This window comes from Kriegella aquimaris (genome assembly GCF_900103215.1).
GTDB lineage: Bacteria > Bacteroidota > Bacteroidia > Flavobacteriales > Flavobacteriaceae > Kriegella > Kriegella aquimaris.
In genome coordinates this window covers 57,672-115,342 of sequence record NZ_FNGV01000011.1, presented here as the reverse complement: position 1 = coordinate 115,342, position 57,671 = coordinate 57,672, and the positions used below count along the sequence as shown (strand labels likewise).

Here is a 57,671-nt window from a genome sequence, read left to right as displayed (position 1 = left end):
GGGATTGGAAACATCGCAGGCAACAACCACTTCACAACGTGATAATCTATCATCAAAATTGCTCAAGTCAATGTTATTCAATTCGTTTAAGCTTCCACCACCTTCGTTTAATTCTTCTCCTTTTTTATTCAGGAACTTGGCGCCCAATGCCCGTGCCATTCCGGCTCCCCCGTCATTTGTTGCGCTACCACCTATACCAATTATTATTTTAGTACACCCATTGTCCAACGCATCTTTGATCAATTGTCCCGTACCATAAGTCGAAGTCAACATGGGGTTTTTCTCATTTTCTTTCAGCAGTTCCAAACCCGATGCTAAAGCCATCTCGATTACCGCCGTTTTTTTATCCTCCAATATTCCATATGATGCTTTTATACTTCGCATCAAAGGATCTTTTACAACTACCTCAACAAACTTGCCTCCTGAACCTTGCATTAGCGTTTCTAAAAGTCCCTCGCCACCATCCGATATTGGAATTTTAAAGACTTCCACATCAGAGATTGCCTCGAATACGCCCATAGCAATGGCAGTCGCCACTTCTTTTGCTGAAAGGCATTCCTTGAAAGAATCGGGTGCAATAACAATATTCATTAATAATTTATTTTAAAAATGGTTTTGAATTTACAACAAACTGAAAAACTTTCACTTTAAAATTTACTTAGGATGATCGACCCACTAAAAACCATGGTTTCTTCCCTCTCTTTTTGTTTAAAATTTATACTTTGAAACGGTATGATAATTATCTCCTGGCTTTAAAAGAATAAGACCGTTAATTCGACCTTAAAATTATAATAATCACTTTTCAATTGCCACCATGTCGTTTTTAAACGACAACGGGTTACAAAGTGTGTTTTCATGATACAATTGAATACAGCTAATGGCAATACCCCCTTGTCTCATCTCGTCAAATGTTAAAAACCTGAACGAGAAAATTATTAAAAATCGATTCCTTGACAACTCTAGTATTTCATAAAGTTGGGAAAGATGCAGCACATCAAAATTAAATTTCTAATTTTAGAACATATGTAGTTTCAGCCAAAACATTCCAACACCATAAATAAAATGAAATTTAATTTTCCTAAAAAATTAAAAGTGAAATTCCATGAATGGATTGTTAACAAAAGTGCATTGCGATACTATCGTTCTACGCTCTTTATACTACTCTTAATCGTCGCGTGCTGCAAGTCTCCGGCTACCGAAACCCATTCGCTTTTTGATGGTAAAACTTTTACCGGCTGGGAGGGCGATACCCTGAATATTTGGAAAATCGAGAATGGGATGTTGATTGGCGGTTCCCTTGAGCAAACCGTACCCCACAATGATTTCTTATGCACCGATCGTAACTTCGCCAATTTTATTTTAAAATTAAAAATCAAATTGACCGGAGAAGAGGGCTTTATCAATTCGGGAATTCAATTTCGAAGTGTTAGGATGAAGGACCCCGATTACGAAATGATAGGCTATCAAGCAGATTGGGGCGAAAATTATTGGGCAAGTCTTTATGATGAATCCCGTAGGAGAAAAACACTGGTCGCCCCTGATTCACTTCAGGTACTTCAGTGGATAAAGAAAGACGATTGGAACGATTACGAAGTACATGCCGAAAATCGAAGGATTCGATTGTATATCAATGGGCATGAAACGGTAGACTATACCGAGGAAGACCTTAATATACCCCAATCTGGACTCATAGGCCTTCAGATTCACGGGGGAGGTAAGGCAGAAGTAGCTTTTAAAGACATTGTTATCAAAGAATTGAAATAAAAAAATACAAGGTCGCTGTACAACCGAACTACAAAATTTGAATTCCATACTTATGCAAAAAAGTTATTTACTTAGAGTCATTATTCCCATGCTCCTTTTTGCATCCTTATTTACAGCCTGTCGACAGGATAAAAAAGAAGAGACCGGCGAAAATCAAGTACGTGATTCTACGATTATTGACCGTGAATATTCACTTGAAGCAAGTATGCTGGGTTACTTCGCTAAAGATGGAACAAGAAACCCCACCTTACGCGCCAATAAAGGTGATCGTGTTCGTATTACCATTACCAATGGTGAGACTATGACCCACGACATTGCTATGGAAAAGACAGGTATAAAAAGTGGTACATTGCTTGAGAAAGGCTCCACTACGAACATCACCTTTTGGGCCGAGAACGATGATACTTATTATTGTACGGTTCCCGGGCACCGAGCCGCGGGAATGGTAGGAAATTTTCGAATTGTAGAAGGTGACCTGTCTGCTCCCGTAGTTACGGGAATCGTACCCATGGAAGATGGAAAACCTTTAAATGTAGGTTTCGAAAGAGGAAACCTCAGCGATTGGAAAGCCGAAGGAGAAGCCTTTAAAAACCCACTTTTCAACAGGTCTTCTCCCGTACATGAGGAAAATACACCTCTTGCATTTGATGGCGATTTCTTTCTGAGCAGTGGGGGAACGACAAACTACAAACTAAAAGGAACCCTTACTTCGGTACCCTTCGAGGTCACCTACCCATTTGCCTCTTTTAGGGTTTCCGGTGGTGCTTTGGCCGATACACGGGTAGAAATCGTCGAGGCCGAAACAGACGAAGTCATTTTTAAATCATCAGGTCAAGGTCGCGTGACGATGCAACCTGTAGTGGTCGATTTGAATGATTACCTTAAAAAAAATATCTTTATCCGAATTATCGATAATGAGAGCGGTACTTCTCCTATCCCCTATATCCGCGACGATATTTGGGCACACATCAGTTTCGACGATTTTCTGTTTTACCCGACCCGTCCCAGTTTCCCCAATGAGCTCTTTCAAAAAGATATCATCGTAATGCCTCCCTTGGACCCCATAGTAAACTCGGGACTATCGGGTAAAGAAGCGGCAAAAGCCATGACACTTCCAGACGGATTCAAAGTTACTTTGGCAGCGGCCGAGCCTGATGTCGTTCGCCCTATCAGTTTTACTATTGATGCCCGCGGAAGACTCTGGGTCGTAGAAGCTCATACCTATCCTGTTCCCGCAGCCAAAGGTAAGGGCAGGGATCGCATTTTGATATTTGAGGATACCAATGGCGACGGAACTTTAGATAAAAGAAAAATCTTTATAGAAGGTTTGAACATGGCCAGTGGTATTGAAGTCGGAATGGGCGGTGTTTGGGTCGGTGCCGCTCCCTATCTTTTGTTCATTCCGATTGACAAGGCCAATGACAAACCGGCCGGACCTCCTGAAATACTACTCGATGGCTGGGGGCTCGACGACACACATGAAGTGCTTAACAACCTACGCTGGGGACCCGATGGCTGGTTGTATGGTGTACATGGGATTTTCACCCATTCCAATGTCGGTAAACCCGGCGCCACCGAAGACGAACGTACAAAGTTGAATGGTGCGGTATGGCGATACCATCCTACGCAACATGAATTTGAAGTCTTCTCAGAAGGTACGAGCAACCCATGGGGAATTGATTTCAACGACCACGGGCACCCCTTTATTACCGTCTGCGTCATTCCGCACATGTATCATGTTATTCAAGGTGCCAGATACCAACGCCAGGCAGGTAAACACTTTAATCCATACACCTATGACGACATTAAGACAATTGGTGACCACGTGCATTACTTGGGTGATCGTGGGCCGCATGCAGGGAATTTTAGATCGGCAGCCGCTGGTGGAGGTCATGCTCATGCAGGTGCCATGATTTATTTAGGCGGAACCACATGGCCCAAAGAATACCATAATACCATTTTCATGAACAATATCAATGGGTCGATATTAAATAATGATCTATTGACACGATCCGGCTCGGGATATTTAGCTTCCCATAAAAAGGATTTTTTAGAAATGAACGATTCGTGGTCGCAGTGGTTGAATTTTAAATATGACGCCAGCGGTTCGGTATTTGCCATAGATTGGTATGATCAAAACCAATGCCACAGTCCGAACCCAGATGTACACGATAAAACGTTGGGCCGTATTTTTAAGATTACGCATAAAAACGACAAGTGGGTAAAAGTTGACTTGAACAAAGCCTCCGATATCGAACTCGTGAATTATCAGTTGCATGAAAATGAGTGGTATGTTCGTCAGGCACGTACCTTGCTTCAAGAGCGTGGCGGAAATCCGGAAACACATAAGGCCCTCAAAAAAATATTGGCCGAAAACTTTGATGTGACACGAAAATTAAGGGCGCTGTGGACGCTGCATGTAACCAATGGCCTTTCCGAAGCCGAGTTACGCGACATGCTCAATCATTCCGATGAAAACATACGAAGCTGGGCCATTCAACTGCTTACAGAAAATAAAAAGGTTACCCCTGAAACCCTCGAGCACTTCGTTAATATATCAAAAAACGATAATTCGGCCTTGGTACGGCTCTATTTAACTTCGGGCACGCTAAGGTTGACGCCTGAACAACGGTGGGAAGTTTTAGAGGGACTTCTTCAAAGGTCGGAGGACATCAATGACCATAATCTGCCCTTGATGCTATGGTATGCCGCAGAACCTTTGGCGGCCATTGATGCACAACGTCTATTAGAAATGGCGGAGAACACCCAAATACCCAATTTTCTTGACTATTCCATTCGAAGAATAGGAGCAATCAACACTACCGCTTCAAAAAAAGCCCTTCAAGATGCAAAGAAACGATTCGCAAATCAAGGTTCTGAAAATGTTAGTATATATGGGAGGATGATCGATTCCATTTTAAATAAATAGCAACACTAAAAAACAAATGCAATGAAAACTGGTTTTGGTATACGGAGTATTATAATGCTCTTTTTTGTAGGGGCACAACTAGTTTGCGGACAATCGAAAACCTCGACGGATTTTAATAAAACTGTTATTACCCGCGATTTTATTTCGGAGGGTGTAGCGGTTGCCGACTTGAATAAAGATGGAAAATTAGATATTGTAGCGGGATATTATTGGTTCGAGGCTCCTTCTTGGGAGCGACATGAAATGGCACCTTCACGATTATTTAATCCCCATAAGGAATACAGTGAATCATTTTTGAATTTAGGAATGGATGTAAATTTAGATGGATGGGACGATGTTGTCATTATCGACTACCCGGGCAAACCAGGATTTTGGTTTGAAAACCCTAAAAATAAGGAAGGTGTATGGCAAAAACATATTATTGCAGATTCTATAGGAATCTCCAACGAATCACCAGGTTTTATAGACATAGATGGAGATGGAAGACTCGATATTCTCTGTGGTGATGTTGCAAAAAAACAAATCGTCTGGTTACAGGCGCCATTACGCACAGGTGAAACTGAATGGAAGCGTTTTGCACTCAGTATGGAAAATGTTCCCGGAACGGAACAATATTCCCATGGCATCGGGTATGGTGATGTAAACAACGATGGTATTGAAGATGTAGTCGTTACCGAAGGATGGTTTGAAGGAAAAAAAGATAAGAACTCTGCAGATTGGGTATTTCATGCCGCCAATCTAGGGGAACCTTGTTCGCATATGCAAGTACTTGATGTCAATGGTGATGGCACCAAAGATGTTGTAAGCGCTTCCGCCCACAAACTAGGGGTCTGGTGGCACGAACAAGACGAAAACCACAATTTCAACACTCATTTAATAAGCACAACAACTGCACAAACCCATGCTTCTATAATGGCCGATTTAAATAATGACGGACGAGCAGATTATATAACAGGCAAACGATTTCTTGCCCATAACGGCAATGATGCAGGTGATGCCGAAACCCCGTACTTATTCTGGATAGAATTTACACCGGAAACTCCTCCATATTTCAAAGAACACTTAATCGATTCTGATTCTGGTGCAGGTCTAAATATTGCAGTTCGTGACATGAACAAAGACAATAAACCCGACATTGTAATTGCCAACAAAAACGGCGTTTTTCTTTTTGAGAATACAATGAAAAATTGAAATGCTTTTAAGAGTTCAATACTATATTTCTCAAAGCACGAGACACTAAGGTGTAACACCAAATTTGTAAACTACCAATTCATCATATTTTTCTCCGGGCTTAAACAAGGTAGACGGAAAGTTTGTATGGTTTGGACTATCGGGAAAATGCTGGGTTTCAAGACAAAATGCCATATTATCCGCATATTGAATATTATTCTTTCCAATGAATTTATTACCGATAGTATTGCCAGAATAAAACTGTACTCCCGGTTGTGTCGTTGAAACAGTTAGCGTTCTACCTGATTTGGGCTCTACGACCTCAATCACCTCTTCAAACTTGTTCAAAGGTTTATTGAAAGCATAGCAATAATGGTAACCATTAAAATCCAATTTCTTAATATTCTCACCGATACGGGTCATTGTGGTCAAGTCCCAATCAGTGTTGTTAACGGTAGCAATAGTACCTACGGGAATAATTTCATCATCTATTTCGGTATAGTTGTCGGCCGCTATTTTAATCGAATGATCATATATTGGTTCTCGACACCCATTAAGATTAAAATAACTGTGTTGCGTCATATTTACATTCGTGGTCTTATCGGTAGTGGCCTCAAAATGTACTTCAACCGAATTGTCATCGGTCAAGGTGTAGGTAACATAGGTCTCTAAATTCCCCGGAAATCCTTTTGACCCGTCTTTAGATAAATAATGCAATTTTACAGCCTTTGTATCCCCGTTCTCCACCACTTGGGCATCCCAAACTACCCTATCAAATTCGTTTCCACCGTGGAGCGTATATGCCCCCGCATTCTGTTCAAGTTGGTAGATGACGCCTCCAATTTCAAAACGCCCATTTCTGATTCGGTTGGCAAATCGGCCAATAGTCGCACCAAAACACGGATTACCCTCTTGATACTGTTTTAGATTATCAAAACCTAACACTACATCACCCAATACTCCTTTGTTGTCAGGCACTAATATTGAGGTTATGATGCCGCCGAAATTGGTTATTTTGACCTGTACCCCATTGCTGTTGGTCAATGTATAGTGAAATACTTCCTTACCATCGATCTCTCCCCACTGCTCTTCCTGCACCCCGGCAACCTCAATCGTCTTACATCCGAATAAAATCAGTGACCCTAAAAAAACAATAGCTGATTTATGAAATTTGTTTCTCTGGCTTTTCATTTTGAAATTCGCAGTCCTATTTTTTTTTATCTTTTATCATACTATGAATCAAAAACACTTCGTATTAGTCCACTTCATCGTTTGGTCGAAACCGTTTCGGCATAACGCAGTTCTCCGGTATAACCGTCATAAAATTTAAATATAACCTGCGGATGCTGGTAGGCGACCCAGCGCTTGTCACCTCTTTTTATCGGATTATTAAATACGTTATTGACCTGAACGACACAATAATGTGGAAACATTCGCTCTGTTCTGGGGATGTCATCCATCACGAAAGATGACCAACGGATATCCATTTGTCGTTTGTCAAATTGAAACAATCCGGAATTGGGCCGTCCACCTTCATCAGACAATCTATGATTCACCGAGTTATGCGGGCCCGAACAGAATTCCCATATTTGATCCGTAATCTTGACAGCAAAACTATTGTGCAGATCACCGGTCAACACAAAAACCGGTTTGTTCAAATCTTCCCATATTTGGATTAATTTTTCGCGTTCGTCAATAAAAACAGTCCAAGATTCATCTTTATTATCTGCCATGGCATAACCACTCGCCCCGACATGGGGTATCATAAAAGGCACGGAAGAAAACACAAATAGAAAGTCCGCCTCACTTTTTTTCATTGCATCGACCAACCAATCATACTGCTGCTTTCCTAAAAGACTCAGACCTGGTTTATCGCGATTACTTGTGTCGTGATATTCCCTATTAGTTTTGGTATCCAATAGAAAGTAATCGCAATTGCCCACCGTAAATTTACTGTAGGATTGCCGACCGATCGAATACGATTGCATACCATTGGCTACTGCTTTAGGGCTTATCTCTAAACTATTTTTACTTTGTACTTTTTCTATGGCGTATACCTTGGAATTAGGATCACCTTCTTCGTCGACATCGTATTTTGTATCATCTACTCCTGCCGTAGGTGTTCCCCAATGCACATGTAGATTAGCCATTTCTTCTAAATTCAATGCGGAAAAATCTGCTTTGGAGTCTCTTAATACTGATGAACCTTTTTTGAATTTGGCCTTTCCAAAATGAATATCCTGTTTAAAGGTGACCGGATCTGCCCATCCTAAGTAATCGTACCATGCAGCAACTCCAATGTCACGAAAAACCGTTCTTCGATTGCGGTGGCCCGTACTTCCAGCACCCCAAATATCATTAATCAACTCATGATCGTCAAAAGTAAAATACGAAGGCATATTTCGATGCCATTCAGCCAAATTATCGGCTGCAGAAAGATATGATTTGTAGTTTTCCCATACCCCGGTTATCGTTGGTGCATAGTTTACGATATCAGGTTTTTGTTGGTTCGATACGCCATTTACCCTTTGCCATTCCGTTACCGGATAATCCCTTTTATCTTCATACAACCAATCACCATTCATTATAGCAAATTGCACCTCATCCTTTACTTCTTTAAGCATGGTGGTATAAGTTGGAAGAGAAGGACCTAATCCATTCTTTGGGTTTTGGCTCGCACAAGACCCGAACTCAAAGCTGAAATTAAACAGTCCCTTAGGATTATATTCATTTTCATAAGCACTTGCGTTTGGCAAGGTCTTGAAGGATCCGTGAGGTTTGTTTTTCCCGTCTTCGGTAAACACACGAAAAATGTATTTGTTTTCAGGAGTTAGGCTTGACAAGGTTGTCCACCCGGTGTTATCGTTTTCCAGTAGGGTAGGAATGGCCCTGCTCTTCATGGCTTTTGACCAATCAACCGCCGTAGGTTGAGCATCCGTGGTAATCGGCATATACTCAATATAAAATTGCGCTGACTTTGAGGTACGGGCCCAAATTCGTACCGACTCGTCCGTAATATGGCCCAAAATAGGACCATGGGTTATTTCGTTCTGTGCATGGCCGGAAAGAAAAAAGCAGCATACGAGTACTACTATAAAAGGTCTCTTCATTTGTTTACTCATTACTTGGACTAACACAATTAAATCTATGGTTTTTATTCGGTAATCTTTAATTCGACCGTTTTTTGAAGTCCCAAATACCCATAAGTGACTAACAAATTCGAGGTATTCATTCTTTTTGGAATTTTAAATTTAGCCGTAAAAATTCCGCTATTGACATCGGTTTCTATTACGGCAATTCTCTGTATATCTTCAGCGCCATGGACCAATACCCAACCTTTATCCTGCTTATTCCAATCTTGATTAAGGGCGGCTTTTAACTCAATTACGATAGACTGACCCCGCTTAACAATTTCAATTTCATCGTTATAATTTTCGTCGAAAACTTTAAGATGATGACTACCCAAGGTAGCGAAGGTCAATGTTGCCTGCCAACCCCGATTGGAAACACCCCAACCTTCCGTGGCATAAGCATTTTTACCAAAAACTTTTCCTTCGTTTTTTCCTTCAATTTCTTCTATGGTCTGGGCAATGGGAAATTGGCTATCCAAAGGAGAACCATCTAAAGTACCTCTAACAAGGCCAAGTTCACCATAGCCATGCGGGTGTGATTGTGGCCAACCGTTTTCAACACCTTCCCAATAACCATTTATATTTATGCGGTCTTCACTTTTGTTGCTCAAGTGTACCCCAACAGGATTCACCCCAAAGACAAAATCGGTTTGTGCCCAACCCAGTGCTCTTAATCGATCATCTTTTAAGACGTGGGCAACTGCAAACATTGAACCGCCCAAAGCTGGGGCTCCGCCCAATTCTTTGGTTTTCGAATGTGCCCATTCTGTTTCGCTATGCTTGCGATATTTCCAAAAGTTGTTGGTCTTCTGCTTCATATGAAGCGCCCATGCCCCTAATTTTTCCTTGGAACCTTCCGGCGCTTCATCAGGGACAAGTAACAGGAAATAGGCCAAGGCCTGTGGGGTTATATGTTCGGCATTTCGAATCCACCACATGTGACGTGGGTTATCAAAATCCCAATTATCAATAATATCTTCGGCTCCCTCTTGGGCCCATTTTAAAAATCTATCGGGATTACCATCCTCTTCATTCTTTTCGCACCAATACATAAATAGGTTACGAAAAACGGATTGCCCATACGCGTTACCCATTTCATTGAATTCTTGAAAGCCTTGATCGACCCACTTTGTACTGTATGTCCAAAACCGAACAACCTTATGACGGTCATATTTCTCCCAATTGTCTAAACATACTTTTCTATATTTTCGATAAGTTTCTTCAGCGAGGTAAGGCTTCAAAAAAGAATGGTAAGCGGCACATACCGCTGCCAGCTGATCTAAAGTGTTCCAATAGTCATACGCCATTCTTGGTTGCCCCTCATAACCAAGGGTACCATGCCTAGTTTTTATCGGTCCGTCGTATGAAACATACCGATATGCAAATTCGGCATGCCATAAGATTAAATCGATCAGGTCGGCTACCTTTTCATCACCGACTTCGGTTTTCCAATTGTCGTATAAAGCGGGGTTGCTGGCATACTGCAATATTTCAAAAATAGTTTCAAGTCCGTAGGCACCGACATCTCTCGTGGGACCTCCACCATAAACGATAGTGGGATCATAGGTATCTAAATCTCCACTTCCCCTGGCATCCACAAAAAAATCGTAGGCCAATTTAGAGGATGCTTTCTCAAGTAGATGGTCCGCAACCCAAAAAGGAACCGAATTCCCGTGCCCGTCTACTTTAATAATGAATTCATCTTTGGCCTCTTGGGGGTTGTAAGTAGAAAACCATCCCTCGTTATTTAGCATTTTTCCCTCAAACACAACCTTTGAAGTGGTCGTATTAATGATATGAAAGGGGGTGCCATCTGCTGCCCCATAGCAAACAAAACGTTTTGATTCCCCTAAATTATAGCCCAATTGATTTACAAAAGGAGTATTGATAACCTTTTCAGTTGTGCTCTCTTGACCTACCAAGGTATAGAGGAATAAACTGAATAGAAAAGTAAAGAGCTTTTGTTTATTCATTTGATCAATCTTAAGTGATTATTGTTCGGTAACGGTATATTCCGCTCGCAACTGCACCAACTCTTTTTTCATTTCGAGAATTTTGCTGGCTACGGCCGCTGTACCATAAATATTTTTCATTTCAGAAGGATCAATTGCTAAATCATAAAACTCCCATTCTTCACCGTTGGCTACATCTTGACCATAAAAACGTATGAGTTTGAATCGCATATCGGCAACACCTTCGTGACGACGTACCATATGTGCCCCAGGATATTCGTAATAATGGTAATACAATGAGGTACGCCAGTCTTTTGGGGTTTTATTCTTTAACAACGGAACAATACTTTTACCCTGCATATCACTAGGTATAGCTGCATCTGCTATGTCAAGAAAGGTTGCGGCAAAATCGATATTCTGTACCAAATCGGTATTCACGCTTCCTGGTTTTACGGTTCCCGGCCATTTTACGATAAGTGGCGTGCGAAATGACTCTTCGTACATAAAACGCTTGTCGAACCAGCCATGTTCTCCCATATAAAAACCTTGATCGGATGAGTAAATTACAATGGTGTTTTCATCTAGCCCCTGCTCTTTAAGCGACTTCATTATTTCTCCGACACTCTCATCTACCGACCAAATACAACGTAAATAGTCTTTCAGGTAAGTCTGATATTTCCATTTGGTGAGCTCTTTTCCCTTCAGGTTTTCTAAAGCGATTTTTTCATATCGCGCTTTAAACCTAGGGTCTTTGGCATACAAATCGCCAGAAGCTTTTAAGTCTCTTTCTAAATTCATACTCGTGGTAATGTCCATTTCTTGGTTATGTGCCGCTGTAGTGCGTGTAGCGTAATCATCGAACAAGTTAGCCGGTTCCGGAATTTCAACGTCTTCGTATTTACTCATATAACGTTTTGCTGGATCCCAGTTGCGGTGTGGGGCTTTATGGTGCACCATCATCATAAAAGGCTTGTCTTGGTCACGTTCGTTTTCTAGCCAGTTTAAAGCACGGTCGGTGATGACGTCTGTAACGTATTCGCCCTTGTAATTTGTGTCGCCTTCTTCTGTAATAAAATTAGGATTGTAATACTTGCCTTGGCCTGGTAATACCTCCCAATAATCGAACCCTTGCATTTTTCCCGGTAAATGAATTTTACCGATCATGGCCGTTTGATAACCATTTTTCTGAAGTATTTTCTGAAACTGCTGTTGGTCGTGGTCGAATACCGATTTTTTAGTATTGTCCAACTTCTTGTGCATATGACTCATTTTTCCTGTCAACAAAGTTGCCCGACTGGGTGCACAAATGGAGTTCTCTACATAGGCCTTGTCAAACCGCATTCCCTCTGACGCAAGTTTATCAATATTCGGGGTAGGGTCGAGACTTTCTAATCTGCCCCCGTAAGCCCCAATAGTTTGGTACGAGTGGTCGTCGGAGAAAATCCAAACAATGTTGGGTTTCTTTTGTTGGGCCAAGACCAAAAACGGTAGCAAGTAGGCCAATAGAGCTATGATTTTTCTAAATGTTATCATTGTTGTTTTTTTTGTAGTCCATAATTTCCATTACCTTTCTCCCAAGAAAGTTACGTAAGAATAGTATACCCCATATTTTTCATTCCCTTCGACAAAATCGTTCACGAGAAAAGTTTTCCCCTTTTCCAGATATACTTCAAAATTCACTTCTTCATCCGCAGCGTTGATTTCTTTTTCAAGGATTTGATTGGCTACTTGAAGCCGGACTTTCTCCGGGGAAATCGAATTATAGGTAAACCAGTTTTTGGGATTTTTTTCAGGAATACCTAGTATCGGTCCGGGATTTTCTTCAGGCCACCTTCTACAAGATATCTTATATCGACCTTCCCTTTCAATTTGAATGGGATGTATGTTGTTCTGATTTTTGTTTCCTTCTGCTACTTGTTCACTTTTCCAAATTGGCAAATCATTACCGATGGCATGTTGAATGGTAAGTTTAATTTTCTCTTGATCGGGGTTGCCTACTATTGCCGTTGGGAATTCAGTATACGCATAGTTCTTTTTTGTTTCCTTCAAGAATTCAGCATTTTTTGCCAATAGAGCCTTTACGATTTCCGGATGTTGGTCGGCTAGGTTGGTTAGCTGCATTCGGTCTTTTTCGATGTCGTACAATTCATTACCATTAACCAAGCGCCATTTGTCTTTTATTAAACAGGTTTGCGCGACGTCATGGGGTGGTCGCCAGTCTTGACGGATGTGTACGAACAGTGTTCTGTCTGCCAGTTCCTTGCTTTTTTTTAAAAGCAAAGGCGAAATATCAAGCCCGTCGAGTTTGGTGTTCTTGGGAATGGAAATATCACATAATCCTGCAAGGGTAGGAATCAAATCAACATGCGCCGTAGTTTCTTCAATATCCCAACCACCGCTTACTTTTCCGTCTTTCCAACGGATAAAGAATGGCACCCGATGTCCCCCTTCTGTTTCATCGCCTTTTCGACCTCGTAAGCCCATGTTGTATCCTAGATTTCTATGGCTATCAAACCCGGCAGTGGCCCCGTTATCGGTCATGAAAATTAAAATGGTATTATCTGCCAACCCTGTCTTCTTTAAGAATTTTTCAAGCTTTCCGAAATTTTCGTCGATATTGGCAATCATTCCAAAGAACTCGGCATTTGGTATTTCGGTTCCTACGAAAGGTTTATAAGGGTTGGCGAATTTTTCATCCACGTAATGTGGACTATGCGGTGCGTTGGTCGCTAAGTAGACAAAGAAAGGTTCTTGGGTATTTTCAATAAATTTCATGGCTTCATTAAACCAAACGTCCGTACAGTAGCCTTTAAACTGTTCGGGTTCATTGTTTACGAAATAAGTGTCGTCAAAATAGTTATTCCCCCAGTAATCGGAAAGCTCACCTACCCCGCCTGCTTTATGGTGAACAGCAACATCGAAACCTAGATCCGTAGGTCGGGCGGGATAATTATCCCCCAAGTGCCATTTACCGAACATGCCCGTTTTGTAACCATAATCGCGAAATATTTCAGCCATTGTCGTTGCATTCGCAGAAAGGGCATCGCGACCTTTATAGGTAGCCCATGCCCCATTATTAATAGGATATTGACCGGTCATTATCGCGCCACGTGTAGGCGTGCAGACAGGGCTCACATGAAAATCTGTCATACGAACGGCTTCTGTATAGAATTTATCGATGTTGGGCGTTTTTAACCATGGGTTTCCATGGCAGCCTAAATCGCCAATACCTTGATCATCGGTTAAAACAAGTATTACATTGGGTTTTGAATTTTGTGAAGCTCCAAGATAAAAAAACAGTAAAAAAATAAAACTGAAGAAATTATTACTTTTTTTCATGGCCATATCAGGAATCTTTTGTGCTTCTTTCTAAATTTTAAAATAAATCTTCAATCATCGTCCCTCAGGGTTTTTGTTTTCGTTGGGCGCCTGGGCAAAGTATACTTCCGGACTATGCCATACCCCGGTTTTTTTATAGGATGGTTCATCAAGATCGAGGCTTAGGTCACAATCAAATCGCGCCATGCTGGAATAGCCCTTTTTCGGTGATCCGGCGTTGGTAAAGTGGCAAAGGCCCCAGGTAACACCCCTTCCGTCACTAGTATCGGTAAAGGCATCGGCTGCAAAAGGTGCCGCAGCTGTCGGGGTTAGCGATACTACTGAAGCAATTTCAAAATTGACACCATCTTTTGCGTATTGCATCGTTTCTCTTTCGTTACCATCTTTTATCGCCAATGCCGCCACCCCTTCCTTGAACGGAAAGTAGGTCGTTTCGTGACCGGAAGCCATAACGGGGTTGAGCGGGTGTTTTTCGAATGGCCCCAATGGGTCTTCGGCGATGGCCAATCCATGACCGACCGCATATTTATCACGAATGTCGGGCCACTTGTTATAGGCGGCTTTATAATACAGGTAAATTTTACCGTTGTAAACAATGGGGTGGGGATCATGGGTCGCATCTTGGTCCCACTCCCCTTTTTTACCAAAAGGGATGACGGAATCTCCACCATGCACCCAAGGTCCATCTGGCGAATCTGCGTACGAAACCGATACCGGACACCAATCGCCGCGTAATCCACTTGGTTCGTCAAATGCTTGATAGTAGAGATAGTATTTACCCTTCCATACCAATATATCGGGTGTGGCGACCGAGCGCCATCCGGCATTGGGTTTTTCTGGCCTTGCTACGGCTACACCTTCTTCTTTCCATGTAGTTCCATCTTCGCTGGTGGCATACCAAATATCACACAGGTCCCAGTCGGTTGAGGGAACTTCATCCGTAGCTTCCTTAGCCCTGTTCCAACCAATTGGGGGGACTTTGGTATCCCTTTTGGTGTAATAAATATAATATTTACCAGCTACCAAAATCGGCCTTGAGGGATCTCGGCGAGAAATCGTGCCATCGCCATCATTGTAATCGAAACCTTTCAGGCGTGTATATTTAAATTGCGAAAAAAGCTCGTTATCCTGTACCCGGGGTGCAGGATAACTGAACATGCGCTCCGTTGCGGCACTCATGGGAAAATCCGGTTTTTCGGTCGGCATTTTGTGCGGAAAGATTTCGGCTTCGACGGTTTCTGCATCTGACTTAGGATTTGATTCTGATTTCGACTCGATACACGAGAAGACCGTACTTATTATAAAAAAGCTTAAAAGAAGTTGTGGTAAATTTTGCTTCGATTTCATATCACAGAATGTTTGGTATTTTGCTTCGTATTCATTTTAGAATCGTCATAATTAATCTGACAAGGCGGCAATCGATGTTTATTGCTTTGTGATCTTCAATGGAATTTGAACATTAAAGGAATCACGAGCCCCCTCTGCATTCAAGGTATCAGCAGCACATAACAAAGCGACTGGTTCTCCATTTTCAATAAACACCTGTGGCCTTTCTAAATGCAAAAACTGCTGTTTGCGTCCGTTTTCCCATTCAACGATACGCTTTGAGATTTCAAAGTTCTTGGCTTTGTTCCATCGAATACCATCTTCAGAATCGTAATGAACCAAAGAAAATTCCCTTATGTTACCCTCGTGCTTGATACGCTTTACAATAGCCCTGAATTTACCATCTTGGTACCAGATATAAGGGTCTTCCGCAGGAAAGCGTTCGCCTTCAAAGGTAAAGACCGGGTCAGGATATTTCTCAAAAGGACCGGTAGGAGAATCTGCAATGGCTACCATATGAACCACCGGGCCACCTCCAGGCAACGGGTCTTTTTTGCCGACAGCTTTGTAAACCATCAGTATTTTCCCATCGGGCATTTGGCAGACCGATGGGTTTGAGGTCATTAAGGCATCATAGGCATCGTCATTCGGGGAAATATCCAGAACGGGCTTGTCAAAACGTTTCCATGGTCCGTTAGGAGAATCGGCAACGGCTACCCCGATACGTTGGTTGTTTCTGTGTACCCAATTGATTTTTGGTTTACCAGGAACACTTACAATTTTTTTATCTCCCGTATTTCCCATATAATACAGATAATACTTTCCGTTAAACCTATGCACAGTTGGATTATGGGTTGTAGAGCCATCCCAAAATTCTTGTCCTCGGTCTGGTAGTGCAACATCTTTAGGCTTGAAAGGGCCAAATGGAGATTCTGAAACTGCATGTGCAATTACAGAATAATTTACCCACTCCCATCCAATATTTTTTGGCCAACGCGAATAAAACATATGGTAAAGGCCATCTTCGCCTTTGACCAATGATCCTCCCCAAATACTTAGGCTATCATTTCGGAATACGGATTTAGGTGAGACCTGCCCAAATTCTATTTTATAGTCCGAAGATTTTACCATTTCCTGAGAAACCATCTTTTTTTCTTGTTTACAGGAAACCAGTAAAAGAAAAAGAATAATTATAAGATTGATGTTTTTCATATTAGCACTGAATTTTTACGCATGGTAATCCCTAGTAACAGCATAAAAAGGTGGAATACCAAATAGTTTAAGGGCATTGGTCTTTAATTTCTAATACCCTTTTTTAACAAATGGATGTTGCACTTTAGAATTTGGTTCGCGAAAGACCCAAGGCTTCCAAGCTTCGTACCGTTGCTTCCATCCTTCCAGCGTTCTCGTAGGGTATTTGGAGGAAAGTCCTCCTTCTCGAAATTCTTGGGAAACCCCTTTATCATTAATTGATTTTCTCCAAACATACAGTTCTTCCAACATTTTATCCTTTATGTCACCATATTTTGGATCGGAAGCAAGGTTTTTCAGTTCATAGGGATCTTTAACAATATCGTACAACTCAAATTCTGGTTTCTTAGGAGCAAAAAACTTTGCTTGATCTTCATTGAGTTTACCTTCAAGGTTCATCACATTCATTTCTGCCAACATAGGGTACATATCTTCTTTATACCCACTGTACTGCAACCATGCGCGTTCCGGCATCAAATTATGAATCAATTTATACTGTTTTGAGCGGATGGCCCGCATGGCATCATGGGTCTGCCCCATACGATCTCTTGCCGCAAAAATGTAATCCCGAATTTTGGATTCCTCCTTAAATAAATTTTTTCCCTGTAACGGATGCTTTGGTTCTGCACAGGCCACATCTAGAATCGTTGCTGTAATGTCAATGGTCTGTACCATATCATTATTTACCTGTTTGGAAGCTACGTGTCCGGGCCATTTTATAATCAAAGGCACCCACAGGCCTGGATCGTACAAAAACTGTTTTCCGCGAAAATGACATCGTCCGTTATCGCCAATCAAGAAAATCAAGGTATTATCGGTCAAACCCTCTTTGTTCAATCGCTCTAAGATATCTCCGATTTCTCGGTCACAGACCTGCATTTGTTCTAATCCATTCGCCCAATCGCGTCTCGCAAATGGAGTGTCAACATAGTATGCTGGTAATTCAATATCATCGGGGTTTATAGGATTTATAGGATCCCTATTCCATTTTCTATGGGTTCCACCCAAGGTAATCTGGGCAAAAAAAGGCTGTTCTTTTTCCCGTTCCTTCCAATCCTTGCCCATAAAACCCAAATCCCCACTAAAATTAGCGTCGGTCTTATTATAAATCATCAGGGCCGTAAAGTAGCCAGCCTTTTTCAAAAGCAACGGCATTGGTTCAATATCATGGGGCAAAGGCTTTTTTTCATCTTTTTCGGTTCTATGTTGCTCTGCCCCAATATAATTTTGATGGTACCCGGTGAGCATGGCCGACCGTGATGTAGAGCACACTGGCGACGTACAAAAGGCATTGGTATAGCGAACACCTTCAGAAGCTAATTGATCCGTTACGGGGGTTTCAATACCTTTCGTGCCATAACAACTCAAATCAGGACTCCAGTCTTCAAGCATGATCCAGATGATGTTCGGGCGCTCGGTCTTTGTTTGGCCCATAACCGGTTTCCAGAAAAAAACCAGAAGCATAACTGTAATAAGTGTTTTAAAATAATTCATGTTCATATTGCTTTAGTTGTCAATCTAATTTCACATTAACCGGTCGTTCGTGGACATTGAACTTCGAAGTATTTTTTTTGATTTACTTCTTTTAGATACTGATGTCCACATCTATACAATGAAATAGCTCTTTTCCTTTACAAGACATTTCATCTTTTTATAAATTGAATAGCAGCTCCCCCGTTCGCAGCCAAATCAATTGTGATTTTGGAGTCAGATGAAATCGTCTTAGTCTCCCTTTTAAAAGGAATAGCAGTAGCCCACTGTCTTAGATTGGCTTCTTTGTTCAAACCATCAAGATTAATAGGCTTTGCCTTGATATCATCTGAAAAAATCTCCGCAGTATATTCACCATCCTTTAGAAAACTACAATCGATGGTCAATTCTTTCTCGACCCCACTACTTAACACACCGATATACCAATCGTTTCCCTTCCGTCTTGAAATTCCTGCCAATTCACCGATCTTACTTTCTGGGAGTACGACAGTTTCATCCCAAACCGAAGGCACCGCTTTAATGAAATCAAGTGCCGGGCGAACGTTTTTATCATTCAAAAGAAACTGGGTGTTCTCTGCCAAACAGTTAAATGGCGAATAAAATGCCACCAGCGTACCCAATTGATGTGCCCAACTGGTTTCACCTGGTTCAGTAAAGCCAAGTGGGGTGTAATCGCCATGGCCGGTTACATATCTCGTAAATGGCAATGCCGCATTGTGGGAAGCAGGTAAAGGCCCTTCTTTCATGTGGTTCACTTCTAATCCTCTGATGCCTTCCCTAGTAACCTCATTCGGATAGGTTCGGTATTCTCCTGAACTTTGTTGACAGCCATGAAAATTCACCATTAATTGGCGTTCCGCAGCTTTTTTGAGTAACATTTCATCAAAAGCAATCAAAGATTTACTCTGGCCGTTCATGAAATCTACTTTTACCCCAACGGCGCCCGCCTGCTTCACACTATCTAAAAAATGGCCCATAACTGCATAGTCGTTTTCAGGGAAATTTATTTCCTTGGAGTGTTTCCAGACAAATATGCCCACACCTTTTTCTTTGGCATAGGAACATAATTTGGTTACTTTTTCCCATTTGTTTTCCCAAGCTTCCCATCCATCATCGACCATATTATATTCAAAGTCCAAGGCTACGGCATCATCAACCATGTCGTGTTCTTCCTTAAAATCAACATACTTCCCCGACCACCAGTGCCAAACGGATTTCCCAGGTTTGATCCAGCTGGTATCGGGAAAAAGTTTAGGGTCTGGGGCAGGGTTCAATGATGCTACCATTGTGTTATTGACCAAATCGTTTAAGTTGTCGGCCAAAAGAATACATCGCCATGGAGTCATCACATTTCCATCCACGGCAAAGCCGCCTTCACCTTCTTCAAAGTTAGCCTTGAACGTGTTGTTGCCAACGGCTTCCAATCGCATGCCACTATAGTTATAAAGGGCTGCCTCGGCCACTAAGGCGTAACCACCTTGCGGAAGTTCGCAAGTAAGGGTCAAACCTTGTATTGGCCCCATTTTAGATATCGTAGGCATTTCAGAAATATCGGCAGAAAGCCATTCACCCGCATGTGATTTCAATTTCCAGTCGCTATCGCGTTCAAAATACCAAACTTTGGTCTGGCTCGGCAATTTAAAAGTACTTTCTTCGCCCTTCACATTCTGGGTTCCTTGGCCTGGCACCACGTAGCGATATGCTACACCTTCGTCAGATAGTTGAAACTCCAAATTCCACTGCGTTCCATCCGTTTCTGAAACATTATAGGTATACAAATTCCCACTATACGAAGCTTCACTTTTAGTACCGTTTAGCGGATATTTTATTTTTATTTCTTTTTGCTCTAAAAGGGCTACTTCGGCATTTTTCCCCAATTGTTTATCCCCGACCAATATGCCCAAATGGGAAGTGTCGAGAACAATCTTATTAGCTTTTCGAATTTGAAAAGCCAACTGACCGTTTGTTGATGCAAACAATGATAGCTCAATATTGCCATGGCTTAATGCTTGGCTCTTATTTTTTTCTTCGCCAACAGTATTGCAAGCCCATGTCATAATCAAGATACCAAGAATGACTGTTGATCCATATATTGTTTTTTTCATTTTACCCTGTTCTTTTGGATTACTTCGAGTAACCATGTTTTGATAATTTTTCGCTCTTCTAAATCGTATAACACCCAAGTGTTGGTGTGGTTTCTAATAGGGATATCCATAAAAGTAAAGTCTCCCTGAATACCTGATTGCCTGATGTAATTTTTACTTTTTACCGTTCCTTCTTTTTCGGAACAGATAAATTGAGGTCTCCCGTTCAAACGCTTTAATCGCTCAAGTGCCGACGTTTTATCCGAGTCGGGATAGTTCCAACTTTTTAACCCATCGTAATGGGAGTTGGCAATGAAGGCCCGCCATAGCCCCGAAATTTCATCATCATGCAAACCAATATAATTTACGGCAATGGCTCCTCTTGAAAAACCGGCCAAGAAAACGTTGGCTCTATCACCCCCGTATTTGGCACAAACTTCATTGACCGTATCGATACAGTATCTCTTGGTTGCCTCTATGTCTCCCCACCACCACTTCTGATTCTGTTGGCCGTCGACACTGATAAATGGCATGCTTATCCAAATAAAATCTTTGCCCTCGCTAACGCCATATCCTAAGTTACAACCCTCTACCCGACCTGTTGAAATATCTCCATAAGTACTGGTATATGGGCCATTACCTGGGAATTCAACAATGACAGGGTATTTTCTGCCTTCCTTATAATTTATAGGAAGGTAGACCAAGTGATACACCTCGGTGTTCTTGTAAGGCTTCAATGTCTGTCGTACCCTTTTGCCCGCTTCGGGTTCTGCTTCTGTTATTTCAGGAACAAAAAGGTCTTGCTGAAATGATTCAATATCAGGAAATTCGACAATGATATCTTCTTGGGCCACTAATTGCACAGTGCCCAAAATCAGTATCATAGAAAGAACTAATACGTTCTTAATCATTGCATAGAATTTAGTTGTAAGCTGATACTTTAAAAACGGCAACAGGTATATGCGCTTCCTTTTTGACAAACTCAAATATGAGTTTATCGGTTGAGATAGCCTTTTCAAGTTCAATTGTATTTATGGCTTGGTAATTACCTTTTACTTGCTTTAGAATATTGCCCGACCCATCTTTTACTTGGTAGTCTGCCACCACAAAGGGTATGCTATCTTCCGGATGACCCATAAGCGTGGTCTCCAAAGCATGGTCATAGTCACAGTCAAAAAAGAGTGTTATAGTTTTAATGTTAACCTTCTCCTTCCAATTAAAGACAAGCCTCGGTTTTTTGTCTTCAATTTTGGCCGCCCAAGCATTGGTATTTCCATTTGAATTAGGCCGTACATTACCGTTTTTTAGATTATCCACTCCAAAAACAGGCAGGGCCTTTGTCATCTGTAGGGCAATATTTTTACCTTTGGGGCGACGTTCAGGGGTCCAGAATTCAAAACTGTCAACATTGATATCCGAAGGTGGGTCCTGTCTTCCGAAATTGGAAACTGCTTTATTTATTTTATTTTCAACAGTCATTAAACCCGTTATGCGCTCATCTGAAAGACGCACTTTTACCTTTTCGTTTTTCATAAGACAGAAGAACGAATAGTGGTCTTGCATTTGCGTTTTGGTTGTTGTAAAAGTGATTTTTTGCTTTCCTTGTATGAGTTTGATTTCCTTTTGGTCAACAATAATATCCGGAGTAAAATGGGTACAGGCCGAACTACTTTTCAATTGTAGCCCTAAAATAGTAGCCTCCGAAGCATCTACTTCACATTCAAAACTATACGTTTCATTCGCTTTGAGCGGTAACATTTGTGCAAGGCCGAATTTTAGGGTTTGCCAATCATCCACAGGCGAAAAACCTTTGAATTCTAGTGTAGTGCTAGCTTCAATATGCGCTTTTGCAACTAAGTCATCAGTATCTTCCAGTGACAATCGTGGAATACTTTGACCATCCCTATTCAAGGCTAATTGTAATTTTTCTATTTTTTCTTTGGATGCAATATCACTGGGCATCAAACCTTCTTCAATACAAATAGCTGCTGCCTTTCCCACGGCCTGTGCCCCATGCGCGCAGGTTAACATCACACGTGAAGAACCAAAGGCTACGTGTGTCGCGCTAATGATTCGCCCCGCTAGAAAAAGGTTGTCGATGTTTTTTGAATAGTAGCATCGGTACGGAATTGAATATACTCCTTTGCCATGCCATTGTGTGCACGAATTCAGTTCACTATAAATACCGTCGGCCGGATGAAGATCCATAGCCCAACCCCCAAAAGCAACGGCATCATAATAATCACGCTGCTCCACAATATCTTTTTGAGACAGCATGAAGTCACCTTCAAAACGACGACTTTCACGTTTACCGGGAATGGTGCCTACCCACTCTAAAGTAAGGTTTTCCGCTTCCGGAAATTTACCGCTGTTCTTTACATAATCCCAAATTCCATACACTACCCTCCATAGCTCGAATTTTATATCTTCGGATTGATGTACGGTATCTAATCGACCTCCATGCTCTACCCACCATAACTTACAGCCATGGTCGCCCAATTGGTAATTTTTGATACGCGGAAGCTCTTCGGCATTCTTTATTGCAAACGAAGGTGCCGTATACGACACCGGTTTGCCCAAGTCTTTCGTATAAAAATAAAGTGAGTGACCCAACAAATTACCGTAATCCTCTATATTCGGAGCAAACCCTTCATCAAACTCTTCTCTAGTCTCAGCTCCCATACGAAAAGAAGCTCCAACCAAAAAGGCTACAATTCCATCTCCCGAGGCATCACAAAACAAGGGCGCCGTTGCAATATATTTGGTAGAATTTTGACTACAAAAACCCGTAACACTTTTTATTTTTTCATCTGCGCCCTTCTCCGCTTCATAGACCGCCGTATTTAACAATAGCGTAATGTTTTTTTCCTCGTACACTTTTTCGAGCAAAACCGTATCAAAAATCAAAGGATTGCCCTCTTTGTTACGTTTTAAATTTTCCAATAAGATTTCATTGATCAATCCACCTTCACGGCTCCAACGGTTGTTGTTGCCCATGTGAGACGTAGCCCCCAGACTCCAAAGGCGTACTTCCGAGGATGCGTTACCCCCGAGAACTGGACGATCTTGCAGCAATGCTACCTTAAGACCAGATCGCGCTGCAGTTATCGCGGCACAAACACCTGAAAGACCACCGCCAATAACGACAAGGTCAGTTATTAAAGTAATGGTTTTTATTGCTCTTTTCTTAGAACTGTATTTTTCTAATATCATATGTTATTACATTCTATTTTAATCGATGAGCTTTCGCCTATCAGGCTTTTAATGTTTTTATTTAAATTACTTTCCTTTCAATATTCCTGAGAATAATCACAACACCCAAAACAAGTACGATGAAGCCCATTGAGGCAACAAGTAGTACTCCTGTTTCCGCAATAGCAGATAGCCCAAGAATCAATAGTCCGGTTGATGAGACCCCGATGCCAATGACACGACCTCCCCTTTTATTGCCCTCGGTAGTTTCATCAACTTGCTCGGATGCCTTTTTATCAACCAATTTCATATAGGTAGTGTATTGTGAAATATCAGCTTTTTTAGTACGCGCATAAAATTCAAAAACTGTCAACATTATTATGGGAATTGCCACCCCAAGCCCCATTTCATCTTCACGGTTTAGAGAAAAGTTTAATAAACCCGGTGCTATAAATTTGAAAAAAGCATTGATCAATAAAGTAATAATGGTAACGACCAGAACACTTTTACCTGTTTGATATTTTGAAAACAAGGCCCACATCGGGGGTAGGAACATGGCTCCCCCTGTAATTGCGGCCAAACTCATAACGACTTCTACGATGCCACCCATAAAAGGCACCAAGAGCGCAACCATAATAGTTATAACACCCAGAATAATCGTCGCCAAACGTCCGACTTTCACCAAATGATCACCTGTAGATTCAGGTCGAAAATGCTTGTATATATCATTGGCAAGAACCCCCGCGGAAATATTCAAGGTGGTATTCACCGAACTTGAAGTGGCAAAGACCATCCCACCGAGCATGAGCCCTAACATTCCGATGGGCAACACTTCTTTACACATAAGCAAGTACGCCCCTTCATCGGCCAAACCGCCCAAATCCGGATTAAGAACGCGGTAAATCATGGGAGGCAGCATCCAAATTATCGGACTTATTAAATAGAGACCACCGAAAAGGAACCCGACTTTTTTGGCCTCTTTTGGAGTGGCAACACTAGTGTAACGCTGAACATAAGCCCAGTTACCGGCAATAAAGAAAAGATTGTATAGTCCGAAGGCTACCATAAAGCCCCAAGAATATTCTTCGTTGACCAAGGAAAAGAAGCTTTCCGGAGCTTTTGCAATAAAATTATCCAGTCCCCCTATTTTTTCAAGCGAAAGCGGAACGACAATTAACACCGCGGCAGTCAAGACAACAAATTGGAGTACATCGGTGACGATTACGGCCCAAAGACCGCCAACGGCCGTATAGATTAATATTAAAATACCCAGCACAATAATACTTGTAGAAATTGGTATTCCTGCCGAAACCTCAACGATTTTAGCGACCGGGTATAAAAATGATCCTGTAGTAAAAATCGAAATGATTAAAAAAAGATAGGTATACGTTTTTTGGGTCTTATAGCCAAGGCGATCTGTAATGAATTCCGCCGCAGTTAGCGCTTTTGTCTTTTGCCATTTTGGGGCGATAATAAAGCCGATGATGAACCCGGCAATGCACATTGTTGTTTGTATGGTTATCGCTACCCAACCGCTGGTATAGGCGATAGATCCCCAAACTACAAAGGTTCCGGCCGAGAAAAAACTCATAAACAAAGAAAGCCCGCTCATCCACCAGGGCAATGCACCACCTGCAGCAAAAAACGACTTCATGTTTTTACCCGACTTCGCAAAGCTCAGTCCGCATACAAAAACGAGCAATGTAAAAGCCAGTATAACTCCAATATCAATAGTACTCATTTGGTATTTTTTACGTATCGCATTTGCGGTAACCTATAATTCGTATTCCTCTAAAAATTGATTTACTATATAGCCGTAGGTCTGTTTTTCATCATTGGCAAAAACAACCAGGTTCTTTCTAATAGGTTCTACCAATCCATTCTCCCCTATTTGTTCCAGAAAAATTTTCAGCTGGTTTTTTGTCATTACTCCGAGATGGGTAGAGATACGCTCCAAAGTCTCCGTCGAAGCGGAATTCAAATGTTCCAATAAAAGACTGCGTGTATTGATATCAACATCAGCAAACGCATTCCAAAACAGGTTTTGCAATTTCGGGGTTTTCCAAAATTTTTCGGGCAAGTTCTTACAAATAAAACCACGGACCATGGGAATACCCGTCTCAAATATATTGGCGATTCTAGCATAATGCTCTTTATAGTTTGCTTCATCGAATCTTCCAAGCGCGAACATTTGATAATTGCTATTAGCGCTATGCAACATCTGAAAGACCGTTTCATCGGTAACTTGACTCGAAGTATATTCCCTGAGTTTGGCATTTAATTGGCCGTGTACCAAATGCCAGGCAACATAACAGGAATATAACGCTCCGGAAACAACCGTTTCCTTAACCTCTTTGATCGTAGCCCCAGAAAGCGCATCAGGTCCATTACCTTCCGAAGGTTTTGGTTTTTCTATCAACTCATCTATTTTCCTCTGTTTCAGAATGGAGTTGGCATCGGTAAGTAATAGATGCAACTTTAGATAATCGGCCATTGAAAATTCATCATGGTCATTTTTGGTCAAGGGCAGCTTTGAATCACGGTCAAAACCAGCATAGTCACCCAAAAGAGTCCAATATAAACGGATGTTCATCAACTTGCAATCGCCGTCGGCGCATACGGGTGTTTCAATATCAGAGACATATAATATGGGTCGTTCGCGCTGGTCGACTAAAAGCCCGATGTTCTGTTTGCCTATGGAATCTACTTCTATAAACATTGAAGTTTCCTTTTTTACAAGCTTAGTTCCGTATTCCCATGGCATATTAAAAAATTCCGGCTGTCGGTCTAGACCATTTTCTTGCAGCACTGCTCCGCCAATATCGGTCAATGCAAACTGCGCATTTCCGTACCATAGCACGAACAGAAATAAGTTCAACAACCTATACCTCATTTTTTCGATTCTGGTATTTTCCTATATTTCTGAGATTCTATAAGTTCTAAATATTCTGGCAAATACCCTGTATAAATGTCTCTGGGATCAACATCGTACTTTTCACATAGTGAAGCCGCAAAACCTACTGCAGCCCCCATTTGACCCGTAGTGCGCATTACACGGGGCCCTCCAAGACCGATATGTGAGCAACTAAAATTACGTCCGGCCATAAAAAGATTACTGATATTTTTCGAATATAGGCTTCGATACGGAATGTAATACTGAATACCTTTATAGAATAAGGCCTCGGATATAAAATCAGGATTGTTCTCATCTTCCAAAACTGTTTGATAATGCACATCAATGGCTCTCTTCTCAACTACTACGGCATCTGGAAACTTAATTTCATTAACCGCATCCTTAAAGGTAAATATATGATCACCGACCAACCTTCTTGATTCCCGTTTGCCCACCAAATACGAAACCCATTCCAATTTACGCTTTGCATTTTCAGGTTCTTTTTTTGCATTACTAAACGACCCGTAGATTGCCCGCAACATGTGATCCCGTATTTCTTCGGCATCTTCTATTTGGTTCAAATCGTTACGACTAAACTCCCACTGCCATTCTCCTTTCACTTCTTTATAGCTCTTTGCCACGGGCATCGCCCAAGGCACTTCAGAAAAATCTTGATCAGTCTCCATTTCTTTTGATCCCCACAATACCGAAGACCCCATTACGGCATTATCTGCTTCCTTCGGGCTCCATAGTTCCCCGTGTTTCTCCCAGGCTTCGTCATAGGTGTCCACACTCTCACGCCCGTATGAGAATTCTGCACCGGCCCAGAAACCGATCCACCCATCACCTGTCGAATCTACAAAGCGAGGTGCGGTAAAACGAATACGCTTCCCATCTGAAGTATGTCTAGCATCTACATATTGTATCGTATTATTTTCCGCTTTGGCATCATAGGCCCTCCAATTCAAGAATAAATCAATATTCTCGTAGCTCTTAACGTTCTTGTCTCTTTTTTCTTGATCGATTTCCGCTTCAACATGCCCATTCGGGTAATGCTCCGTATCGAGCATCCTTAGTATCCGCTCAAAGTTTCCATAGATACCCTCCGTATGCACCCTGATTTCACTACTGGCATTACCGCCCAGCAACGGGCGGTCATGTACAAGGGCGATTTTCAGACCCTGTTCGGCACTGGCAATGGCCGCGGCACAACCGGCTATACCTCCCCCGACAATCACTAAGTCGTAGTTTTTGATTTCTTCCGGGGCATTGGACTCTGCCGTAACCGTTTTTCGCCATTCTGCCAACTTCTTCGCTGATGACGGAGGTTCTTTATCAGAAGTGGAAAAATAAATGGCATCGCACCGACCATTAAAACCTGTCAGATCGACAAGTTCAATATGTGCACTTTTATTTTTTCCGATTTTGGTTTCTCCCACATATTCCCAGCCCCAGCCCGAACGCAGACCCAAGGCTTTCTCTAACATCGTATCGTCTACCTTTAGGTTGAACCGACCAGGTGCATCCCATTCACCTGGAGCCCAATTCATGGTACGAACCCAAATATGGTACTGTCCAGATTTTTCAAAACTTACTTGGGTGGTCGCGTTTTGCACGGTTTCTCCCATACCATGGGCCATGAGGTAGGGGGATCCCATCTGTTCAACGAACTGCGGATCCACGACCCAACCTCCTGGATTATCGAAACTTTCAGCTTCCAATAAAATATCTTGGGCCCCTACAATATTTACAAGGAAAAATGTAAAAATGGATATTACGATTCTATTCATCACGGTCATGACTTTATCTCTTTTCATTCTCAAAAAATACGAATTAGGTTACAATCTTTAGTGCTCAAAATTTGAATGTTATTTTTTATAGAATAGGAGGCGGTTGCCCACCCCCTATATCAACAACTAACTCAAACAACACTCTTTAATAACCTGAATTTTGTGTTACGACACCATCGGTCGCATCAATTTCGGCTTGTGGTATAGGCCATAAGTAATCTCGATTGGCATTAAAAACCCGAACTTCAAGTTCCCTAAAATCTAAATTGCCCAATTCTACCCTTGGTTGGGACGGCGCACCAGAATAATCAATGAAACCATCTTGGTCAATGGCGGGTACAAAACCCATCTCACCACCAATCTTACTGAATCCATTTGCGGGCCCGCCCAATAAAGTGGTATTCATCACTTTTTCGGCGATACCCCATCTTCTGATATCAAACAATCTCAAACCTTCATCAGCCAGTTCAACTTTTCGTTCCCTTCTTATAATTGTTCTTAATTCGGCCTGATCGGTCGTCGTTACTTCGGGATATGAAATTCCACTTCCATTATAGGCTCGCTCACGCACTTGATTGATGGCATCCAACACGCTGGCATCGATTGTTCCTGCCTCTATTTTAGCTTCTGCATAATTCAAGAGTACCTCTGCAAAACGTATTAAGTATATGGGTTGTTCAGATTCTAAAGGACTACCTTCTCCCATTAAAAACGGTTCATCGGAGAATTTTTTCCAAAAATAACCCGTGAAGGAAGTAAATCGGTTCGACCCTCCGGTCACATATTGGGCGCCATCAACAGGGTCTACGATTTCCCTACCGGCCGGATTGGCCGCATTCACGTTGAAAACCCGCTCAACATTAACTCCGTTCTCGACCCTCCATGTGGCAATACTATCACTATGTTGCTGAATAACATGACCTGTCCACACCTCTCCAGGAATTACAATAGATGCTTTTAACCTTGGATCTCTATTTTCAAAAGGGTTCGCAGGATCATAAGCAGGGTCCTCGTCGATAGGAAGGCCATTGATAGTTTCATAACTATCTACCGTTTGTTGGGCCGGTACATACTGACACCACCCACCAAAACGGGTTCCTTGTCTTTGCGATAACCCGTGGGTTTGGGTACCATTCGTATAAGACATATCTAAAAGTACTTCTGACGAACCCACACCAGCATCGGTGAACAAGGCTTCATAATCAGGAAATAAGCTCGGTGCTTGGTCAGCGTTCATTACCTTTAATGCTGCACTTTCCGCTATAGCATAGTCACTATTATATAAAGCAATTCGAGCAATCAGGGCGTTTGCGGCATTCGCCGATGCCCTACCTCTTCCGCTACTGGGTTGAACCGCAGGCAACAAATCGGCCGCTTCTTCTAAGTCGCTTACAAGGCTTGCTACGATTTCAGCCTTGGGCGTTTTGGCTATCCCCAAGTCTTCTAAAGTGGTCGTTACCTCGGTGTGAAAAGGTACATCTCCGAAAAGTTCTATCAAATAGCTGTAGAAAAAAGCCCTTAGGAATAAAGCTTCGCCACGAATCTGATTGAAACGTTGGGAATCTGCGACAGCTTCGGCCTTTCCCATATTCGTCAAAAGGTTATTTGTACGTTGCACACCTGTATAAAATCTAGACCAAAAGCCATTGTTAAGATTTCCAGTAGAGGTCAACCCCCCGGTGGTAGCATCGACCGTACCAGCAACGTTGCCCCTATTGAAGGCATAGTCGGTGGCATGGTCTAAAATTTGCGGAAAAGGCACCGAACTTACATAGTTTAAACTCTGATAGGCTCCGGCCAATGCGACCTCTAATTGAGCCTCGGTTTGAAAAAAGGTAGCATCTGTAGGGCTTCCGGGGTCCTCCAAATTCAAGACGGTATCTTCGCAGGCCGTCATCAGCATAAGACCCATACCCAATGCAATTATATATTTTATAGTTTTCATGTTGAACAAGTTTTACGAATTAAAAGGTTATGCTTAGGCCCAAGGAATATACTTTGGTAACTGGATAAAATGCTCCTGCGGAAAAATTAGGAATCAACGGATCGATACCGTCGGGCATATCGTCCCAAGTCACTAAATTCTGCCCAGATAAATAGACACGGGAATTGGCGATTCCTATTTTCTCAACAAAATCTTTTGGTAGATTATACCCCAAGGTCACATTTCTCAATCTCACATACGAAGTATCGAACATCCATGTTTCGCTAGTACGCCAGTTCGGGTGTGAACTACCCGGTGTTAGACGAGGGTATTGGGCACCGGTATTCTGTGGAGTCCAATAATCGGCCTGCCATTCTTGAATTTTACCTGCATTGAAAAAAGCGTAACCTGCATCTCCTTGCAATACAACATCCCTGCCTTCCGATCCCAGTACCGAGACGGAAAGATCTAAACCCTTGTATTCAGCAAAAACATCAAAGCCCCAGTTCTTGGTGGCCAAATTACTACCGATTATAGTACGGTCATCGTTGTTGATTTCACCGTTGTCATTAAAGTCTTCATATTTAATATCTCCGGCCTGAACCGCCCCGAATTGGGGAACGGGTAAACCGGCAATTAAAGATCCGTCATCGTTAAAGTCACTTTCTTGATATAACCCTTCTACCTTCAGTCCGTAGATAGCACCTATTTCTTCGCCTACACGGTTTATGGTATTTCCGGGAGGAAGTTCATCCAATCCTCCCAAATCTGTAATTTCGTTAACAAAATCGGAATAGTTTGCATTAAAACCATACCTAAAGTTCTCACCGATCATATCTTGCCAGCCCAATGAGATATCGTAACCGGTGTTCTCTACCTGACCTGCATTTTGTACGGGAGCATCGAAACCGATAGAAGTTGGAATGGTGACCCCCAAAAGAATATCTTTTGTTTTTCTGACATAATATTCAGCCGTCAATGACATTTTACCATGAAAAAAACCTGCATCCATGGCTATATTCGAGGTTTCACCGGTTTCCCATCTTAAATTCGGATTGGACAAAACAGATTGAGCCCCACCAACGATGGGTACGCCCCCAATAGTCGGGTTGGCATTACCTAGACCAAAAAGGGAAGTATAGGCAAAATTGACTGGATTTCCACTATTGTCGAAAATGAACTGATTGCCCAATTGCCCCCAGGAAGCCCTAAATTTAAGATTGGAAACAAAAGCATCTTCGGGAAACCAACCCTCTTCGGAAACACGCCACCCCAAAGAAAAGGAAGGAAAGGTTGCCGATCGGAAACCCGGGGCAAAACGTGAAGATGCATCGCGACGAACGTTGGCTTCCAATAAGTATTTATTTTTATAGGAATAATTGACTCTTCCAAAAACAGATTCCAAGCCGTTTAAAGTAGAACTTCCTGAATTGAGTTGCGTATCGGCATCGCCATTATCGAGTCCCCTAAATTCCTCTAACACAAAACCTCTTCGTTCTGCTGACCAGATTTCGGAATTGAATTTTAAGAATTCGTAACCGACCAAAGCTGAAACGGAATGGTCATCAAACGATTTGTTATAATTTATTATAGCGTTAAAGTTGTCTTGAAAAGAGGTATACGTTTGCTTAAACAATTTATTGAACCTTCCCGCAGGAACTTGGGGTGAAGCAGATGAATTCTCTTTATACTGCCAAGTGGCATCAAAATTGTCCCTATCACGATCGACATATTGCGGCGCATAAGTTACAGCTATAGACAAATCTTTAAAAGGTCTATAGGTTGCTTTGAGCAATCCTCTAAAATAATTTGTGGTTTCATCATATAAACTACCTGAATTCACGAGAGCCACAGGGTTACCCCCACTAAAACCGGCGCCCCATGAACCGTCATCGTTATATGCATTGAATAACGGTTGAAGTCTATAGGCCGCTCTTGTGATATCATTTAAACCTCCTGGAGCCAATTGTTTTTCCCGTCTAAAATTCAGGTCAAAGGCCAAGTCTATTTTTTCTCCCAATTTCAAATCTGCATTGAAACGCCCACTATACCTCTTGAAGCTAAAGTTCGGAATATTTCCATCTTGATCCATATACGAAATGGAAGTAGAAATTTTTGCTTTTTCAGAACCTCCTCGTACAGCCAAGTTGTGATACTGCTGAATACCTGCTTGAGAGAACAACAAGTCTACCCAATCCGTATCAGGTCTTACTTCTGTGCCAACGTTAACTCCTGATTTATAAGCATCGATAGTGGCTTGATCGAAAGCGCCCGGTTCTGCTGAGTTAAAAGCTTCCATAAAGCCTACGGCGTCAAGAAACTTTAAATTCTGGGAGATACTCTGAATTCCTGTATAGGTGCTATATGTCGTTGAGAGTTTACCCTCTTTTCCTCTTTTGGTCGTAATCAATATTACACCGTTCGATGCTCGAGATCCATAAATTGCCGCCGCAGAGGCATCTTTTAGTACCGATATGGATTCAATATCGCTCGGATCGACACCATTAATATCATCTGGTATTCCATCAACCAATATTAGCGGATTATTTTTGTTGCCATTTCCCAAGGTCCCTATACCACGAATGCGTATGGTCGCCCCGTCACTACCAGGCTGTCCACTACTCTGTGTTGCCGTGAGCCCGGGAACAAGGCCTGCAAGGGCTTGGGATGTCTGTGCGACTGGTTGCCTTGTGATTTCCTCTGCCTTAACCGTTTCAACCGATCCAGTAAGGTTTACGGCTTTTTGAACGCCGTAGCCCACGACAACAACCTCATCAAGTTGGGCCGCATCTTCCAATAGCGTTAAATCAATCGTGGTTTGGGTACCGACCGCAACGGTCTGGGAAACCATACCTACATACGAAAATTGCAGGGCAGCTCCCTGCGTTACGGTAATCGAAAAATTTCCGTCAAAATCGGTCTGTGTACCGTTCGTTGTTCCTACTTCGATAACGTTTACCCCTGGCAGCGGCACGTTTTCCGAATCAGTTACCGTTCCGGTAACCGTCTTTTCCTGTGACCATAGCATCGCGCTAAAGCCTAGAAAAATCATCAATAGTAAATGCTTATTTTTCATAGATTATCAATTGGTTATGAGTTGGTTATTTTTTAGTTAATCGCTGAAAAATACGTTCATTATGCAATGAGCAATTAAAATGAAATGTAAAATTTTACGGAAACGCTTTCGGAAACGTTTTAAATTTTCGGAAACGTTTCCGAAAAAGAAATTATTAATAATTACCAACTAGAATTATCAATTTCACAAAACGTATCTATTTAATAGGTTCCAACAATATCATAGCCTCCAACACATTTTCTACATTGTTATAAAATAGTTTTAATAAAAATCCGCCTGACTGATAAACTAGATCCTATCTGATATTGAACGAGATTTCATTATCTTCAAAAAATAACTTTCAATGTTTTCGGAAATTGAATACACTATCATCAAAAATCATTACGGCATCAAAACTTACTAAATGAAACATGTAACCATAAAAGATGTAGCCAAGCGATTGAATGTTTCGATATCATCGATTTCTCGAGCCTTCAATGATAAGTACGACATTAAGAAAGAAACGAAGGAACTTATATTGAAGACTGCCGAGGAAATGGGCTATCACCCTAACCCTATTGCTCAAAAATTAAGTCAAAACAAAACTTTCAATATTGGTGTGGTCGTACCGGAGTTTATCAATGAATATTATTCTGAAATAATTATCGGTATACAAGAAGTTTTTATGGCCCATAAATTTCAGGTACTCATCATGCAATCCGATGAGAATACGGATCAAGAGCTAAGAAATGTCAAAACATTGATAAACAGCATGGTCGATGGATTAATTATAGCACCTACATTGAAAAGTAATAATATGGATTTCTATTTGAAACAGTATCAAAATGGATATCCTATCGTGTTCATGAGTCGTGTAGAAAAGAACTTGCCTGCATCAAAGGTGCTTTTGGATAACGAGAAATGGGGATTCTTCGCAACCGAACACCTTATCAGACAGGGCTATAAAAAAATATATCATCTCTCAGGACCCAAATTTTTGTGTGTTTCAACGGAAAGAACCAAAGGATTTAAAAAGGCCATGGCGAAGCATAAAATTTCGAAGGACAACTTTAAAATAATTGAGGCCGGTTTGTTCGCAAAAAACGGTATGGAAGTCATAGAAGACCTTATTTACAATCGGGATATGCCCGACGCTATTTTCTGTTTTAATGACCAAGTAGCCATGGGTGTTATTAAAAAACTGAAAAGCAATGGTCTAAGAGTCCCCGAAGATGTTGCTATAATGGGGCACACCGAGACACGCATGGCCGAATTGATTACACCACAGTTGAGCAGTATATTTCAGCCCACCTATGAAATGGGAAAAAAGACAGCGGAGCTACTCTTAAAGCTTATCAATGAGGGAAGCGACCAACCGGAAACCGTATTATTGAACGGAGTGCTTAATGTCAGGGAGTCTTCGATTAGGGATAAATCGGTGGAATTCTAGAAAACACCCCAGCTTTCAAAAAAGTAATAGGGCCTCATATTAAATAAAAGACCCTACTACACTCAATTAACAAAAATTCGATTTTTTTCATTCATTTCCCAGACAAGCTTTTACCGTAAAGGGACATCAGAAACTATTTCTCGTACGGACTGCGAACTAATTTGTCGATTTCAAAAGTTTCGTCGTACTGCGGCATGCGGCCGTCGTTCCATAATTCTTGATCCTTAACGGAGTAGTACCATAAGGGGCGAACAAAGCTCTTTGTCCATTCCTCGGTTTCTGCAACCATTTGTTTAAGACGTTCAGGATACCTGCCGCCTAAATTTTTCTTTTCGCCCAAATCGTTCGTAATATTAAAGAGTCCCCAAGGTTCATTCCCCATTCGGGTTATTTTCCAATCGCCTTTGCGCCCACCAACATCGCAATATCCTTCGCGATAGCGCAACGCATAGATCATTTCGTTCTTGTAAGGTTCCGAACCGGTCAATACATCATCCAAGATATTTTTTCCATCCAATTTTTTACTTTTTGGCACAGTACCTCTAGCAATTTGAACGAAAGTGGGATATAGATCCAAAGATGATACAGGAAAATCGAATCGTTCTCCTTGTATAATTTTCTTAGGCCAATGGAAGAACATCGGTGAGCGATAGCCCCCTTCCCAAGTATCTCCTTTGGTTCCTTTCAGCGGATAATTATTGGCGCCATGATCGGTATTGCCCCCATTATCACTTAAGAAAACGATTAGCGTATTATCAAACTGTTTGGTTTCCTTTAGTGTTTCTACAATCTTTCCGATACCCCGATCAACGGCATAGACCATAGCCGCATAGGTTCTTCTATCATTATCTTTGATCTCGGCAAACTTTTGAAGGTCTTCGTCTTTTGCCTGTAAGGGAACATGAGGCGCATTATAAGCTAAATAAATAAAGAAGGGGCTGTTTTTTTTCGAAGCGGTTTTGATGTTCCGAATCGCCTCTCTAGAAAAAGCGTCCGTTAAATATTCGGTTTCTTGTACCGGTTTTCCATTATGCTCCAAAGGATGCAAATAATCACGAATATTTTCATTCCCTGCCTTTAGCTGTTGCTCATATTCCTCCTGATATTTTTCCGGAAAATAGTCATGTCCTCCTCCGAGAAATCCGTAAAAATCATCGAATCCTCTTTTGTTTGGATGATATTTAGGTGCTGCTCCAAGATGCCACTTACCAATGGCACTTGTATAATACCCCGCTTCTTGCAACAACTTCGACATAAAGATTTCCTCAACGGGAACTCCCATATTATCATTATCATCTTCACTACTATTATGGAATAGATTATAAGCCGTGCCCGTAAGATGTGGATACCTCCCTGTCAGCAAAGCGGAACGGCTTGGCCCGCAGAAGGGATGGGCTACGTAGGCGGATGTGAAAATTGTTCCGTTTTGTGCCAATTTATCCATCGCGGGAGTAACAATATCGGTAGATCCGTTAAAGCCAACATCGGAATAACCTAAGTCGTCGCATAAAACAAATAAAATGTTGGGCCGCTCTTGCTGGGCATTGCCCGATTGGAAAATGAACAGTACACCCGCAAAAAAAAGCAATTTGATTTTATTGAATGGATTTTTCATAATTCATGTTTTAAAATGGAATTAAAATGGATACTATCTATTCTGATACTGTTGCCAGATTGCCCTTCCATCCTTTATTAAATTGTTCTAAGAGTTGTTTGACAATCTCTGGATTCGCCTTTGCAATATTCACCGTCTCCGTCGGGTCGTTTTGATGGTCATACAATTCGAAAAAGACAGGTTCTACTTGGGGTTTTGTATAATCTTTCCATACGATAAATCGATAGGTGTCGGTTCGCATGGCATAACCCATTAGACGGTTTTCGAACAGATCTCGATTCCATTTGTCTCCTTGTTGCGTCTTGATACGCCCTTCCACTTCTTCAATTAAAGGGCCGAACGACGTTTCTCGCATACCTTTAGACAGTGGGTTGGCCGCCCATTCGCGCAACGCCGGCGTTGGAAATTGGCTAAAAACAGCCTTTTTCCAACCTTGGTCTGGGTCAGAAAGTAAAGGGGCGAAACTTTGTCCTTCAAGATGTACCGGCAATGGAATATTCGCCAAATCACATAGCGTCGGATACATATCAACCAACTCTACCAGGGCATCGGTAGTTTTTCCGCGATTTTCCTTAGCCATATCGGGTGTCCAAATAATCAGCGGAACCCGAGTCGCAATTTCGTAATTGGTGGCCTTCCCCCAAATTCCCATATCGCCGAGATGCCAACCGTGATCGCTCCAAAGTATAATAATGGTATTATCGCGAACTCCGGCTTCGTCTAGAGCTGAAAGCATACGCCCAATTTGGGCATCTACATAACTTACACATGCGAGATAAGCATGTTTCAAATTGCGTGCGAGTTCTTTATCGATTGCTCCTTTTTTTGGAATGTTTGCCCTTGCCCGTAATTCAAAGGAAGCATGCAGGCCCATCGTAGCACCATCTTTCGGTGCTTCTTCCTGTGTCGCCAGCTGTATTTTCTCTTCATCGTACAAGTCCCAATACTTTTTGGGAGCTATCCAATCTAAGTGCGGTTTTTTCATTCCTAGCCCTAGAAAGAATGGTTTCTCCGGATTTTTTTCCAGCATATCTTTCATGGTAGCAATCGCCAAATCGGTATTATGTCCGTCTTCGTATTCATTATCCGGAAAATCGGCAAACTCATAGGCGGGTCCTTTTCCCAACCCATTTCTCAATGCATTTTCTCCATACTTTGCCACCATGGCGGCAGCATTCTCCTCTTGCATTCTCTGGTTTTCTGGAAGCTTAAATCCAAATTGAACTTTTGGATTATCGGTCTCGACCGGATTTCTGCTCCAGGAAAGTTCACCATCACCAAACTTACGGTTATGGTATATTTTACCAGTGTACACCGTTTCGTAGCCATTTGCCCAAAAATGTTGAGGCAATGTTACAATGTCTGGATTTTGTTCTCGAAAATAAGTGTAATTCTCAATTACCTGAATAGACTCTGGTCTTGCCCCCGTCATTAAACTAGCTCGTGATGGACTGCAAATGGCTTGTTGGCAATAGGCATTATTAAACAGCAGACCATCACTCGCAAGCGCATCCATATTTGGCGTAATGGCAATATCAGAACCGTAGACACCCAATTCAGCACGAAGATCGTCAATGGCAAGAAAAAGGATGTTCGGCCTTTTCGCAACCATCATTTCTTCCTTTTTCTCTTGACAGGATAAGAGAAAAAACAAAGTAGAGAAAACGAGAACAAGATTTTTCATAGTTATTTCAAGTATTTAAAGAGTAGGGCTACCTCATTTTTATTTCGACGCCAACGCCAATTGCACCTCTTCAATGGTCATGTTTTTAGTTTCTTTCAAATAGATGAAGAGTATCACCAAACCGATAGCCACTGCGACTGCATAAAACATCAAGGTGGCACTGATACCCATGGTTGCCAATTGCCAAGGAAAGAATGTCTGTACCAACGAACTGGTTACACTTGTTACCAGCGTAAAAAAGGGAATAGCAATACCCCGAATCGAAATAGTAAATATCTCAGAAAAGAGCACCCACATTACCGGGCCTACCGAAAATTGAAATGCTGCTATAAAACTCAATATTCCAATAAGAATCAACATTGCGTTAATATCTACTGCCTTTTGTAGTAATAGGCTAGAATAGGTTCTGGCATCATCTTCACCCAAAGTTTCGATAAGAGCTTTTTTAAATTCAATATCCGACCCATATTCTATTCCGACTAGCCCACTTAGCCGCCCGGAATCATCTATCTCGGTCATCTCGTGAATAGCATCTTTTGTAATCGTATAACTGGCGGTCTTAAATCCGTAAAAACAGATACCCAAACTTATAATTATCCACAGCATTCCACCAATAATCATAGGTCTACGACCAATCTTATCTACCAAGAGCAGGCCCAGAATGGTAAAAACAACACTTACGACCCCTATCCATATGGCTTGTGCAAAAGCGGCATCGGTTCCCATACCTAATTGTTCAAAAACTGTTGGCGCATAAAACAATATGGCGTTAATTCCTGTAGCCTGTTGGGCAATAGCTATGGTCATAGCTATTATCATAGTTACTCGCATGGGTTTACTGAAAATTTTCTTCAATTGTGCAATTGTAGAACGGTCTGAATCTGATTTTTCCAAACTTCGCTGCATTTCTACAATTTGCTCAGGTACCTCGGCTTCTGGAATCACTTTTCGTAGGGCATTTTTTGCCTCCTCTATTCTTCCTTTAAAGACCAACCATGCCGGACTTCTCGGAATAAAAAATAGGAATATGAACCATATTATCGCAAATAGCACTTCAGAACCAAGCATCCACCTCCAAGTATTTTCATCGATTCCCAAGGCCACTACCCATGCAGCTTGTGAACCGGCCAGGTTCAAAATAAGATAGTTGAGAAAATAGGCCGCCGATAAACCGACAACAATATTGATTTGAATCATTGAGACTAATTTCCCTCGCCACTTAGGAGGCGCAATTTCGCCAATATACATTGAAGCCATCGAGATGGAACTAAATGCCAATCCTCCTAAAAAACGGGCCGCAACCAATGTCCAATAGGAAGTTGCGAAGGCAGAGCCCAAAGCAGATATAACATAAAGTGCCGCTGATATTTGTAAAGCCTTTTTACGACCGTAGGCATTACAGGCGTAACCGACAAAAAGTAGAGCCAACAACACTCCATAGGCCGGAGCTCCCACGACTGTTCCCAATTCTAAGTCGGTCAGTGAAAACTCTTCGGAAATAAAATTTACCGTACCAGAAATCAAAGCGGCATCAATTCCAAAGACGAAACCGCCCATAGCAACGATAGTTGCATATGAAAATGCATTTTTTTTATATGAACTCATGGTACATTGCTTTTAGGTAGGTTTTGGTTAAATATCGTTTAGTTCCAAATTACGGGCAAGAAAACTGACATTTCCCCCTGTCCACGGTTACTCCATGTAAAATAAGGTACAAGCGATGTGGTGTAAGAAACCATTTTGGGTTTGCTCACTTCGTTGTACATACCATCTAACATATCTTTTCGAATCATTATATCGGTCTTGATAGTGGTAACACCACCCAAAACATCTTGGTGATATTCTGGTTTTAGATCATTGCTTCCGGATACATAAACATCGGTGATTTTAGTTCCTTTGGGAAGATCTGCAGATTCCATACAGTATACTACCGGTCCTCTCTTTATCGCTACCTGGTTTCTGATCTCCTCGATTCTCGGATGCCCTTCTATGAATTTTACTTCCATAGGCATATCCAAAGAAATTACATCTCCTGCAACCCAGTTACGTTCTATTTTCGCAAAGCTTCCGGGAGTTACAGCCTCAATGGCCTTACCATTCACGCTCAGCTTACTTCCTTTCGCCCAAGCCGGAATTCTTAAAAGCATCTCAAAAGGGTCCGATTTGCTTTCATCAATGGTTATTTTGACCGCGCCGTCCCAAGGATAATTACTTTGCTGAGTAAGCTTAATTCTAGTGCCATCTAGCAAAGTGGTCTCCAATTTATTACCTCCATATAAATTTACAGCGATACCATTTTGCGATTTGCTATACGCCCAACCCGGCGATTTTGCAATGGTGCGCACCAAGTTGGGGGGGCAACAAAAACATTCTAAATAAGGCTGACGTTCCGCAAATTCCACATTCATATTGTCGTAGTCCAGGGCCCCGTCTATCTTACGTAAGGGATTTGAGTAGTAATAATCTTTACCTTCAATACTAATACCCGAAAGCCCACTATTATGAAGCACCAATTCCATTATATCACCATGATTCGAATCACCGCTAAGGGTCAACATTCGGTAATTGAACATGGAATTACAGATGTTTGCGCAGGTCTCATTATAGGCCGTCATATTAGGCATCATATATTCATCGATAAACCCTTCCTCTATTTTATCTAAACGAGACGATCTGCCATAATGGGTTTGGCCAACGGCACCAGTGACATACATTTTTTTATCCGTTACATTTTCCCAGAGTCGATCAAGCGATTCGATCAATGCTTTTTCACCGGTTTCGGCATAGACATCGGCAGCCCCAGCATAGTAATATAAGGCCAGCACGGCATGACCCACAGCCTCGGTTTCTTCACGAAAAGGAACCCGCTCTTGCACCATATCACCAATAGGGTATCCAACAGTAGTATCATCGTCTTCAATTTTATAGGTGCCGCGCATGTTAATAAACTGCTCTGCTAATTCTAAATATTTCTTGTCTTGAGTGGTGCGATACAATTCTACCAAGCCCATAATCTGCGTCTGGTTAAACCCGAATCGTTTCAAATGATCTGGTTTGGGCGAAAACAACTTGTACAGATAATCGGCATGCTTGATGGCGATTTCAAGGAAATTGTTTTTACCGGTCACACGGTGATGAATACATGCACTGGTCATCAAGTGACCACTATTGTACAATTCATGATATTTTCTATTGGAAAACGGTTCGATATCATCGCGGATGATAATCGGCGTAGAGAGATAACCATCTGCTTGTTGAGCTTTGCCGATGACCTCAATAATTTCATCCATTTCCTCAACTATTTTCTCGTCTTTATTAACGGCATAGATGTACATACTAGCCTCCATCCATTTATAGAAATCACCATCGTGCCACCAAAAGCCTTTATGTTCGCCTTCTTTCAATCCGGCGGCAATTTTGAAGTTGTTGTACCCATGGCCCGTATCACCTTTCAACAATGTACCCATATAAGGAAGCATTACTTTCTCGGCAGTTCTCCATTTGTCGGCCCAAAAGCCTTCCGTCCATTGGCAATCTCCTATATCGATACTTTTCAGTTTCACATGTGGGCTGTTGGTATTGTTGATAATGCCCCGAGCGTTGTCTTTGATCATAACTATTTCGGTATTCTTGTTCTCTATTTTGACTTCTTCAACTGTACTTTTCGATTTATCGGTGCAACCCACAACTACTATGAAGCTGCTAAAAACAACTGCTAACTTTTTCATTTCCCTCTGCTTTCTAAGATGTATTATCGTAAACCTCTTTTTTAATTCAATGAGGACCATCACTTTGAAAATCATGATACTGTGCATTAAATTAAAATTTGGTCGAACAAATAAAATCAAAACTGCGTTTATCAAGTTAGTTGATTTTACCTACTGATTACACTATTTTATCCTTTATGCATTTTAGAAAAACTATTTTCAACAAGATGTTTATTTGTAAGATCAACTTAGGCACTATCATTCTACACAAAGATTTGGTTTTCTCAATCAACAGATAGTCCCACTTCAAAGTGACCGCTCTTGACTTTACCATCTTTCATGGTGATTCGATAGCCGTAACCGGGGATAGACACACCTCCTTCAATCTTCTGTGCTACGGGACCTAAGTTTGCTATTACTTCGGTACCGCTTGAAAATTTGCTTCGCTGTACTTTAAAGTCAGCACTGAGGTATTCATGGCTTTTCAGTTCTGAAAAGAACGTTTCCCTATGAACAGGACTCACCAATTCATTGGCCATTTTAATCATCGGTCGCATGCCATTAAACTCGTAAGGTGCAAAGAATATGGTTGTTCCCCTTCCGAAAAGCATACTACGCAAGGCTTTCTTTCTGAAATCGCCATTAATTGTGATCTCATTGTCTGGGTCTTGAATTTTACCAAACGTTGCAATTGCATCGTGGAATACCAAACTGAACAAAGGCGCCCTGTGTGAAATTTGTGATAGTGGGTGGTCTTCAAGATAGGTCATACCCTCGAACATATCAAAATAAGGAATCCACTGTTGTTGACCGTGCTCGGTGCCATTCACGAGATTCAATGAATCAATATATTTGGCCAAGGCCAACCGCCCTTCTTTCCCATCTTCACGGTAAGCAGCAAAGGTGATGTCGGTAATGTCGGCCTCTAGACCGAGAGCGGCAATTTCTTTCTCAAGGTTCTCTTGAGCGAGACCCAGTTGAAATTTGGGGTCTACACGGGCCCATCGACTTCCTGTATTCATTAATTTTCCTTCTTCATCCCTTTGCATTAGATCTGTAGTAAAATCGGGATCGTTTTCCAGCATAGGAGAATAGGCATGGTACGAAGAATACAGATAGCCAAATTTCTTGGCCAAATCAACGGCCGCTTTCAGTTTTTCCGTACCACCGAGTTCTGTGCTGATTGGCCAGTCATGCGGTACGAAATTTGAAAAAGTACCCCACGCATGGAAAAAAGCATTCTCTACCTTTAACTCATCATGGGTTACACGGATCATCTCTTTCAACTCATCAAAAGTGAAAGCCATGCCCGGCATATTTACATAATGGGGATACCCTCCATAAACACCCATATAAATGGCTCCCGGTAATTTGTTTACATTGGGGTTCCGTTTCGCCTTATCATTCAAGGTTACAAAATAACCTCGCTTGACAGCTTCCTTTTTATAAATTTTCGCCATGTCGACATAATCACCACCGGGAATAAAATGGTAGCTGATTTCCATTTTGCCCTTTTCACTGTCCAATTTCCAGACAGGGTCTAAAAAAACGATACGTTGAAAAGTTGACATCTCGCCTTTTGAATTGAAAAGGTATTGACCATTATTATTAATATTATACATCATTTCTGGTCTTGCCGATTCATCTACGACGCCAACTACAGCCGATTTCTCATTATAAGTTCCCCACCAGGGCATTGACATTCCCGTTCCATTATTGAACAACGGCAAGGCCCCCACCGATTTGTTGTTATATGTGGCATCGTCCCATTTACAAAATCGTCCTCCGTTCATGGGAAAAATATAAGATGGACAAATAACTCCCTGTTTCTGGGGGATAACAGCAGCCCCTTTATCTTCATCAGTCTTTAGGCTGAATTGTCTAGACGGATAACGCAGATCGAAAAGACTATAATTTCCCGCGCTATGTTCGACGACCTGAACATCGAGTTTCGGGGCATTTTTATCTAACCTTATTTCGGAAACAATTATTATTCCTTTCGCCTCAGATCCGTCGCCCATAATCGGATTTATAAATTTTATCGACACTGTGTATTCATTCAGGCGCGTGACCTCTATCTTCTTACTTTTTGAAAGATTAACGGTTTGCTTTTTACCCTTCGTATCGGATATTGTGAGAAGCCCTGCAGCGTTCTCCCATGGGTCGCTTCCCCAAACCTGTCCTGATTTTTTTTCAATAACGGTAAAACAACCGCTTTTAACATCAACCGATACCTTAAGCACCTCATTTTCTAAAACAGCCGATTCCAGAGTTTTATTCTTTTCAATATCATTGTGAGTCAGGGCAAAACCATTTGATCCCGAAAACAAAACGACTACTAAAAGTAGACTGATAGTTTTTATTCTTTGTATTTTAATTTTCATTTTGCCGATATATTATTATGGTTTGTTCTACATCAATTTGCCCACGCAATTACTTAAGGTGTTTTTAAAACATCCCTATTTCGTCACGAATTTTTTCAAAATGTTTCCCGAGGTTTTCAAAATTTTTTGCACCGATCAATTTCTTGTCGAAAAGGGAACTGCCCATACCCACACCAACGACTCCTGCTTCAAAAAACGATTTGATGTTTTTTTGGGATACACCACCCGTTGGCAATAATTTGATTTTATTTAAAGGGGCGGAAACGTCTTTTATAAATTGTACCCCCAGTTGTGTAGCCGGAAATATTTTTACCGCCGAAGCCCCCAAAGACCATGCTTTATAGATTTCTGTTGGGGTATATCCGCCTGGAAAAACCGGAATATTGTTTGTGACACAGTATTTGATCACCTCCTCATCGATAATCGGAGTGACGATAAACTGAGATCCTGCCTTTAAAGCGACCTCTAAGTCTTGCATGTTACAAATCGTACCTGCACCGACATTTAATGTTGGAAAATCTTTTACCAATTTGGCAATAGTATGGGAGACTTCCGGCGAATTCATCGTTATCTCAACCGTAAAAAAACCACTCTTAAGGTAGATGGGAATAATTTCAAATACCTGTTCAGTCGTCAACCCCCTTAGAATGCCAACAATCGGATTTTTATAAAATTTTTCCCATGAAAACAATCGATCAGCCATAGCTCTCCAGTATTTTTCTTTGTCCTATCAATAATGCTTTCTCTATTATTTGCGTTTCGAAACATACCACTCGTTTCTTAGGCAAAAAAGAAAGTAAAGCCAACTCGTACAGTACATTATATATACCAGATGCTGCCAGATATACAGTTTCATTTTTATCCTTCAGGTTGGCCAACTCCCCTCCGATCAAGAGTCCTGACAAGAAAAAATAGTTTTGCTCCGGCGCTGTATCGCTAATCAGACTACTTGCCCTAATAGCGAACAATGAAGCCATTTGTTGGTTGGAAATTCCTTTCTTCACTCCCTCCAAGAACGCAGGTTGAAAAGATGATTTCCAGTCTACTTGATTCAACGAAGCCGCCAAAATGCTGGTCTTGCTTATAATTTCAAAAAGTTCGCCTGTCATATAAGTGGTAAAATCTTCAAAACGGCCTTTCTCAAAAGTTATATGCTTGCTGTGGGTACCTGGCAGTAATAAAATACCACGGTCTTCTTTAGGAAGGTGATTGGCCAATCCCATGGCTTGGATTTCTTCACCGCGCATGACATCCGTTTCTGTTCTCACACCCGAAACAAGTATTATTTTTGGTCCATTATCCCTGTGAATCGATGTACTAATCAAATCCTTACCGCTAAAGGCAATGGGCATTTTCGCATAAGGCAACTCTCGCATTCCTATGGAAGAAGACAACATTCCCGAGGCAACCACGACTAGGTTATTGCCTTTAGCATAATTGAGTGCACTAATCTGTTCTTTTAGATATTCTGCGAAAAATACCTCTTGAGATACTTCATTTTGCATCTTGAAGTCTTGAAATCGTTTTTTGATTCCCATATCGGTCTTGTGTTCCGCCAAGACATTCAAGGAATTTGTATCGACCAAATGGAGCCTAAAATTGGAAGTGCCCCAATCACAACTTATAAATATTTCTGGTACATTCATAAACTCTATAATGCTTTAGTTATCCTTTTCTTCACAAGATAATCATCAAGCGCATAAGTTGAGCAGTCTACCCCTATTCCACTATTCTTGACACCGCCATGAGGAAGGTAAATATCATACTTTACACCGTTCAGTTGCACCTCGCCAAACTCCAACTTTTCAGCAAAAAAGTTTAAGATGTCCTTATCTTTCGAAAAGACATAAGAGGCCAAACCGGCATCTGTATTATTGGCCAGTTCAATAACCTCTTCCTTTGTTTTAAAGGATGTGATTAGCGCCACGGGACCGAATATTTCATGCTGCAAGATTTCTGAATTATTATTGGCCAATAGAATGATTGTTGGCTCAAAATAATACCCTGTTGTATCGAAAGGTTTTCCTCCGTAAATCAGTGCACCCCCTTGTTTTATTGCCTCTTGAACGATACTTTGCACTTTGGCTACCGAGTTAGCATTAGCTAGAGGTCCCATATCAGGTTTGTTTTCCCTACCAAAGCCTATTTTGGCATTTTCGAACTTTTTCTTTAAGCCCTCGGTAAATTCGTTGATTACCGATTCGTGTATAAAAAAACGATTCGGGGCCACACAAATTTGACCTGAATTACCAATTTTCAAAGCGGCACCGATGTTTATCGCAAGTTCCATATCGGCATCTTGGCATACTATGAACGGAGCATTACCCCCACACTCCATACTATATCTTTTTATGGAAGTACGTGCACTCTGCGCAATGAGTTTTTGAGCCGTTTCGGTTGACCCGATCATGGTAATCAACCTCGGAATTTTACTTTCGCAGAGCGGAATACCCACTTCCGTGACATCACCACAAATAACGGTGACCACACCTTTAGGGAAGTTAATTTCCGCACAGAGTTCGCCAACAATATAAGCCGACAATGGCGAAAATTCGGATGGTTTTAAAATAATACTACAACCAGCAGCCAGGGCCGGCCCCAGTTTGAAACCCAAATTCAAAAGTGGAAAGTTATAGGCCAAAAAGGCTACCGCAACTCCCAAAGGCTGGGAGACCATGCGATGTTCATGACTACCTTCCTTATCTTTAATAGGAATATCTTTCCGTTTCTGAATCTCCTCGGAATAGTATTTCAGGGAATTGGTTATACTGGTGAGGTCTTCCTCGGAGCCTTCCCAAGTCTTACCCATTTCATACATGATACTTTCTCGTAACAAGTCACCATTTTCAATAATTTTGTTACGAAGTTTATCGATCCAATCCAATCGCTCTACCATTGGCATTGCGGACCACGATTCGAATCCCTTTTGAGCAGATTTCAATGCTCTTTCGGTATCGTCCATGCCGGCCCAAGCAATTGTCGCAATCGCGGTTTCATGAGCCGGGGAAATTACACCGAATGTTTTACCGTTTGAAGCATCGACAAGCTGACCATCGATATATAATTTTTTATGCCCGAACGTTCTTATATGTTTCATTTTAGCTTGTTTCTTATTCTGAATATTTTTGTAACGCTACCTCCGATACTTCTACGCCCAAGCCGGGAGCATCGGGCACATATAATAATCCATTCTCAATTTTTAATTGATGTCGGGTCACCTCATCGCGCAATGCATTTTCGGTACGATCTAGTTCCATGGTTGGCAAATCGTTATACATCCGTCCCGGATTCTTATCGAGATTCGCCACAAAATGCACCGCAGCACTAATGGCGATCCATGTTCCCCAACTATGTGGCACAATGTCTTTACCATAGGTTTGTGCCAAGGTCGCAATCCGTTTTGCTTCGGTAAGCCCACCGGTAGCGCAGATATCGGGTTGTGCAATATCTACACATTCGTTTTCCAAAAGACGTCTGAATCCAAATTTAAGGTATTCACATTCCCCACCCGATATGGGTATTGAAGTATTCTCTCGAAGTTTTCGGTATCCCTCATAATCTTCGGGGGACACCGGCTCTTCAAACCATCCTATATCATATTTCTCGATTTCCTTTGATAATTTAAGGGCCTCCCTATATGAATAGGCGTGGTTGGCATCGATCATCAGCCTCATATCAGGACCGATAGCTTTGCGCACCGCTGCAACATAAGCGATATCTTTTTCAATGTTTAGACCAACTTTCATCTTAACGGCTTTAAAACCTTGTGATTTATACAAAAGCGCCTCTTCTACCAATTTTTCCTTTTGTCCCTCTCCCCTTGTGAAATACAAACCCGTGGCATACGGTTCTATGATGGGGTTTTTAACACCTCCCAGTAAAACCGAGACCGGCTGATTAAAGACTTTTCCTTTTATATCCCATAATGCCACATCGATGGCACTTATTGCTGCTTGAAGAACACCACTCCGCGCATAATCTATGGAACGACGGTACATTTCTTGCCAAAGGGTTTCGTGTTCGAGTGCATTTTTTCCTATCAAAAAAGGTTTGAAAAAATCTATACCTGCCTTGAGCACATTCGCAGGACCATAGCCTTCGCCCCATCCATAAGTACCATCTTCCAACACTATTTTAACAATGCATATTTTTCTTGTATCATACTCCCATTGGGAAAAGTAGAAAGGTGTGTCCAAGGTATGGCTGATTACATAGGGAACTATTTCTGCTATCTTCATTTCAGTATCGATTAATTTTAATCTTTTATCTATTTATCACCAAGAATTTAATATTGGCTCTAGTTTTGAAACATTCTTCTTGCAACCTTAATAATTGGCGTAACCTAGGATACAAATGGCGATAATCAACACCGCCAAACCGATCAACAGTACTCTAAAAGGCTTAGCAGCATTTTTCCACTCACCGGAACGATACCCCCAAATATTACTTATTATAAGTGCCAAGCCCAGTAAAATGGGCCAACCTATCACAGGGCCAAGATTGCCCATTAGAGCGGCTCCCTGACCATAGACACCTAAAGCGGCAAACCAGAATATTCCGGCTAGAATTGCCCATTTATAAGCTTTACCACTATTAGGATTTTTATATGAACCCCATGAATTATTCTGTATCAACCGAAAAATGGCATAACCTCCGTTCATTGCAAAAGCGCCAGGAAGAACTACGACCCAAGACGCCAAACTTGCATTTTGAGTACCTACCCCATATTCGGCCACAGCAACTTGCGCTACGGGAGCAGCATTTGAAAATCCGATATTTAAAAATGCGGAAAGTATACCAGAAGCCACCGCAATGATTACCCCCAATTTTATAGATTTATCCATTGAATCGTTTTCAGCTTTTAACCGGTCTCTTTGAACACCCGCCACTGCTGTGATGGCCACACCGACCAAAAGTAGTACGACGCCAATCATAATTGTAGGAAAAGAAGGTTGCGATAATGCACCTTCAATTTGAAATAAAGGAATAACCGACCCCATTGATGCCGCCAAACCCATAACAATACCATAGGTGATTGAAATACCCGTTTTTTCAACACTTACACCGAACAATATGCCGCCTATACCCCACAAAAACCCAAAGAAGGCGGCTAACAATAATGTATCATTGTCTGTCTGTGCAATCACAGCTAACAAATCAGGAATTGCAATAAAGGCCCAAATACCTGGGACAACTATCATGGCAATGAAAGAATGTAATAGCCACCAAGCTTCCCATTTTAAGGGTGCCATATATTTCATTCCCAGTCCAAAAGTGCCTTGAAAAAAGCTGGCAAATAGAATTAAAATTATCGCTAAGAAGTACGTATCCATATAAAATGATTGTTATGATATTTAGGCGATAATCTTAACCATCGACATTATCATTCAATGCAAAGAAAATAGATTCCCTGTCTATGCTGTTAGTCGATTTTACCCCACGTTAACATTATTCTATCCTTTTTTTTTGCAAGAAGGTATGTGTAAGACTAAAAATCCAAAAGATATAATAGCAGGACCATAAGGCCACCGGATAATGCCACTATTGCGGTTAACAAACTGAATGACTTCAAAAGTTTAGGAACCGATACCCCATGTACTTCTTTAAAGAGCCAGAAAAAACTGCTATTGACATGAATAATTCCCAATGCACCAGCTCCAATCGCCGCAGCGGTTAATTCTGGATCAAGTACACCACTCGTTACCAGTGGAGCGGCAATTGACGCTGTCGTTATTAAAGAAACCGTTACCGATCCTGTTACCGTGGTAAACATAAAACTGAGCAAAAATGGAATGATAACTCCCATAACCGAAAAACTACTATCCATATTCGAAAAGAGTGAATTTACGATTTCGGTATCCTTAATTACCTGTCCGAAAGCTCCCCCGGTACCGGTAATTAATATAACGATGGCCGATTTTGCACCGGAGGTCTGAAAATAACGATCAAGGTCGGCGGTAAAGTTGGCTTTACCCAACAAGGGTAATGAGAAAACAACGCCAATCATCAAAGCCCAAACAGGATTTTTGATAAAATCAATAATTGGATTATCACCTGGGAACAACGCACCTACCGACATAAGGAATAAGGGCAATAAAAGTGCGACAAAGGGTAAAACCTTTCGATACCCCTGTAGTTCCTTTTTTTCTGAAGTGGGCTGACCTGCATTGGAAACAGCCGTCATTTTGAGACTTTTAGAATTTAACCGGATCCAAATCAAACCTCCAGCTATAGCCGTAATAGCAACAATAACATTGACAGGAATCATGGCGCCTACCTCAACGTTCAATAAAGCGGCCACCGCCAGGGGTCCCGGGGTTGGAGGAATCAAGGCATGTGCCACGGTGAGGCTCATGGCAAGGGACAATCCGAGGACCAAAACTGAATGTCCCGATTTTCTAGACAAGGCCAATATGGTCGGTAATAACGTCAAATAGGCGACATCCATAAAAACAGGAATTCCCACTAGAAAACCAATGACGGCCATGCTCAACGGCAATCGATTGACGCCGAATAATTTTATAATACTGTCGGCAATCAAATCAGCACCTCCAGTTTCTGCAAGAATTTCGCCCAGAAGCGTACCGAACAAAATGACGAGACCTATCCATTTTAAAGTGCTCCCGAAACCACTTAACAAACTTTCAGTGACCCCAGTTACAGAACCGCCCGTAGCCAATCCTAAAATAAGGCCCGATATCAGAAGTGCCGGAATAGGATGCACCTTGAAAACCGTAATAGCGGCAATCAACAGTACAATGCATAAAATCAATATTAAAAGCCCGGTCATGATCTAAATGGTCAATTGATTTAAATACCGGTTCTACTTCAAAAAAAATGAGACTCGACTGAAGTTGAATCGATTACCAACAAACTTATATGAATTTCAGCAACATCTTGCAACCGAAATTAGCTGCCACTGGCACTATATTACCATGAAATTGTTTGGGTACACGGAACAGTAACAGAAAATAACTTCATAAGGTGAACGCGCCTATTACTTTTTTATGTAATTAGGAGGAGGCAAACGTTTCCCCGTTTTGTAATCCATTCCCTTTCCGTAGTATTTGTAAGTATCAAAAACAGCACCATCGCCAAGCATACGTGGATCACCCTGCGCAATTAACTCGGTCTCCATCTGTTTGCGCAATTGTTTCATTTGTTCCGCATATTCAGGACGTGCGGCCAAATTGTATATACAATGGGGATCCTCCTTTATGTTATAGAGTTCTTCGACCGGTCGTCTATCAAAACTCATTTCAAAAAAATGATACTCCCCATCATTGGGTTTTAGATTTGTAAGGTAACTTTTCGTCGGGGAACCATCGCAGTTAAGAAAGCCATATTCAGGATTACCTACGGGCCATCGTTCGGGTTTAATATTACGCGCGTACAAAAAGGTATGGGTTCGAATGGCCCGAACCGGGTACGCCAAGTCGGTGCCCTCTTCGTTAGCACGACCGACATCGTGACGTTCCTTACCCAAAAGCACATGGTCTCGATTGGAATCTAATTGTCCTGATTTCGGGGACTGTAGTAAATTTAGAAAACCCATACCCGTCATCTGTTCATGGGGGGTCACCCCAGCAACTTGCATAAAAGTGGGTGCCAGATCAGGAAAGCTCACAAAATCATCAATGATGCGCCCTGGCTGTACTACCCCTTTCCAATAAACTACCAAAGGCACATGAAAACCTTCTTCATAGAGTTGACCTTTTACACGCGGAAATGGCATTCCGTGATCCGAGGTTACAACTACCATAGTATTCTCCAATAATCCTTTGGATTCTAAAATCTTGATTGCCCTACCTATTTGCGTATCAAACCATTCTACCTCGTTTGCATAGTCTAAAAGATCGCCTCGAATGATATCGTTATCCGGATAGAAAGGAGGCACTTCGGCATCGGTCAATTTTTTATCTGTTTTTTTCCATGAATCCAACTCATAAAAGCGGTGGGGCTCTTTCGCTCCAAGCCAAAAGCAAAAAGGCTTCGCATCGCCTTTTTTATCCAAAAAATCAGCAAAATTAGCGGCGTAATCAATGTTACTAATTCCCTTATAGGGTGGAATAAGTTTTATGTCGCTATATTCCGGGCCTGCCGGATTATGCGCTGTATCATATACCCCAGGCCCCCAACCCTTGCCAGTAAATCCAACATTGTAACCAGCTTTTTCCAGTAATTGCGGATAGGTTTTAAACTCTGAAGGAAATCGACCGTTATGGTCAGCGGCTTCTTTGAGCTGCCAGCTATATTTTCCGGTTACGATACAAGCTCGCGCCGGAGCACATTTTGGGTTACAATTATAGGCATTGTTAAATACTGCCCCGTCTTTTGCCAATTGGTCAACAGCTGGGGTCTTTACATATGTTGCACCGTAGGGTCCAAAACTATTCTTAGAGGCATCGTCGGCAATAATGAACAAAATGTTGGGACGCTTTTCCTGCGCATAAAAATTACAACTGAGCATCAGACCTAATAAGGTGATTACCAAATGACCTTTAAATTTAGAATAATTCATATTCGAATTCTTTTTTAATAGTATATGTTCTCGAAAACAATAAACGTACTAAGCGGCCAATAGGCACATACTTTCAATGTTTTATTTAATTCATTTCAACCCTCGTAGAAATCGGATAGAATATTCTTATTTCCTCTTTCATAATCCCATAAATAATCGCCTGTTTCATCAACACACTTTTGACTGATGTGATGTGGCAGCAGTGACACCAAAGGATAACCGGTCTTTGACTTAAACATCTCTAAATGTTGCAGATATTTCTGCTCAGTAATATCGTTTTCGGCATTTCCACCGATATGATCAAGGTTGATTGCCCTGCCCGGCGAAGATTTATAACTAATCTCGTAGTGCGTTTTTACGCGCCCCGGCCAGTCATAGTTGTCATTTAACCAAACGTCGTTGGTACGCGTTACGTCGGTAAACTTCGTAAAGAAAATATCGGGCACGTGAAATTCCATTTCGATGGTTTCGTCAATACCTTTTGCTGCTTTGTACAATTCTTTATGAATGTGCAACATATCAGATTTGGTGTTATACGACATATCGATCTTAAATTTTTTAACCCCCATTTTATGAAACCTTTCGATGGTTTCTGAGGCGTATTCGAAAATATCGGCTTTCGGGTTCAACCAACGAACTCCCTTATCGTATTCCGTTTTGCCTTGAGTCCTTTGAGCTCCAAGTAAATCTGGATATCTTTTCGCAATGGTACTCGCCCCGTGAATTTTAGGAAATGCAATCCAAAGTCCGGGCGTAAACCCTTTCGTTTTTATCATATCCATGGTTTTTCTGAAATCGGGAAATTTTTTCGGGTCAGGGTACCAAGAGCCATATCCGGAATTTAAAGAACCGTCAGGAAATTGTCCCCAACCATGGTCCAAAGTCATTTTTCCTTTCGGATAACCATATTCTATAATTTTGTCCAAATAGTCGGCAACAAAATCGTGGGTCAATAAATTGAAATGTCCTTTTGGCACCTTGGACTGTATTTTCTGCTCTACCCAAGAGCAGTATTCAACATCTGCCCAAAAATGCGGATGCGTGGTGAACGGTTGAAAATTCAATCGCGTCATCATTTGGGTGTTATACTTCTTCCAGGCCTTATCCCCTATTCCGCTTTCGTCAATGAACAGCTCTTGACCCTCTGGTATGTTTATGGTCAATGTTTCTTTTCCGTCAAAACTGAAGGTAGAATTTTCATAGGCGAAAGTGGTCATAAACCCAACGAATTTTCCGAAAGCATCCATAATTACCGGTGACCCGCTCATGCCACTTGCCGGAATGGTAAACGGGTTATGGGTAAACGCACTACTATGGAAATACTGCGAATTGCCTCCTTTTGGTCCGCCATTACTAGTACTATGATAGGGACAGAATAGGGGTTTCGCTACTTTGATGGTAACTTTTTCATTATTCTGGTTCTTGACCGTATTTGATTTAGAAGAATCTCCCAGAACAGAATTGGCGGCCTTCGCCATAGTTGTCCCTGATAATCCAGCGAGCGCTACGCCCATTCCCGCTTTTTTAATAAAATTCCTTCTATTATTTCCTTTTTGGCTACTCATGAATTGTAATCGTTTTGGTAAAAACTACTGGAGTAAGTTCTTCGGCAGTAATCGTACTTTTTATACTATAAGAGGCTCCTTTCCGAAATGCTATTTTACTCGAAAGTGATACTGTTATTTCTTGAAAAGGGTTGAGCGCCGGAACGTCACCCGCTGCTATAAAATGTTCTTTTCCGTGCTCCACAGTAGTCAGTTGTATCTTGGCATCTTTAGAAGCTACTTGTCCAAAATTACTTACTTTAACCTCTACGTTGTATCCGTTGGCGGTTTTGGCGAATACAGGAGCGCGTGCCGAAAGGATAGGTTCTACATACTTGACTTCGGGCAAACGTACATAACCAAAAAGCAACTGCCCGTTTTTGTCTTTGCCCAGAAGCTTTCCTGCAAAATTGTCATCCGTAAGACCATTATTTCTTCCATCGAAAACAAGAATTAGATCTTTTCCCGACTTTTCGGTTCGAGATAGTTCACTCCCCTTCCCAAAATTTACCTGTTCCGAAGCCCCGAACCGCAAGGACTCCAAGTTGATGTCCGTATATGGATTAAAATCGGCTTCAGCCGCAATTTTCAGTTTTATTTCCTTTGTTTTCTGGGTGATTTTATGCTCTTCCAACAAGGTCAATAATTTATCTTTCACGAGAGGCACGACCACTAATTTCGAACTGTGATTGTCGTTGGGCAGGTCTTCGTATTTTAGTGTGTCAATGACCGCAAAATTGGCCGCAATCGCCCTACCTTTTTCATCTTGCAAAATTCGAATACGCTCATATTTGTGCCAGTCTTCTTTTAATCCGTTTTTATATTGGGTAATTCCGGGCATATAGGCCTCCCCCGGTTCCACTTTCCAATCCACACCATTTTTTGAACGTAAATACCATGCAATTCTCCCTAACCAATCATTCACAATAAGGTGATATTGTACACTATCCCTCCATACCAAGGGGTCTTCGTATTTACCTTCTACAGGAGGGTATACATTCGATTGGGTAACACGGTTCCATATGGCCAAACCATCTTTGCTAAACCAGATATCACCTTTGCGATTTACCATCAAAAAAGAGCCGTCTTCCCGTTTGGCGAACGTAAGATTGTGGAGGTAATTCCCGCTAGATTCCTTCTCTCTATCTCGAATGTCGAACGTGTAATTTGTTTTTGTCCATGGGCCATTCAAATTATCAGCGACGTAAAAAGCTCCAATAACGTAAAGTACATATTTTCCATTTTCGGTCACGTACCAAGTGGGGTTATGACCAGGTCCTATTTCGTTCAACACCTTAAACGGACCATAGGGCGTGTCAGAAGTCGCGTGTACAACTACAGAGTTGTGATAAGCCATATGCCCCTTTTCGGCACTTTCAGGCCATCGACAAACAAGAAGATGATACTTTCCATCGGCCCCAAGTAATGTATTGCCACCCCAGTATGACCATTCAGGAGCTTCTATGCCATTTTTGACATCTCTTGGAATTACGGCTAAGGCACCCCATGTTTGAGTTGTTATTCCACCTAAATCGGGCATCGGTAAAAACCGGTCCATAAAACGACCACCGAAAATTAAATCGCCCCATTCCGATGGTCTCTGACGTTCGACAACCATTTCTTGGGCACTCTTGCCGGGCATATCGTTTTTCAAAAGCTCTTGCGCCCTTAAATTGACACTTCCCAAAAGAATAAAGAGACAGATGATTGATTGTATTCTCATGGATATTTTCAGTTATTTATCTATAAATTTTGTGATATGACCCTCCAAGGCCTCGAACATAAGCAAGTGCCCTTTTGCATTGGGATGCAAATAATCAGGCATCAATTCTTTCTTTACTTTTTCATTTTCATCAAGGTAAACCGAACTGATATCGACGTAGTGGATTTTTGAGTTCTTTTTAGGGAAAGTTGCAATAATTTTATTTGTTGCCTTATTGATATTGTCGCGGTGGTTGGGCTTGTATCCGTAAGGAAGAATACCCATTAAAACAATTTCCGTATGAGGAAGTTTATCTTGGATAATTTCGCAAATCTTCCATATACCACCCGACAATTCATCGGGTGTACTAATGTTTAAATAATGGTTGCCATCTGTATTATTCGTACCGATTAAAACCAGTGCAACTTTAGGACTTATACCTTCCAATGCGCCATTTTGAAGGCGCCATATCACATTTTCGGTGCGATCACCACTAATGCCCATATCTACTGTTCGGTACCGGTTTAGATATTTTGACCAGACCTCATCTCGATCCTCATTTTCCAAAGTGTGAAAAATGGAGTTACCGACCAATACCAATTCCGGGTCGGTGTCTAGTCGGCTTAAAATTGTTTTGTGCCTATCTCCCCACCATTCACTATCATTCTGAACCGATTCGGCCGCAGGGTTCGGTTTTGTAACTACAGACTTTGTTGTCGAACATGCCGTTAGCACCAAAGTAATGGCAAATAGCAAGATGAGGTTGAACCGGAACATTTTTATTATTTTCATACGACTTATTTTTATACTCTTTTTTGAATGGGACCGAGACCATTTTGCCAGTTTTCATTGCACTCTTTAAAAAGTATGGCTTTTAGTTCTTGTAATTTTTCGGGTTGTTTTTTGGCCAAATCTCGAACTTCTTTATAATCTTCTGGAAGATAGTAAAGCTGAAAAATATCGGCTTTGAGAAAATATCTCAATTTCCAGCCTTCTTGGGTAACCAGTGCCGGGCCCATTTTCGAAGAGTACACCGTGTAGTTTCTAGATTTCGATTTTTCCCCAAATAAGGTCTTGGCATAAGAAACCCCATCTTTTTCTTTAATTTGTGGTGTGCCAACAATTTCTGCCAACGTGTTTAAAAAATCGTAATTGCTGACCATTTGATCAGAGACCTTTTCAGACTTGATCTTATCTTTCCAGTACCAGAACAAGGGAACGCGAACGCCACCCTCCCAGTTGTCTCGTTTTTTACCCGACATACCATTGTTGCCATCAAAAACATCTCCCGCTACAACACTGTTGAAACGTGTAACAATATTATCGAACTCCTCGCCTTTTACATTCACATTGTTTTTCGAAGTACGCCCTTTTTCGGGATAGTAAATCTCATGTCCATTATCAGAAGTAAATACGATAATAGTATTATCCAATATTCCCATTTCTTCCAATTTCGCATAAATTCGACCTACATCATCATCTAACATTTTCACCATGGAAGCATACTCTTTTTCCCATTGTGTTAATTTCGGATTGTTCTTTAATTCAGGGTGGACTTCTGGAACCATTGTGGGGCCATGCGGAAGTTGTGAAGGAAAATATAGAAAGAAAGGCTTGTCCGTTTTCTTTGGATTGTTGGCATCCAGAAAAGCCAATAGTTTATCCATAATAATATGTTCGGAATACACTGCTTTGCCTTCCATATTCCAACGCTGCTTGAAATTTTCGGGTGAATCATATTCCGTAGTCTTGGCACAATCGACATGCGTGTTC

The 57,671-nt window shown here is 41.6% G+C and carries 37 protein-coding genes (2 of these 37 cut by a window edge); 4 read left to right on the top strand and 33 right to left on the bottom strand.

Going from position 1 to position 57,671, the window contains the following annotated elements; translation table 11 throughout:
• On the bottom strand, nucleotides 1-591 hold the 5' portion of the coding sequence (locus BLS33_RS18300) for a glycerate kinase (RefSeq protein WP_089892994.1). 543 nt of this gene lie to the left of the window's left edge; only the first 591 of its 1,134 coding nucleotides appear in the window; it begins with the start codon at nucleotides 589-591; its stop codon lies beyond the left edge, outside the window.
• Nucleotides 592-1,062: 471 nt separating this feature from the next.
• Between BLS33_RS18300 and BLS33_RS18295 the strand changes: the two genes are divergently transcribed.
• The 3 genes from BLS33_RS18295 to BLS33_RS18285 are packed head-to-tail and all read left to right on the top strand — an operon-like array spanning nucleotide 1,063 to nucleotide 5,884.
• A complete protein-coding gene (locus tag BLS33_RS18295) occupies nucleotides 1,063-1,764 on the top strand; it encodes a 3-keto-disaccharide hydrolase (RefSeq protein ID WP_089892991.1) in 702 nt (233 codons plus the stop codon).
• 52 nt (nucleotides 1,765-1,816) lie between these two features.
• Entirely contained in the window at nucleotides 1,817-4,693 is a 2,877-nt protein-coding gene (locus BLS33_RS18290) for a PVC-type heme-binding CxxCH protein (RefSeq protein ID WP_218129601.1), read from the top strand.
• A 21-nt stretch (nucleotides 4,694-4,714) separates the two neighbouring features.
• On the top strand, nucleotides 4,715-5,884 hold the full coding sequence (locus tag BLS33_RS18285) for an FG-GAP repeat domain-containing protein (RefSeq protein ID WP_089892988.1): 1,170 nt from the start codon (nucleotides 4,715-4,717) through the stop codon (nucleotides 5,882-5,884).
• Nucleotides 5,885-5,929: 45 nt separating this feature from the next.
• Here BLS33_RS18285 and BLS33_RS18280 read toward each other — a convergent pair whose 3' ends face one another.
• From BLS33_RS18280 to BLS33_RS18205, 16 genes are all read right to left on the bottom strand, one after another.
• The gene (locus tag BLS33_RS18280) at nucleotides 5,930-7,054 is read right to left on the bottom strand and encodes an aldose epimerase family protein (protein ID WP_089892985.1); all 1,125 of its coding nucleotides are present in this window, start codon (nucleotides 7,052-7,054) and stop codon (nucleotides 5,930-5,932) included.
• A 74-nt stretch (nucleotides 7,055-7,128) separates the two neighbouring features.
• Nucleotides 7,129-8,973, bottom strand: coding sequence for an alkaline phosphatase D family protein (locus BLS33_RS18275; RefSeq protein ID WP_089893193.1), 1,845 nt, complete (start codon nucleotides 8,971-8,973; stop codon nucleotides 7,129-7,131).
• A gap of 44 nt (nucleotides 8,974-9,017) precedes the next feature.
• A complete protein-coding gene (locus tag BLS33_RS18270) occupies nucleotides 9,018-10,967 on the bottom strand; it encodes an early set domain-containing protein (protein ID WP_218129600.1) in 1,950 nt (649 codons plus the stop codon).
• An 18-nt stretch (nucleotides 10,968-10,985) separates the two neighbouring features.
• Entirely contained in the window at nucleotides 10,986-12,479 is a 1,494-nt protein-coding gene (locus tag BLS33_RS18265) for a sulfatase family protein (RefSeq protein ID WP_089892982.1), read from the bottom strand.
• A gap of 30 nt (nucleotides 12,480-12,509) precedes the next feature.
• A complete protein-coding gene (locus tag BLS33_RS18260; protein WP_245731541.1) occupies nucleotides 12,510-14,291 on the bottom strand; it encodes an arylsulfatase in 1,782 nt (593 codons plus the stop codon).
• A 48-nt stretch (nucleotides 14,292-14,339) separates the two neighbouring features.
• Nucleotides 14,340-15,632 carry a glycoside hydrolase family 117 protein gene (locus BLS33_RS18255; RefSeq protein ID WP_089892979.1) on the bottom strand — a complete coding sequence of 431 codons (1,293 nt, stop codon included), beginning with the start codon at nucleotides 15,630-15,632 and terminating at the stop codon, nucleotides 14,340-14,342.
• Nucleotides 15,633-15,710: 78 nt separating this feature from the next.
• The gene (locus tag BLS33_RS18250; RefSeq protein ID WP_089892976.1) at nucleotides 15,711-16,823 is read right to left on the bottom strand and encodes a glycoside hydrolase family protein; all 1,113 of its coding nucleotides are present in this window, start codon (nucleotides 16,821-16,823) and stop codon (nucleotides 15,711-15,713) included.
• A gap of 90 nt (nucleotides 16,824-16,913) precedes the next feature.
• The gene (locus tag BLS33_RS18245) at nucleotides 16,914-18,356 is read right to left on the bottom strand and encodes a sulfatase family protein (RefSeq protein WP_218129599.1); all 1,443 of its coding nucleotides are present in this window, start codon (nucleotides 18,354-18,356) and stop codon (nucleotides 16,914-16,916) included.
• A 149-nt stretch (nucleotides 18,357-18,505) separates the two neighbouring features.
• Nucleotides 18,506-20,458: a glycoside hydrolase family 97 protein gene (locus BLS33_RS18240; protein WP_176801440.1), complete on the bottom strand. Its 1,953-nt coding sequence runs from the start codon at nucleotides 20,456-20,458 to the stop codon at nucleotides 18,506-18,508.
• Nucleotides 20,455-21,348, bottom strand: a complete 894-nt coding sequence (locus tag BLS33_RS18235; RefSeq protein WP_218129598.1) for an alpha/beta hydrolase — start codon at nucleotides 21,346-21,348, stop codon at nucleotides 20,455-20,457. The genes BLS33_RS18240 and BLS33_RS18235 overlap by 4 nt, the downstream gene beginning before the upstream one ends.
• 10 nt (nucleotides 21,349-21,358) lie before the next feature.
• The gene (locus tag BLS33_RS18230; protein WP_089892969.1) at nucleotides 21,359-23,650 is read right to left on the bottom strand and encodes an FAD-dependent oxidoreductase; all 2,292 of its coding nucleotides are present in this window, start codon (nucleotides 23,648-23,650) and stop codon (nucleotides 21,359-21,361) included.
• A 61-nt stretch (nucleotides 23,651-23,711) separates the two neighbouring features.
• A complete protein-coding gene (locus BLS33_RS18225) occupies nucleotides 23,712-25,370 on the bottom strand; it encodes a sodium:solute symporter family protein (protein WP_089892966.1) in 1,659 nt (552 codons plus the stop codon).
• Nucleotides 25,371-25,403: 33 nt separating this feature from the next.
• Nucleotides 25,404-26,522: a hypothetical protein gene (locus BLS33_RS18220; protein WP_089892964.1), complete on the bottom strand. Its 1,119-nt coding sequence runs from the start codon at nucleotides 26,520-26,522 to the stop codon at nucleotides 25,404-25,406.
• A complete protein-coding gene (locus BLS33_RS18215; protein ID WP_245731539.1) occupies nucleotides 26,519-28,339 on the bottom strand; it encodes an FAD-dependent oxidoreductase in 1,821 nt (606 codons plus the stop codon). The genes BLS33_RS18220 and BLS33_RS18215 overlap by 4 nt, the downstream gene beginning before the upstream one ends.
• A 118-nt stretch (nucleotides 28,340-28,457) precedes the next feature.
• Nucleotides 28,458-30,257 (bottom strand): RagB/SusD family nutrient uptake outer membrane protein, encoded by a 1,800-nt coding sequence (locus BLS33_RS18210; protein ID WP_089892960.1) that lies wholly within the window; start codon nucleotides 30,255-30,257, stop codon nucleotides 28,458-28,460.
• Nucleotides 30,258-30,276: 19 nt separating this feature from the next.
• Nucleotides 30,277-33,312 (bottom strand): SusC/RagA family TonB-linked outer membrane protein, encoded by a 3,036-nt coding sequence (locus BLS33_RS18205; protein ID WP_089892957.1) that lies wholly within the window; start codon nucleotides 33,310-33,312, stop codon nucleotides 30,277-30,279.
• Nucleotides 33,313-33,715: 403 nt separating this feature from the next.
• Here BLS33_RS18205 and BLS33_RS18200 point away from each other — a divergent pair, with 403 nt between their 5' ends.
• Entirely contained in the window at nucleotides 33,716-34,741 is a 1,026-nt protein-coding gene (locus BLS33_RS18200) for a LacI family DNA-binding transcriptional regulator (protein WP_089892954.1), read from the top strand.
• 133 nt (nucleotides 34,742-34,874) lie between these two features.
• Here BLS33_RS18200 and BLS33_RS18195 read toward each other — a convergent pair whose 3' ends face one another.
• From BLS33_RS18195 to BLS33_RS18120, 16 genes are all read right to left on the bottom strand, one after another.
• A complete protein-coding gene (locus tag BLS33_RS18195; RefSeq protein WP_089892951.1) occupies nucleotides 34,875-36,356 on the bottom strand; it encodes a sulfatase family protein in 1,482 nt (493 codons plus the stop codon).
• Nucleotides 36,357-36,393: 37 nt separating this feature from the next.
• Nucleotides 36,394-38,040, bottom strand: a complete 1,647-nt coding sequence (locus BLS33_RS18190) for a sulfatase (RefSeq protein ID WP_089892949.1) — start codon at nucleotides 38,038-38,040, stop codon at nucleotides 36,394-36,396.
• 39 nt (nucleotides 38,041-38,079) lie between these two features.
• Nucleotides 38,080-39,645 (bottom strand): sugar porter family MFS transporter, encoded by a 1,566-nt coding sequence (locus BLS33_RS18185; protein ID WP_089892946.1) that lies wholly within the window; start codon nucleotides 39,643-39,645, stop codon nucleotides 38,080-38,082.
• A gap of 38 nt (nucleotides 39,646-39,683) precedes the next feature.
• A complete protein-coding gene (locus BLS33_RS18180; protein ID WP_317039871.1) occupies nucleotides 39,684-41,768 on the bottom strand; it encodes a glycoside hydrolase family 127 protein in 2,085 nt (694 codons plus the stop codon).
• 263 nt (nucleotides 41,769-42,031) lie between these two features.
• Nucleotides 42,032-44,131, bottom strand: coding sequence for a DUF5696 domain-containing protein (locus tag BLS33_RS18175; RefSeq protein WP_143017641.1), 2,100 nt, complete (start codon nucleotides 44,129-44,131; stop codon nucleotides 42,032-42,034).
• 64 nt (nucleotides 44,132-44,195) lie between these two features.
• On the bottom strand, nucleotides 44,196-44,834 hold the full coding sequence (locus tag BLS33_RS18170; RefSeq protein ID WP_089892943.1) for a bifunctional 4-hydroxy-2-oxoglutarate aldolase/2-dehydro-3-deoxy-phosphogluconate aldolase: 639 nt from the start codon (nucleotides 44,832-44,834) through the stop codon (nucleotides 44,196-44,198).
• Nucleotides 44,827-45,777: a 2-dehydro-3-deoxygalactonokinase gene (locus BLS33_RS18165; RefSeq protein ID WP_089892940.1), complete on the bottom strand. Its 951-nt coding sequence runs from the start codon at nucleotides 45,775-45,777 to the stop codon at nucleotides 44,827-44,829. The genes BLS33_RS18170 and BLS33_RS18165 overlap by 8 nt, the downstream gene beginning before the upstream one ends.
• Before the next feature lie 5 nt (nucleotides 45,778-45,782).
• Nucleotides 45,783-47,228, bottom strand: a complete 1,446-nt coding sequence (locus BLS33_RS18160) for an aldehyde dehydrogenase family protein (protein ID WP_089892937.1) — start codon at nucleotides 47,226-47,228, stop codon at nucleotides 45,783-45,785.
• A gap of 13 nt (nucleotides 47,229-47,241) precedes the next feature.
• The gene (locus BLS33_RS18155; RefSeq protein ID WP_089892935.1) at nucleotides 47,242-48,369 is read right to left on the bottom strand and encodes a mandelate racemase/muconate lactonizing enzyme family protein; all 1,128 of its coding nucleotides are present in this window, start codon (nucleotides 48,367-48,369) and stop codon (nucleotides 47,242-47,244) included.
• An 87-nt stretch (nucleotides 48,370-48,456) separates the two neighbouring features.
• Entirely contained in the window at nucleotides 48,457-49,464 is a 1,008-nt protein-coding gene (locus BLS33_RS18150) for an L-rhamnose/proton symporter RhaT (protein ID WP_089892931.1), read from the bottom strand.
• A gap of 155 nt (nucleotides 49,465-49,619) precedes the next feature.
• The gene (locus tag BLS33_RS18145) at nucleotides 49,620-50,921 is read right to left on the bottom strand and encodes a GntP family permease (protein ID WP_089892928.1); all 1,302 of its coding nucleotides are present in this window, start codon (nucleotides 50,919-50,921) and stop codon (nucleotides 49,620-49,622) included.
• 207 nt (nucleotides 50,922-51,128) lie between these two features.
• Nucleotides 51,129-52,652, bottom strand: coding sequence for a sulfatase family protein (locus tag BLS33_RS18140; protein ID WP_089892924.1), 1,524 nt, complete (start codon nucleotides 52,650-52,652; stop codon nucleotides 51,129-51,131).
• Between the two features lie 95 nt (nucleotides 52,653-52,747).
• On the bottom strand, nucleotides 52,748-54,217 hold the full coding sequence (locus BLS33_RS18135; RefSeq protein ID WP_089892921.1) for an alpha-galactosidase: 1,470 nt from the start codon (nucleotides 54,215-54,217) through the stop codon (nucleotides 52,748-52,750).
• The gene (locus BLS33_RS18130; RefSeq protein WP_218129597.1) at nucleotides 54,210-55,919 is read right to left on the bottom strand and encodes a glycoside hydrolase family protein; all 1,710 of its coding nucleotides are present in this window, start codon (nucleotides 55,917-55,919) and stop codon (nucleotides 54,210-54,212) included. The genes BLS33_RS18135 and BLS33_RS18130 overlap by 8 nt, the downstream gene beginning before the upstream one ends.
• A 12-nt stretch (nucleotides 55,920-55,931) precedes the next feature.
• Nucleotides 55,932-56,690, bottom strand: a complete 759-nt coding sequence (locus BLS33_RS18125; RefSeq protein WP_089892918.1) for a GDSL-type esterase/lipase family protein — start codon at nucleotides 56,688-56,690, stop codon at nucleotides 55,932-55,934.
• A gap of 11 nt (nucleotides 56,691-56,701) precedes the next feature.
• On the bottom strand, nucleotides 56,702-57,671 hold the 3' portion of the coding sequence (locus BLS33_RS18120; RefSeq protein WP_089892915.1) for an arylsulfatase. Its footprint extends 587 nt past the window's final position; the window shows 970 of its 1,557 coding nt (coding positions 588-1,557); its start codon lies off the right edge, out of view; the stop codon is at nucleotides 56,702-56,704.

What these genes read in the sequence shown, in the direction of transcription:
- BLS33_RS18295 (WP_089892991.1), top strand. Translation starts at nt 1,063, where the DNA reads ATGAAATTTAATTTTCCTAAAAAATTAAAAGTGAAATTCCATGAATGG.
- BLS33_RS18290 (WP_218129601.1), top strand. Translation starts at nt 1,817, where the DNA reads ATGCAAAAAAGTTATTTACTTAGAGTCATTATTCCCATGCTCCTTTTT.
- BLS33_RS18285 (WP_089892988.1), top strand. Translation starts at nt 4,715, where the DNA reads ATGAAAACTGGTTTTGGTATACGGAGTATTATAATGCTCTTTTTTGTA.
- BLS33_RS18280 (WP_089892985.1), bottom strand. Translation starts at nt 7,054, where the DNA reads ATGAAAAGCCAGAGAAACAAATTTCATAAATCAGCTATTGTTTTTTTA.
- BLS33_RS18275 (WP_089893193.1), bottom strand. Translation starts at nt 8,973, where the DNA reads ATGAAGAGACCTTTTATAGTAGTACTCGTATGCTGCTTTTTTCTTTCC.
- BLS33_RS18270 (WP_218129600.1), bottom strand. Translation starts at nt 10,967, where the DNA reads ATGAATAAACAAAAGCTCTTTACTTTTCTATTCAGTTTATTCCTCTAT.
- BLS33_RS18265 (WP_089892982.1), bottom strand. Translation starts at nt 12,479, where the DNA reads ATGATAACATTTAGAAAAATCATAGCTCTATTGGCCTACTTGCTACCG.
- BLS33_RS18260 (WP_245731541.1), bottom strand. Translation starts at nt 14,291, where the DNA reads ATGGCCATGAAAAAAAGTAATAATTTCTTCAGTTTTATTTTTTTACTG.
- BLS33_RS18255 (WP_089892979.1), bottom strand. Translation starts at nt 15,632, where the DNA reads ATGAAATCGAAGCAAAATTTACCACAACTTCTTTTAAGCTTTTTTATA.
- BLS33_RS18250 (WP_089892976.1), bottom strand. Translation starts at nt 16,823, where the DNA reads ATGAAAAACATCAATCTTATAATTATTCTTTTTCTTTTACTGGTTTCC.
- BLS33_RS18245 (WP_218129599.1), bottom strand. Translation starts at nt 18,356, where the DNA reads ATGAATTATTTTAAAACACTTATTACAGTTATGCTTCTGGTTTTTTTC.
- BLS33_RS18240 (WP_176801440.1), bottom strand. Translation starts at nt 20,458, where the DNA reads ATGAAAAAAACAATATATGGATCAACAGTCATTCTTGGTATCTTGATT.
- BLS33_RS18235 (WP_218129598.1), bottom strand. Translation starts at nt 21,348, where the DNA reads ATGATTAAGAACGTATTAGTTCTTTCTATGATACTGATTTTGGGCACT.
- BLS33_RS18230 (WP_089892969.1), bottom strand. Translation starts at nt 23,650, where the DNA reads ATGATATTAGAAAAATACAGTTCTAAGAAAAGAGCAATAAAAACCATT.
- BLS33_RS18225 (WP_089892966.1), bottom strand. Translation starts at nt 25,370, where the DNA reads ATGAGTACTATTGATATTGGAGTTATACTGGCTTTTACATTGCTCGTT.
- BLS33_RS18220 (WP_089892964.1), bottom strand. Translation starts at nt 26,522, where the DNA reads ATGAGGTATAGGTTGTTGAACTTATTTCTGTTCGTGCTATGGTACGGA.
- BLS33_RS18215 (WP_245731539.1), bottom strand. Translation starts at nt 28,339, where the DNA reads ATGAAAAGAGATAAAGTCATGACCGTGATGAATAGAATCGTAATATCC.
- BLS33_RS18210 (WP_089892960.1), bottom strand. Translation starts at nt 30,257, where the DNA reads ATGAAAACTATAAAATATATAATTGCATTGGGTATGGGTCTTATGCTG.
- BLS33_RS18205 (WP_089892957.1), bottom strand. Translation starts at nt 33,312, where the DNA reads ATGAAAAATAAGCATTTACTATTGATGATTTTTCTAGGCTTTAGCGCG.
- BLS33_RS18200 (WP_089892954.1), top strand. Translation starts at nt 33,716, where the DNA reads ATGAAACATGTAACCATAAAAGATGTAGCCAAGCGATTGAATGTTTCG.
- BLS33_RS18195 (WP_089892951.1), bottom strand. Translation starts at nt 36,356, where the DNA reads ATGAAAAATCCATTCAATAAAATCAAATTGCTTTTTTTTGCGGGTGTA.
- BLS33_RS18190 (WP_089892949.1), bottom strand. Translation starts at nt 38,040, where the DNA reads ATGAAAAATCTTGTTCTCGTTTTCTCTACTTTGTTTTTTCTCTTATCC.
- BLS33_RS18185 (WP_089892946.1), bottom strand. Translation starts at nt 39,645, where the DNA reads ATGAGTTCATATAAAAAAAATGCATTTTCATATGCAACTATCGTTGCT.
- BLS33_RS18180 (WP_317039871.1), bottom strand. Translation starts at nt 41,768, where the DNA reads ATGAAAAAGTTAGCAGTTGTTTTTAGCAGCTTCATAGTAGTTGTGGGT.
- BLS33_RS18175 (WP_143017641.1), bottom strand. Translation starts at nt 44,131, where the DNA reads ATGAAAATTAAAATACAAAGAATAAAAACTATCAGTCTACTTTTAGTA.
- BLS33_RS18170 (WP_089892943.1), bottom strand. Translation starts at nt 44,834, where the DNA reads ATGGCTGATCGATTGTTTTCATGGGAAAAATTTTATAAAAATCCGATT.
- BLS33_RS18165 (WP_089892940.1), bottom strand. Translation starts at nt 45,777, where the DNA reads ATGAATGTACCAGAAATATTTATAAGTTGTGATTGGGGCACTTCCAAT.
- BLS33_RS18160 (WP_089892937.1), bottom strand. Translation starts at nt 47,228, where the DNA reads ATGAAACATATAAGAACGTTCGGGCATAAAAAATTATATATCGATGGT.
- BLS33_RS18155 (WP_089892935.1), bottom strand. Translation starts at nt 48,369, where the DNA reads ATGAAGATAGCAGAAATAGTTCCCTATGTAATCAGCCATACCTTGGAC.
- BLS33_RS18150 (WP_089892931.1), bottom strand. Translation starts at nt 49,464, where the DNA reads ATGGATACGTACTTCTTAGCGATAATTTTAATTCTATTTGCCAGCTTT.
- BLS33_RS18145 (WP_089892928.1), bottom strand. Translation starts at nt 50,921, where the DNA reads ATGACCGGGCTTTTAATATTGATTTTATGCATTGTACTGTTGATTGCC.
- BLS33_RS18140 (WP_089892924.1), bottom strand. Translation starts at nt 52,652, where the DNA reads ATGAATTATTCTAAATTTAAAGGTCATTTGGTAATCACCTTATTAGGT.
- BLS33_RS18135 (WP_089892921.1), bottom strand. Translation starts at nt 54,217, where the DNA reads ATGAGTAGCCAAAAAGGAAATAATAGAAGGAATTTTATTAAAAAAGCG.
- BLS33_RS18130 (WP_218129597.1), bottom strand. Translation starts at nt 55,919, where the DNA reads ATGAGAATACAATCAATCATCTGTCTCTTTATTCTTTTGGGAAGTGTC.
- BLS33_RS18125 (WP_089892918.1), bottom strand. Translation starts at nt 56,690, where the DNA reads ATGAAAATAATAAAAATGTTCCGGTTCAACCTCATCTTGCTATTTGCC.